This is a genomic window from Stieleria marina, assembly GCA_007741555.1.
Classification (GTDB): domain Bacteria; phylum Planctomycetota; class Planctomycetia; order Pirellulales; family Pirellulaceae; genus K23-9.
On the sequence record CP036526.1, the window covers coordinates 3,344,946 to 3,402,616 of the forward strand.

At 54.6% G+C, this 57,671-nt stretch carries 58 protein-coding genes (2 of these 58 cut by a window edge); 44 read left to right on the plus strand and 14 right to left on the minus strand.

Annotated features, from left to right (window positions below):
• The 6 genes from K239x_RS11610 to K239x_RS11635 form a co-directional block, all read right to left on the minus strand.
• Positions 1 to 629, minus strand: the 5' portion of a protein-coding gene (locus K239x_RS11610; protein ID WP_419190083.1) for a PIG-L family deacetylase. The gene continues 10 nt to the left of window position 1, outside the view; only the first 629 of its 639 coding nucleotides appear in the window; it begins with the start codon at positions 627 to 629; its stop codon lies beyond the left edge, outside the window.
• A gap of 226 nt (positions 630 to 855) precedes the next feature.
• Entirely contained in the window at positions 856 to 2,001 is a 1,146-nt protein-coding gene (locus K239x_RS11615) for a prenyltransferase/squalene oxidase repeat-containing protein (RefSeq protein WP_419189952.1), read from the minus strand.
• Positions 1,998 to 7,823, minus strand: a complete 5,826-nt coding sequence (locus tag K239x_RS11620; RefSeq protein WP_145418082.1) for a hypothetical protein — start codon at positions 7,821 to 7,823, stop codon at positions 1,998 to 2,000. Before K239x_RS11620 ends, K239x_RS11615 begins: the two co-directional genes overlap by 4 nt.
• A 3-nt stretch (positions 7,824 to 7,826) precedes the next feature.
• The gene (locus K239x_RS11625; RefSeq protein WP_145418084.1) at positions 7,827 to 10,205 is read right to left on the minus strand and encodes a glutamine amidotransferase; all 2,379 of its coding nucleotides are present in this window, start codon (positions 10,203 to 10,205) and stop codon (positions 7,827 to 7,829) included.
• Positions 10,205 to 12,625 carry a BatA domain-containing protein gene (locus K239x_RS11630; protein WP_145418086.1) on the minus strand — a complete coding sequence of 807 codons (2,421 nt, stop codon included), beginning with the start codon at positions 12,623 to 12,625 and terminating at the stop codon, positions 10,205 to 10,207. Before K239x_RS11630 ends, K239x_RS11625 begins: the two co-directional genes overlap by 1 nt.
• Positions 12,622 to 13,584, minus strand: coding sequence for a DUF58 domain-containing protein (locus K239x_RS11635; protein WP_145418088.1), 963 nt, complete (start codon positions 13,582 to 13,584; stop codon positions 12,622 to 12,624). Before K239x_RS11635 ends, K239x_RS11630 begins: the two co-directional genes overlap by 4 nt.
• Before the next feature lie 358 nt (positions 13,585 to 13,942).
• Between K239x_RS11635 and K239x_RS11640 the strand changes: the two genes are divergently transcribed.
• The 4 genes from K239x_RS11640 (at position 13,943) to K239x_RS11650 (ending at position 18,732) form a co-directional block, all read left to right on the plus strand.
• Positions 13,943 to 16,147, plus strand: coding sequence for a hypothetical protein (locus K239x_RS11640; RefSeq protein ID WP_419189953.1), 2,205 nt, complete (start codon positions 13,943 to 13,945; stop codon positions 16,145 to 16,147).
• 215 nt (positions 16,148 to 16,362) lie between these two features.
• Positions 16,363 to 17,850: an aldehyde dehydrogenase family protein gene (locus tag K239x_RS11645; protein WP_145418092.1), complete on the plus strand. Its 1,488-nt coding sequence runs from the start codon at positions 16,363 to 16,365 to the stop codon at positions 17,848 to 17,850.
• Between the two features lie 335 nt (positions 17,851 to 18,185).
• The gene (locus K239x_RS28485) at positions 18,186 to 18,362 is read left to right on the plus strand and encodes a hypothetical protein (RefSeq protein WP_419189954.1); all 177 of its coding nucleotides are present in this window, start codon (positions 18,186 to 18,188) and stop codon (positions 18,360 to 18,362) included.
• Between the two features lie 31 nt (positions 18,363 to 18,393).
• Positions 18,394 to 18,732: a P-II family nitrogen regulator gene (locus tag K239x_RS11650; protein ID WP_145418094.1), complete on the plus strand. Its 339-nt coding sequence runs from the start codon at positions 18,394 to 18,396 to the stop codon at positions 18,730 to 18,732.
• Between the two features lie 282 nt (positions 18,733 to 19,014).
• On the opposite strand, the gene K239x_RS11655 is transcribed toward K239x_RS11650, so the two are convergent.
• Both K239x_RS11655 and K239x_RS11660 read right to left on the minus strand, forming a co-directional pair.
• The gene (locus K239x_RS11655; protein WP_419189955.1) at positions 19,015 to 20,382 is read right to left on the minus strand and encodes an integron integrase; all 1,368 of its coding nucleotides are present in this window, start codon (positions 20,380 to 20,382) and stop codon (positions 19,015 to 19,017) included.
• Between the two features lie 340 nt (positions 20,383 to 20,722).
• On the minus strand, positions 20,723 to 21,118 hold the full coding sequence (locus K239x_RS11660; protein WP_145418096.1) for a hypothetical protein: 396 nt from the start codon (positions 21,116 to 21,118) through the stop codon (positions 20,723 to 20,725).
• A 498-nt stretch (positions 21,119 to 21,616) separates the two neighbouring features.
• Here K239x_RS11660 and K239x_RS11665 point away from each other — a divergent pair, with 498 nt between their 5' ends.
• From K239x_RS11665 to K239x_RS11715, 10 genes are all read left to right on the plus strand, one after another.
• Positions 21,617 to 21,973 carry a hypothetical protein gene (locus K239x_RS11665; RefSeq protein ID WP_145418098.1) on the plus strand — a complete coding sequence of 119 codons (357 nt, stop codon included), beginning with the start codon at positions 21,617 to 21,619 and terminating at the stop codon, positions 21,971 to 21,973.
• A 609-nt stretch (positions 21,974 to 22,582) separates the two neighbouring features.
• Positions 22,583 to 22,921: a hypothetical protein gene (locus tag K239x_RS11670; protein ID WP_145418100.1), complete on the plus strand. Its 339-nt coding sequence runs from the start codon at positions 22,583 to 22,585 to the stop codon at positions 22,919 to 22,921.
• Between the two features lie 1,604 nt (positions 22,922 to 24,525).
• Entirely contained in the window at positions 24,526 to 24,846 is a 321-nt protein-coding gene (locus tag K239x_RS11675; RefSeq protein ID WP_145418102.1) for a hypothetical protein, read from the plus strand.
• Positions 24,843 to 25,373: a hypothetical protein gene (locus K239x_RS11680; RefSeq protein WP_145418104.1), complete on the plus strand. Its 531-nt coding sequence runs from the start codon at positions 24,843 to 24,845 to the stop codon at positions 25,371 to 25,373. Before K239x_RS11675 ends, K239x_RS11680 begins: the two co-directional genes overlap by 4 nt.
• Before the next feature lie 212 nt (positions 25,374 to 25,585).
• On the plus strand, positions 25,586 to 26,092 hold the full coding sequence (locus K239x_RS11685; RefSeq protein ID WP_145418106.1) for a hypothetical protein: 507 nt from the start codon (positions 25,586 to 25,588) through the stop codon (positions 26,090 to 26,092).
• Between the two features lie 165 nt (positions 26,093 to 26,257).
• The gene (locus tag K239x_RS11690; RefSeq protein ID WP_145418108.1) at positions 26,258 to 26,506 is read left to right on the plus strand and encodes a hypothetical protein; all 249 of its coding nucleotides are present in this window, start codon (positions 26,258 to 26,260) and stop codon (positions 26,504 to 26,506) included.
• Positions 26,507 to 28,139: 1,633 nt separating this feature from the next.
• Positions 28,140 to 28,388, plus strand: a complete 249-nt coding sequence (locus tag K239x_RS11700; protein ID WP_145418112.1) for a hypothetical protein — start codon at positions 28,140 to 28,142, stop codon at positions 28,386 to 28,388.
• Between the two features lie 1,304 nt (positions 28,389 to 29,692).
• The gene (locus K239x_RS11705) at positions 29,693 to 30,109 is read left to right on the plus strand and encodes a hypothetical protein (protein ID WP_145418114.1); all 417 of its coding nucleotides are present in this window, start codon (positions 29,693 to 29,695) and stop codon (positions 30,107 to 30,109) included.
• A gap of 100 nt (positions 30,110 to 30,209) precedes the next feature.
• Positions 30,210 to 30,611 (plus strand): SMI1/KNR4 family protein, encoded by a 402-nt coding sequence (locus K239x_RS11710; RefSeq protein WP_145418116.1) that lies wholly within the window; start codon positions 30,210 to 30,212, stop codon positions 30,609 to 30,611.
• Positions 30,612 to 30,738: 127 nt separating this feature from the next.
• Complete coding sequence (locus tag K239x_RS11715) at positions 30,739 to 31,590, plus strand: hypothetical protein (protein WP_145418118.1); 852 nt, start codon at positions 30,739 to 30,741, stop codon at positions 31,588 to 31,590.
• 45 nt (positions 31,591 to 31,635) lie between these two features.
• Here the strand turns inward: K239x_RS11715 and K239x_RS11720 are convergent, their stop codons facing one another.
• Positions 31,636 to 32,055: a hypothetical protein gene (locus K239x_RS11720; RefSeq protein WP_145418120.1), complete on the minus strand. Its 420-nt coding sequence runs from the start codon at positions 32,053 to 32,055 to the stop codon at positions 31,636 to 31,638.
• A 354-nt stretch (positions 32,056 to 32,409) separates the two neighbouring features.
• On the opposite strand from K239x_RS11720, the gene K239x_RS11725 reads away from it, so the two are divergent.
• From K239x_RS11725 to K239x_RS11750, 6 genes are all read left to right on the plus strand, one after another.
• Positions 32,410 to 32,853: a hypothetical protein gene (locus tag K239x_RS11725; protein ID WP_145418122.1), complete on the plus strand. Its 444-nt coding sequence runs from the start codon at positions 32,410 to 32,412 to the stop codon at positions 32,851 to 32,853.
• Between the two features lie 120 nt (positions 32,854 to 32,973).
• Positions 32,974 to 33,588 carry a hypothetical protein gene (locus K239x_RS11730; RefSeq protein WP_145418124.1) on the plus strand — a complete coding sequence of 205 codons (615 nt, stop codon included), beginning with the start codon at positions 32,974 to 32,976 and terminating at the stop codon, positions 33,586 to 33,588.
• A 643-nt stretch (positions 33,589 to 34,231) separates the two neighbouring features.
• On the plus strand, positions 34,232 to 34,807 hold the full coding sequence (locus K239x_RS11735) for a hypothetical protein (protein WP_145418126.1): 576 nt from the start codon (positions 34,232 to 34,234) through the stop codon (positions 34,805 to 34,807).
• 668 nt (positions 34,808 to 35,475) lie between these two features.
• The gene (locus K239x_RS11740) at positions 35,476 to 35,844 is read left to right on the plus strand and encodes a hypothetical protein (protein WP_145418128.1); all 369 of its coding nucleotides are present in this window, start codon (positions 35,476 to 35,478) and stop codon (positions 35,842 to 35,844) included.
• Positions 35,845 to 36,485: 641 nt separating this feature from the next.
• Positions 36,486 to 36,965: a hypothetical protein gene (locus K239x_RS11745; protein WP_145418130.1), complete on the plus strand. Its 480-nt coding sequence runs from the start codon at positions 36,486 to 36,488 to the stop codon at positions 36,963 to 36,965.
• Between the two features lie 760 nt (positions 36,966 to 37,725).
• The gene (locus tag K239x_RS11750) at positions 37,726 to 38,112 is read left to right on the plus strand and encodes a hypothetical protein (protein ID WP_145418132.1); all 387 of its coding nucleotides are present in this window, start codon (positions 37,726 to 37,728) and stop codon (positions 38,110 to 38,112) included.
• Positions 38,113 to 38,615: 503 nt separating this feature from the next.
• On the opposite strand, the gene K239x_RS11755 is transcribed toward K239x_RS11750, so the two are convergent.
• Positions 38,616 to 39,017, minus strand: coding sequence for a hypothetical protein (locus tag K239x_RS11755; protein WP_145418134.1), 402 nt, complete (start codon positions 39,015 to 39,017; stop codon positions 38,616 to 38,618).
• 57 nt (positions 39,018 to 39,074) lie between these two features.
• The gene (locus K239x_RS11760; protein WP_145418136.1) at positions 39,075 to 39,551 is read right to left on the minus strand and encodes a hypothetical protein; all 477 of its coding nucleotides are present in this window, start codon (positions 39,549 to 39,551) and stop codon (positions 39,075 to 39,077) included.
• Between the two features lie 185 nt (positions 39,552 to 39,736).
• Here K239x_RS11760 and K239x_RS11765 point away from each other — a divergent pair, with 185 nt between their 5' ends.
• From K239x_RS11765 to K239x_RS11810, 10 genes are all read left to right on the plus strand, one after another.
• Positions 39,737 to 40,228 (plus strand): biotin/lipoyl-containing protein, encoded by a 492-nt coding sequence (locus tag K239x_RS11765; protein WP_145418138.1) that lies wholly within the window; start codon positions 39,737 to 39,739, stop codon positions 40,226 to 40,228.
• 146 nt (positions 40,229 to 40,374) lie between these two features.
• Positions 40,375 to 40,848, plus strand: coding sequence for a hypothetical protein (locus tag K239x_RS11770; protein WP_145418140.1), 474 nt, complete (start codon positions 40,375 to 40,377; stop codon positions 40,846 to 40,848).
• 207 nt (positions 40,849 to 41,055) lie between these two features.
• The gene (locus K239x_RS11775; RefSeq protein ID WP_145418142.1) at positions 41,056 to 41,292 is read left to right on the plus strand and encodes a hypothetical protein; all 237 of its coding nucleotides are present in this window, start codon (positions 41,056 to 41,058) and stop codon (positions 41,290 to 41,292) included.
• A gap of 532 nt (positions 41,293 to 41,824) precedes the next feature.
• Positions 41,825 to 42,214, plus strand: a complete 390-nt coding sequence (locus K239x_RS11780) for a hypothetical protein (RefSeq protein ID WP_145418144.1) — start codon at positions 41,825 to 41,827, stop codon at positions 42,212 to 42,214.
• Between the two features lie 126 nt (positions 42,215 to 42,340).
• Positions 42,341 to 42,886, plus strand: coding sequence for a hypothetical protein (locus K239x_RS11785; RefSeq protein WP_145418146.1), 546 nt, complete (start codon positions 42,341 to 42,343; stop codon positions 42,884 to 42,886).
• Between the two features lie 107 nt (positions 42,887 to 42,993).
• Entirely contained in the window at positions 42,994 to 43,218 is a 225-nt protein-coding gene (locus K239x_RS11790) for an ECs_2282 family putative zinc-binding protein (protein ID WP_145418148.1), read from the plus strand.
• A complete protein-coding gene (locus K239x_RS11795) occupies positions 43,215 to 43,688 on the plus strand; it encodes a hypothetical protein (RefSeq protein ID WP_145418150.1) in 474 nt (157 codons plus the stop codon). Before K239x_RS11790 ends, K239x_RS11795 begins: the two co-directional genes overlap by 4 nt.
• A 939-nt stretch (positions 43,689 to 44,627) precedes the next feature.
• Positions 44,628 to 45,092: an SMI1/KNR4 family protein gene (locus K239x_RS11800; protein ID WP_145418152.1), complete on the plus strand. Its 465-nt coding sequence runs from the start codon at positions 44,628 to 44,630 to the stop codon at positions 45,090 to 45,092.
• Between the two features lie 590 nt (positions 45,093 to 45,682).
• Positions 45,683 to 46,183, plus strand: a complete 501-nt coding sequence (locus tag K239x_RS11805) for a hypothetical protein (protein WP_145418154.1) — start codon at positions 45,683 to 45,685, stop codon at positions 46,181 to 46,183.
• A 24-nt stretch (positions 46,184 to 46,207) separates the two neighbouring features.
• Positions 46,208 to 46,645 carry a hypothetical protein gene (locus tag K239x_RS11810; protein WP_145418156.1) on the plus strand — a complete coding sequence of 146 codons (438 nt, stop codon included), beginning with the start codon at positions 46,208 to 46,210 and terminating at the stop codon, positions 46,643 to 46,645.
• 538 nt (positions 46,646 to 47,183) lie between these two features.
• Here K239x_RS11810 and K239x_RS11815 read toward each other — a convergent pair.
• Positions 47,184 to 47,378 carry a hypothetical protein gene (locus K239x_RS11815; RefSeq protein ID WP_145418158.1) on the minus strand — a complete coding sequence of 65 codons (195 nt, stop codon included), beginning with the start codon at positions 47,376 to 47,378 and terminating at the stop codon, positions 47,184 to 47,186.
• A 322-nt stretch (positions 47,379 to 47,700) separates the two neighbouring features.
• Between K239x_RS11815 and K239x_RS11820 the strand changes: the two genes are divergently transcribed.
• The 7 genes from K239x_RS11820 to K239x_RS11850 all read left to right on the plus strand — a co-directional run bounded on the left by K239x_RS11820 (position 47,701) and on the right by K239x_RS11850 (position 52,306).
• Positions 47,701 to 48,093, plus strand: coding sequence for a hypothetical protein (locus tag K239x_RS11820; protein ID WP_145418159.1), 393 nt, complete (start codon positions 47,701 to 47,703; stop codon positions 48,091 to 48,093).
• A 130-nt stretch (positions 48,094 to 48,223) separates the two neighbouring features.
• A complete protein-coding gene (locus K239x_RS11825) occupies positions 48,224 to 48,562 on the plus strand; it encodes a hypothetical protein (protein ID WP_145418161.1) in 339 nt (112 codons plus the stop codon).
• A 93-nt stretch (positions 48,563 to 48,655) separates the two neighbouring features.
• On the plus strand, positions 48,656 to 49,009 hold the full coding sequence (locus K239x_RS11830; protein WP_145418163.1) for a hypothetical protein: 354 nt from the start codon (positions 48,656 to 48,658) through the stop codon (positions 49,007 to 49,009).
• Positions 49,010 to 49,282: 273 nt separating this feature from the next.
• Complete coding sequence (locus K239x_RS11835) at positions 49,283 to 50,074, plus strand: hypothetical protein (protein WP_145418165.1); 792 nt, start codon at positions 49,283 to 49,285, stop codon at positions 50,072 to 50,074.
• 113 nt (positions 50,075 to 50,187) lie between these two features.
• Positions 50,188 to 50,610, plus strand: a complete 423-nt coding sequence (locus tag K239x_RS11840) for a hypothetical protein (RefSeq protein ID WP_145418167.1) — start codon at positions 50,188 to 50,190, stop codon at positions 50,608 to 50,610.
• Positions 50,611 to 50,856: 246 nt separating this feature from the next.
• Complete coding sequence (locus tag K239x_RS11845; protein ID WP_145418169.1) at positions 50,857 to 51,258, plus strand: cytochrome P460 family protein; 402 nt, start codon at positions 50,857 to 50,859, stop codon at positions 51,256 to 51,258.
• A 280-nt stretch (positions 51,259 to 51,538) separates the two neighbouring features.
• A complete protein-coding gene (locus K239x_RS11850) occupies positions 51,539 to 52,306 on the plus strand; it encodes a hypothetical protein (protein ID WP_145418171.1) in 768 nt (255 codons plus the stop codon).
• 15 nt (positions 52,307 to 52,321) lie between these two features.
• Here K239x_RS11850 and K239x_RS28490 read toward each other — a convergent pair whose 3' ends face one another.
• Positions 52,322 to 52,498, minus strand: a complete 177-nt coding sequence (locus tag K239x_RS28490; protein ID WP_419189956.1) for a hypothetical protein — start codon at positions 52,496 to 52,498, stop codon at positions 52,322 to 52,324.
• Positions 52,499 to 52,819: 321 nt separating this feature from the next.
• Between K239x_RS28490 and K239x_RS11855 the strand changes: the two genes are divergently transcribed.
• Complete coding sequence (locus K239x_RS11855; RefSeq protein ID WP_145418173.1) at positions 52,820 to 53,233, plus strand: hypothetical protein; 414 nt, start codon at positions 52,820 to 52,822, stop codon at positions 53,231 to 53,233.
• Between the two features lie 234 nt (positions 53,234 to 53,467).
• On the plus strand, positions 53,468 to 53,947 hold the full coding sequence (locus K239x_RS11860) for a hypothetical protein (RefSeq protein WP_145418175.1): 480 nt from the start codon (positions 53,468 to 53,470) through the stop codon (positions 53,945 to 53,947).
• Positions 53,948 to 54,116: 169 nt separating this feature from the next.
• On the opposite strand, the gene K239x_RS11870 is transcribed toward K239x_RS11860, so the two are convergent.
• Positions 54,117 to 54,455 (minus strand): transposase, encoded by a 339-nt coding sequence (locus tag K239x_RS11870; RefSeq protein ID WP_145418177.1) that lies wholly within the window; start codon positions 54,453 to 54,455, stop codon positions 54,117 to 54,119.
• Between the two features lie 636 nt (positions 54,456 to 55,091).
• On the opposite strand from K239x_RS11870, the gene K239x_RS11880 reads away from it, so the two are divergent.
• The 5 genes from K239x_RS11880 to K239x_RS28500 all read left to right on the plus strand — a co-directional run.
• Positions 55,092 to 56,129 (plus strand): prenyltransferase/squalene oxidase repeat-containing protein, encoded by a 1,038-nt coding sequence (locus K239x_RS11880; protein WP_145418181.1) that lies wholly within the window; start codon positions 55,092 to 55,094, stop codon positions 56,127 to 56,129.
• 638 nt (positions 56,130 to 56,767) lie between these two features.
• Entirely contained in the window at positions 56,768 to 57,016 is a 249-nt protein-coding gene (locus K239x_RS11885; protein ID WP_145418183.1) for a hypothetical protein, read from the plus strand.
• Positions 57,017 to 57,074: 58 nt separating this feature from the next.
• Complete coding sequence (locus tag K239x_RS28495) at positions 57,075 to 57,221, plus strand: hypothetical protein (RefSeq protein WP_419189957.1); 147 nt, start codon at positions 57,075 to 57,077, stop codon at positions 57,219 to 57,221.
• Positions 57,222 to 57,322: 101 nt separating this feature from the next.
• Complete coding sequence (locus K239x_RS11890) at positions 57,323 to 57,529, plus strand: hypothetical protein (RefSeq protein WP_145418185.1); 207 nt, start codon at positions 57,323 to 57,325, stop codon at positions 57,527 to 57,529.
• 103 nt (positions 57,530 to 57,632) lie between these two features.
• A protein-coding gene (locus tag K239x_RS28500; protein WP_419190084.1) for a hypothetical protein crosses the window boundary here: on the plus strand, positions 57,633 to 57,671 show its start. The gene runs 138 nt beyond the window's last position; 39 of the gene's 177 nt are visible here — the first part of the coding sequence; its start codon is at positions 57,633 to 57,635; its stop codon lies off the right edge, out of view.

Below are 57,671 nucleotides of genomic sequence, written 5' to 3' on the forward strand. Positions count from 1 at the left end.
TCCCGCAACGAACGGATTGCCAGCGGCTCTTTGGTCGCAAAGGGTTCGCCATAGTGACGATCAATCAATCGCCCCCAATAAGCCGCATCGTCACGTAACCGGTCGATCAAAGTCGGCGGCTCCGTTGGCCGTCCCGCAACAAATTGACTCGCATACGCTTCGATGGATGACTTCTTGCGCGACCACTGGTCGCTGATGTCAACGATCCAATCGGGTTGCACCGCCAGTCGCAAGTGAATGCAAAAGTAGTAATAGATTCGTTCGGGATGGTACCGCTCGCCGGGCATGTCCGTCTTGCTCAGTTTCGACCAAAAACGCGCCGCTTCGATCAGTTGCGTTGCCGCGACATGGTCCGGATGAGCATCGCTCCAGTAAGGCGCGAACAGCCATCGCGGTCGCAGCATCCGAAAGTAGCTGGCCAACAATTTGCGTGCTTCCAGAGTCGGTTCCAGTGATCGATTGATCAAGCCAGCGTTGCCGCGCCAGGTCAGCCCCAGTGCCGCGGTTGCGAGGTCGGTTTCTTGACGACGGATTGTTTCGCTGCCATGGGGCGTCGGTTCGCCGGTGGTCAAATCCAGCACCCCGATTCGCCAGCCTTCGTCGTGCATTTTGGCGATCGTTCCGCCCATTCCCAGTTCGGCATCATCGGGATGCGGCGCAATGACAAGGAAATCTAGTGGCTCGATCTCGCCAATCTCTTCGGGCGGCCCAGTAAAAACAGGAACGTCAGGTTTGTCAGAAAAAGTCAATCGATTGAATCAAAGGAGTGAGCGGCGGGCAAAATTTCGCGGAAGCGTCACGATACGCCGACGAACGTTTGGTGTCGTCGTTGATACAGAAATGGATTACTTGCAACTAGCGCTGGTAAATCGGCAGGTAGTGATATCGTACGCTCAGACTCAAAATTGACAATGATGTCGCGTAGACGTAACCCACGTTGCGTTCTTCTCCGCTGCGGGCCAGCCATGCTCCGCGGCTGTCCTGTGTCTCTAGCAACATTTTGGCAACCAAGTCGTCTGCTTTCTTGGCGTACTTTCCACCTGCTTGATGCATCCCTTGCGCGTAGTAGTAGACGCCGTAGTGAAAGAACCTTTCCTTGGGCTTGGGCGGATTTTGTAACAACCAGTCCGCCGCACCTTTGACCATTGGCGAATCGTACTGTCCGCAAACTTGCATCGCCAGCAATCCGGCCGCGGTCATCGTAAACGACGGGTGATGGTGGCCGGGCGTGTAACTAAATCCTCCGATCGGTTCCTTGGTTCTTTGTCCGCGTGGCGAAGTGTAGGAGTGTCGCAGATAGCTCAGCGCCGAAGTGATGGCCGATGCAGGCACATCCATCCCGTCGTTTTTGGCACTCCGCAAAGCCATCAATTGCCAAACCGAAACCGAAAGATCCGAATCGGTCGCCGTCGGTGTGTATCGCCATCCGCCAGCCAGTGTGCTGGGTTTGCGAACCGCTTGTGCCTTCAGCACCAAACCAATGGCCTTTTCCAACGCCGAATGGATGCGTTGATTTTGAGCCATCGTGCCACCCATGCCCATCATCTCGGTCAGCATCAGCGTGACTATGCCATGGCCGTACATGCGCGATCCGTCGCTGTTACCAAAATACCCGTTGGAATCTTGATGTCGCTTGTCCAAGACAAAATCAATCGCTCGCATCATCACCAGCGACCGCACGTCGTCGTTGCCGGGTTGGACTCCGACGGCGGCCATCGCCATGATGGCCAACGATGTCATCGCGACTTCGTGACCACGATCCACAATCGCACCCGTATCACGCATTGTCGAAACCAAAAACTTGATTCCTCGATCAACGGCCTGATCGATATCATCGTCCACGTAAAGCGTCGACAAGTCTTCGGCCGCATGGGTTCGATCAGCCATCGCAGCTCCCGCTCCCATGGCCGCCGCTTGAACCGCGTACCAGTTGGTCGCCGATTTCGCGCAAGTCGACTTCAGCCAGTCGCGTCGCGAAAGTGTCAAACGAGGGTGCGTCATTTTGATTTCTCCGTTGCATTGGCCTTCGCAGCAGCGCGACGAGCGACCGCCCGGAAATAGGCTTCGACTTCGCGGCGGTACTGCGGAGCAACACGCGATTCGCGCGACTCCGAAGCGTCATCGGTTTTGCGCTGTCGCAGTGATCCCCAATCTCCCAGTTCGCTCATGTCAACTTGGCCTAGGATCCCTTCGCCACCGCCGGGCGGATCGCCGGGACCAGAGTTTTGTGTCAACTGATCGCCTTCTTTTTCGCCCGATTCGACCTCGCCTTGTTGTTTGGACGCCTCCGAGTTTTTGCCGGGCTGCAAAGTTTGTTGTCTGTCTTTGGCTGCTTGCTGTGATTGAGAGTCCAGCATTTGCGACAACGTCGGCGAAGCTTGACCGGCGGTCTGTTTGCCCGGTTGGCTACCCGGTTTTTGTTCGCCCGGTTTTTGGCTTCCGGGGTCCTGGCCGGGTTTTGGTTGACCCTGTTCTTGTCCTTGCGGTTGTTGTCCTTGCGGTTCGTCGCCCTGTTGTTGTTCTGATGGCTGTTTTTTTTGTTGAGCCGGATCGTTTGCCTCCGCAATCGCTCGGTCTAGTTCATCCAGCGTCTGTGCCATCTTCTTTGCTTTGTCTGCCGATGCGCTGGACGGCTGACCTTGTGAACTTTGCTTTGGTGAAGACGCTTGATTCTTATCGGAGCTGCTTTCAGCTGCCTTGTCGCCTGGGTTGTCGGAGTCGGGCGATTCACTGTCCGAGGTTGATTGCAGCATCTGCGCAAGGCGTTCCGCGTCCTGGCCAATCTTTTGTTCCGCGTCGGCGACTTGCTGGCCCGCTTGTGGCGTTTCCTTGGCTTCTTTGGCAGCTTGATCGAGTGATTGTTTGGCGTCTTGGCCGGCTTTCAGCCCGTTCTCTTGAATCGACTCGGCTGCCTGCTCCAGGCCTTCGGCATTGGCTTTTTGTCCCAAACGTTCTTCGTGGCGTGCCGCGCGGGCAACCTGATCGGCTGCATTCTTGACGTCGCTATTGATGCGATCTTGCTGCTCCGACAAGCTCTGCGCTTTGTCAGTTGGCGTGCTTAACTCCGGGCGTCCACCCAATTGCTTTGCGATCGCATCAAGCTGCTGCTGCAAGTCATCCAGCGTTTTGGTGGCTTGCTGGGCAGTCTCTTCGGCAAGTTGGCCGGCCGGGTTAGGCCGAGTCAGACGCTCCAGCTTTTCCTTCTGTGCCTCGCGTATTGCTTGTTCGATCTCTTTCCGCTGGTCCTTGGCATAGTCTCGCGTTTGATCGGCAGCTTGCTCGGCTTTGTCAGCGTTGGCTTCACGCTGCTTCTGCTGATCGATTTGCGACTGCAATTGATCTCGCTGCTTCTGGTCCGTCTTCTTTGGATCCGCTTTCTTCAGTCGATCCTCCGCCCGTTGGCGTTGGTCTCTGGCATCGCGTTCCTGACGTTGAGCTTGCTGGACGCGGCGGTTCGCTTCCTGCTCTTCGCGTGACCACTGGGCGCGTTCCCGATTCATATCCTGCACGATTCGGTTCCGTGTATTTCTTGCCTTGCTTTCCATTTTGCTCTGCGCACTCTTTCGTGCCGGTTCGTTTTGATGCACGTCTCGCTGGGATGCTTCGGCAGATTCTTGCTTGGCTTTCTTGATGGCCTCGGCGGCCTGGCTCACTGACTGTTTGGCGTTTTGGACCGTCTTTTTCATTTGCTCAGCCAACGCACTCTCGCCGCCCATCTGCCGACTTTCGTCCACGGCTTTCTTAAGTGCTTCGCGGGCCTCGGTGAATTTGTCTCGGGTTTTGGGTTCATTTGCCCAGCCGGAGGCTTCCTGCGCCATTCCCAGCAAATGGTTGCTTGTTGATTCAAGTCGTCGAGACAACTCTTCCAGCTTTTTGGCTGCACGACGCTTGGCCTCTTGAACCGCTGCATCACTTCGTTCGAGTGCTTGATTGAGTTGGCGCTCGTCGCTTTCGGCTTGTTCCAAAGTCTTTTGCGCCGACTGCGCCGCGTTTTCGGAAATCTCCGAGAGTTCCTGCTGCATCGGTTCGTTCTTCTTCAGTTCCGCCTCCAGCTTTTTGAGCAACTCTTCGGGATCGCTATTGGCCGCGTCCGCCATCGCTTTGGCTTCTTCGTAACGCTGTTCCAAATCGCGCGCAATCTGCAACTCTTCTTCAGTCTTTCGCAATTCCTCTCGTGATTGATCAGCGTTTTCGCCACGTTCAAGTTTGTCGAAATGCTCGGCGGTCTTTTCCAACGTACTCGCCAGCTGCGACAAACTCTCTTCGGCTTTTTCCAGTGCGGCGTCACGTTGCTGTTCGTTCGCGGCGTCCTTGGCGTCCTGCATCGCCTCTTTTGCTTGCTCCGATGCGTCGTTGATCGCCGAAGCAGCTGCGTCGGCATCTCTGGCAATTTCACGTTGCTCGTCGTCCAACATGTCCGACGTATTGGCCTTGTCGATCAAAGCTTGCACAGTCTGTTCGGCAGCCGTTTCGGCTTCTTCTTGTTGGGCGGCCAATTGCTCGGCCGTTTCGCTTTGCGAATCCTGTCGTTGATCCGTTCGCTGCTCCGCTTCCGTCGCTTTTTCAGCAGCCTGACGGGCTTGTTCGGGAAGCGACAGCACATAGCGCTGAATCGTCGCTCGTGCTGCGATCACGTGCGGCTGCAAATTCTGGAGCCCCGCATCGACGCGCTGCGTCAGCTTGTTCAGCGAAACTTCGGCCGACACCGGTTCTTTCTGGTCCCAACGACGGCGTGTCAGACGGTCGCGTGCGGCAGAGAAATCCTTGTCGTAGCGGGTTCGGTCCATCGGATCGATTAGAGTTGGCCAATCCAGTTTGGATTCTTGCCACTGCTTGATGGACCACTCCGCAGCCAGTGAATAGCGATGAATCCAGATCCCGCTGCTAAGCCGGTCGTCGGCTGAATTCGACAATGACTGTTCTGAAACCAGCAGTTGTTTAAGTTCGGATTGCGCTAGTTCAGCTTCGTGGACCGATTCCAATACGCGAATCGCACCCGACAGATTTTCGTGCACCTCGGTAGGCGATTCGTCTTTGTAGTCGGCAAAACCATTTTCGTTGACATGTTCGATTGCACGACGCAGCAGAGTCAAATCGGCGGCATGTTTTAGATCGACTCGGGGACGCCGACGATGCAATTCCGATTCGGCGGTCAAACGCTGGGCGGCCTGTCCGATCCGATGGATGTAGTTCGATTCGGCCGCCTGTGCTTCCCAGTTGGCCAAGGCTGCTTTGTCAGCATCGTCCTCCTTCTCGCTGCGTTCTTGCTGTCGGACCGCCTCTCGACCACTTCGCTGGATCTGGCGAATCAAATCTGCATACGAACGCATTTCGCGGCGAATGTCACGATAGGATTCATTGAACAGCTGCATCAGTCGTCCGTCGGCCATGCCGGTCGCAGATTTCTTTTTCAGTTCGCCTTCAAAACGCCTGATGAGATCACGCTGGTTCTTTTCCGATTCGTCGTCCTTGATCCGGTTGATCAACAACGACCAGCGTTCGGCCCAGCGACGCCAACTTTCGCCAGCGAAATGCGCGCGTGACGAATCCATCAGCACGGCATCATGCTTGCGTATCAATTCATCAATGGCTTTCATCCTCGCTAAAGTCACTTTCAGATAACGATCAAATCGATCCGCAGGCAAACCGGACGCTTCGTTTGTCATTGGTTGCAGACTACTTTGCAGTGCGCTGGCGTCGCGGGTCACCGCCAGTGAAAGTTCGTGCGACACGATCGCTCGCGCCAACGTGTTGATACGCATCGCCTGATGGCTAAGCCGTGTGCCATGGTTGGAGACGCTTTTTGCGATTTTTGCCTGCGCTGTTTTCCAAAGATCGCTTTCGATGCTCAGGGCATGAGCCAGTTCTTCGACGGAATATTTCAATTCGCCATCCATCGCGATGATTGCCCGTCCCATCAATTCCAGCGAATTGGTGTCCGTCACTTGGTCGGTGATTTCGATCGAATTGGCCAACGATTGCAAGACCGACGAAGTGCGTTCATTCAGTTCGGCGTACAGTTGCCGAAGCGAATTGATCTCGGCCGCATCGGGCGTTCGGCCCAGTTCTTTGATCGTATCGCCGACCGCGGCCGCTGATTTTGTCCACGCCAACACTTCCGTCGTCAGTTCGCTCCATTCGTCCAGTTTGCGATGGCGGTCATCATCAAATCCTTCGTCGGCGATCAACAAATCGACGATTCGTGATTCGCCCCGAAGGCCTCGGCGATCAATCGCGACCAATCGAGTGCGGACGATATCGCCGCTGGACAGTTTGGGCGTTTCTTTGTTACCGCCCGTCCGTTTCAAAAGATCCCATTGCCAACTCGGCTGAGCGTCGCGGCTGGGCGAAGGCACCGGGATTTCGAAGGTTTCGCTCGTGATCGAATTGATGGTGATCTCTTGAATAATCTTGTCGACCGGCAAATCGTCTTGAACTGATCCTGCCAAATCCAAGACCGCTAACGGTGAAACGATCATCATGTCAGTGACCGTGTCAGCCCACTTTGCGACCGGTGGCGTGTCGATGACCGGCACGATGGTGTAGGTCGGACTGAACGGGTTGTTGAGTCCGGATTTGATACTGACTGCATCGACTTGGTACTGACCCGCCGTTTTAATCGGGATCGACGCCGTGAACATGTTTTTCGATTCGTCGGCCTGGAACAATTCAATCTCGCCGCCTTCGTTGGCAAAACGAATTTTCGCGTCGCGTACAGGTTCGTCAAACTGGATGGTCAGTTCTGCGGTGGTCCCCGTCAGCGCTTTCAAATCTCCGTGCTCGTCCTCCTCAGTACGTTCAGCCAGTTTTGCATAGCTGGGAAACTGATAACGCTTCTGGAACAGTCCGACTCGCGGGCGCGGCAGCGGCGTCAAGCGATGCCACAGCGAAATTGCGTCGCCGGCAAAGATCTGATATTCGATCGGCGATTTTCCCACGGACAAATTCGCCGCGAAATGATCACTCGTCTCGATCGTCGTTTGACTCGAATTCGGATTGGTTTCTTCGCTCGTATTGCGGTTGGCAATCGATGCGGCTGAGTTGGCGGTTGCCGGTTTGGCTCGCGGTGACATCATGGACTCGCCGCTCATGCCGTCATCCGACTGCCACACCAATAGCACTTCGTCGGTGATCTCACCTGTGATCTCGATCACGATTCCGACCGCGTCGCCTTCGGCAACGTATCCCGAGGCGGGCGACGGTTGGATGATTGCAATTTTTGTTTTCGATGCTCGTTCGATCGGAGCGCCCGGCAACATCGCCCTTGCAAAACGACGCCCGAACTGCATTTGCGGAATCAGCAATAGCACCAGACAAACTGCGGCGATTGTCAAGCCAGCCGACAGCCATTTGCGAATCAACGCCATCGGCAACAAATCGGCCACGTTCAGCAACGCCACACGTCGGGCGACGCGTTTTTGCAATCGTTCGCGAAAATCGGCGGAACCATTCGCCTCGTTGGGGTCAGCTAATTCGACCGCCGACAACAGATCATCGCGCAGTCGCGGTGTCGTCGACTGCATGTGAACGGCCAGCGAAGTCGCTTCGGTATCTCGTAAGCCACCGAACCCAAAAAACCACATCGCGGCGATTGTGGCGCTGTAACCGACCACACTCAGCAACACGCGCACGCTATCGGGGAGAATCCAGAAATAGTCGCACAGCGCTATCAGCAACATGGCCGCGACAAACACGACGATGCCACCCGCGATGGCCCGCAGCACCAACAGCACTTTGCGGCGTTGGCCAAACTTCTGCAGCGTTCGCGCGGTAACGGGATCCAGTCCGACGCTGGTCACTTGATCTGATGGATAAGTCGACATGGGTTACACCAATCCTGATCGTTTTCTGAGCCACCATTCGATCGCCAACAAAGCAATCACGGCCCAAAACCAATAGAATGATTGCCAAATCAGGATATCCGATTCGACGATGGATCCGCTGGAAAGCGGTTTGATTTTCTCAAGTAAAGTCACTGCCGACGATTCATGCACGTACGCACCGCCGGCTGCCGCAGCGATTTGATTCAGCGTTCCTGCGTCCAACGCAATCCGCCGCATCTCGAGAGATTCGGATTGACTGACCCAAATCGGCGTCGACGCCTGCAAGGCCGATTCGTCAAACCCGCTTGCTCGGACACGAACACTGTATCCTCCTGGCGAAAGAGTCGGCGTTTGCCCCTGATACGTTCCGCGTGCGGGATCATCGACACTCAAAGGCACCGTTGCGACGACGCGATCATTGGCAATCAACAGCGCGTCGACAGTTGCGTCCCCGACCGGTTGCGACCGAGTGTCTTGCAGACGGACGCGAATGGTTGCCGATTCATCGGGGCCGTACTGAATCTTGTCCGTCCCCAGTGCCACGTATTCATCACTGGCAGAATACGGAGGCTGCATGACGGCCGCCAACAGCTGATTCCAAAACCGAGCGTGAAATCGATCCGCGACCTTATAACGCCATCGCCAAGTTTCATCCGACGAAAGATAAAATACGCGTCCGCCGCCAAACAATCGTGTCACCAACCAAGGTGACTTAATACCGCTTTGGCCGATCGCGGTGGCCCAGACCTCGGCTCCCTCTTGCGCCTGCACATGGTTGACCGATTTGGGAGCTGGGATCTGCGACCAAAACTCTTCGATGTTCTGCGAATCCCCATACAAATTCATCAGCGGATGCTCTTTGCCCATCGTCGTCAATTCCAACGATTTGGCGGACAGCCGTGGAATCGCACGGTCATAGCGAATCGGAATCAATTCACTCAGCGTGCCGTCGGCCAGTTGACGTAGTTGCCGATAACGACCATCAATCGCGATCAATCCGCCACCGCGAGTCACAAATTCTTTCAACAAGAAAATGTCATTGGTCGAAAGCAAATCCGCGGGGATTTCGCCTAGCACCACGGCGTCGTACTGTGCCATCGTTTCGCGGTCCGCCGGAAACTGCCCGTCGTCCTTGCCTCGCAAAAGCTGGACGTCGTCGGTACCCGGACCTGCGATCACAATATTGACCGTCCATGCCGGGTCGCGTTGAAAGAGATTGTTCAGATAACGCGTCTCCCAGCGGCTGGATCCGTCGATGATCAACAGTCGACGATCACGCGTGTTGGCGGCCACGCGAAACGACCGCGAATTGTTTTCGCTGACCGAATCGCCACCCTGCACGACGCCCAGCGGTTCGACCGCAGCGGTCAAATCCATCACCACCGTGCTACGCTGAACGCCTCGCTGTGATTCGGTGTTCAGTGATTCAACGATCGAGCCGACGTCTAATTCAAACGGAATCGATTGCTGGCCATCGTTCAGCGGCGTGACGTTCTGTTGCCAAACCGTTTTGCCGGCCGACTCAATTCGAACCAACACCGACTGTCCGGCCAAACCGTACTGCTTCAAGATCAATTCGCCAGCCAGCTGGCCATCCGAAGCCACACTCTCGGGCGTGACCACGTTGACGATTCCGACGTCAGTGGGTTCGTCGGTTGAACCCATGCCCACGGCGTGAACCGCGTACGATTGCAGCCGCAGCTCCTTGGCCAAATCGACCGCCGATCGACCCGCGTTGTCACGCCCATCCGAAAACAAAACCAACGCGGCTTGCTGAAGTTTCTCGGCCGAATCTTGCTCGGCACTGCTTTCGACTTCATCGGCAACGGCATTGGCGTCAAACGAATCTAGCGCCAGCGAAAGACTGGACGCCAAATCCGTTCCCACACCATCTGCGTCCAACGCAAATGTCGTCGGCAGCGGTTCGTCCATTCGCGACGACCAGAGCAACGTGGGATCGCCCGTGGAAAATGCCACGACATCGACTTCATGTGTTTCTTTTAACGTCGACAGCCAGCCCGGGTGACTGCCATCGCCCAACAATACATCGACGCTGCGCCGCATTCGACTCGGCGACGAACTGGGGTCGCCACTGTCCGTGACCGCCATGCTTTTGGATTGATCGATGGCAAACACCACTCGTCCCAGTTTGCCCACCACCGTGCGGCGGTGAAGCACCGGCCCCGATAGCAGCAGGATCGTCAAAGCAACCGCAGTGGCGCGCAGCGACGGCAGCAGGTAAGAGTACGGCGAAGCAAGGTGTTTTGTCTCTCGCAAATACACCCATGCCACAAACGCCGCGGCGACCGCAGCGACGGCGACGACCATCCAGAGCGGAGCTTCCCCTGCAAATCGCAGTGTTCCCATTAGCAGTGTTCCCATTACAAGCCCCTCCCCGTCATCACGGCCTGAGGCGGATCCACTGGCACACGCGATTGGGCTCCCGCTGACCGACGTCCCACCAGATGTTGTTGCAAGAACAGTTCACCGACCATGCCGATCAAAAGTGCCAATAGCAGCCATCGCCAAATTTCGCGTCCGAAACGTCGCGTTTGGTCGTCGGCTTGCAAGTCACTCAGCTCAGCGTAGATGTTCGCATCGACTTTCTTGGCGACCGCTTTCAACGCATCCGGATCGACCGATCGAAGTTGCGATTCAGAATGAGGAACCTCGACCACGCGAATTGTTTTTGTAATTAAACTCTCCGCCGCGTCACTTTCGTCGTTTTCGGCGGGATCGTTTGGCCCGACCGAACGAAACGCGTACGTCCCGGGCACTTGGGTCTGCAACCACTGAAGCTCTCTCGGCGACGAACCATCCGATTCGCCTGCCGGCGTCAACGACACCTCTGCTTCGCCGGGCGGCTGGACCGAATAGCGCGTTTGCGTCGATGGGGATTCCGCAGCGGAGGCTTCTTTCTTTCCTGCACCGGCATTCATCGAACCACCGGCCAACTTCAACTCCGATGTCGGCAGCGAAATCGGTTGCCCAACTTCCAAGGTCGTTGTCTTTCGCCGACCCGCCAAATCCATCACCAACTGTTGCATCATCGGAAGATACGCCAGCCGTAGCGGCAGCGTCGACCACGCTGCATCGCACGGTAACGCGAACTGACAAACTTGGCCGCGCCCGCGTGACGCCAACACCACCATCGGACGGCCGTCACCAAAAGTCATCAAAACACTCGCCGCGGTTTGCTCTCCCGCCAGCTCACTTTCACCTGCTGCTTCTTGCGTCACCGCATCTTCGTCCGCGGTCGCGGCTTCTCCTTGCGACACCGTCAACTGCCGATACGCAAACACCTCCACATCCGACAGCGGACGCTCATTCGCCGCGGCCAATAATCTCCAAGGCGAATATTGTTGGTTCAGTTCCGCAATCGTCGTCACCGTCACATTGCGTTCGTCTGGCGTACCAACAATTTCACCCAGCCGCGCCGGAAAACTCAGCGCTCCCGCATCGGACTGCCACGGCGTGTTGAAGGATTCCGCTTCGACGCGGTCACCGTCAAAAACCACCAGCGAACCACCCTGCAACACAAATGTCGACAAAGCCGCTCGCTGGGATCGATCCAGCGTCCCGACGTTGGCCAGCACCACGATCTCCGGTCGAACGTTTGCAATTGTGTCTGTGATCTCAGAACTGCGGATCAAATCGGCTCGCACCGAATCGGGTTGATCGTCGCCACCAAAAGCAAACGGGCTCAACGCGATCGACAAAAAATCCGCCTGACCTTCCAACGGACGACGACTCGGTTTGCCATCGACCAACACCACGCTGATCTCTCGCATCACATCCACCGCGATCCTGCGCCGGTTGTCATCGGCCAACGAATCCGCATGCTCCACCGACACCGTTACTTCGCGCACACCGGGTTCGTCGATGCGGTGATTCAACCGTGCCGTCGCAGAGGATCGTTCGCCGATCGAAATCGTTCGCGGTGGCAGATCCACCCCATCGATTGACCACACGAGTCGTAGGTCGCCCGTCGGCACATCCGCCGCATTACGAACTCGTGCCGAAAACTGTGTGCTCCGTCCCGCTACCACCGCAGGCGAATCCACCGTCACGGATTCGACCGAAACATTGGCCGCCTTTTCCGATTCGCTGCCAAAATTCCAGAAACTGACCGTCGGTCGCGGGTCAATCTTGCTTAACCGTCGCGAAATTCCGTCCAGAGATTTCAGCGAAGACTTAGTGAGATTGCAGCTCTGAAAATCCGACACCAACAAAACGCTCGTCTGTGCATGCGAACTTTGCTGGGCCGCGCCGACCGCCGCGTCGATCATCACCGACAGATCAACCGGGCCAAACGTCGCTTTCAATTGCTTGATTTCGTCCAAAGCATCCGCCGCACCCATCGTCGCAGCGGGCGAATCCACCGTACTGCTTCGCACCAAAATCACCTCGTCACGACGCGACAGCTTTTTCAAAAAATCCGTCAGACCTGTTTTGGCCTGTTGCAGCCGTGATGGCTGTCCACTGACAGACGCGTTCATGCTGCGACTGTCATCGATCGCAATCACGATCGTTCGCGGTGCATCGCCCGGCATCGCGCGAAAACCCGTCAGCACGGGCCGCGCAAGACAGAACGCCAACAAGATCGGAATCAAACATCGCAGCAACAACAGCAGCAAGTTGGCAATCTGCATGCGGCGACGGTTCACGCGGATCACACTGTCTAGCAAATGCCACGCACCCCAGTCGATCGTGGTGAATCGACTACGATGCAGCAAATGAATAACCAAAGGAATCGTGAACGCCAAAGCACCCAGAGCCAGCAGCGAGTTCAGCAGCGTCAACTCACTCGCCTCCTAAACGACATGTATTCGTGCAATCCATCGGCAAACGGGCGGTCGGTTGTCAGCGGAACATGATCCACGCGGTTCTGTCGGCAGGCTTCCACCAAAGCACTTTGATGTTCAGCCAGTCGTTGCAAATAAGCCTCCTGCAGCGAACGCGCATCGACGGTGTGTTCGTTAGCCGGGTTTTCGATGTCGCGAAATTGGATCCTTCCCGAGAATGGAAAATCCATTTCGTCCGGGTCCAGTATCTGAAAGAAAATGACTTCGTGGTTTTTGGATCGAAACAATGCCAGCGATTTGCTGATCGAATCCACATCGCCCATGCCGTCACTAATGATGATCAACATTCCGCGGCGTTTCAGCTTCGACGCGATCTTGCGAAACACGCCGCCCAAATCCGTCTCGCGTCGTGACACCTCGTCCGTCAACGGTTTCAAAACCGCTCGCAAATGCGACGGACGCGAACGCACCGGCACGATCTCGCGCGGCGCGTCATCAAACGTGATCAAACCCGCGCCGTCTTGCTGGCCCAACATCAAATACGTCAACGAAGCAGCCAGCTGCACAGCAAAATCATGCTTCGTCTTGCCACCCGTCTCACTGCCACCCGACTTCGTGCCGCCAGCCTTCATGCCACCAGCCTTCATGCCACCGCCTCGGCTTCCGCCATACGCCATCGAACCGCTCCGGTCGACCAACAACGTGCAACGCAGATTCGTTTCTTCCTCAAACTCACGAATGTACAGCCGATCGCTTTTTCCGTACGCCTTCCAGTCAATCTTCTTCAGATCATCGCCGCGCACGTAGGGGCGGTGTTCCTTGAATTCGACGCTAAAACCCTTGTGCGGCGATCGGTGCCGTCCGTTGCAGTAGCCTTCGACCACGCCACGAGCCAGCATTTGCAGACGCGCAATCCGCGAAAGTTCCTTCGGCTTGATGTAGTCCAGAATTCGCATCAGCGAGTCGGGGAGGTAGGAATCGTTTGGGTGGGAGCAGTCCAGTATATCCTGCCGTGTCTTTTGCGTGACCGACGGTTTGGCCCAACCCAATCGATTGCCAGCAATAATCAGTCACAATCGAGTGCCCAAATCCGGCATAATGCTCAGACTCACTCGGGGACCCTTTCGTGCCCCCCCCTAGTTGCCCGCAAAGTTGTCCTGCCTCGTTCCACTACCCGCCGAGCCTTTTCCTACCATGTCGCCCACCTCACAAACTTCTTCCTCCCATCCGTGTCGCCGCCAAGTTCTCCCGTCGCAGCGTCGACGTCACGTTCTCCCGCCGCAGCCCATGCCGCAGTCCCCAGTGCAGTCCCCAGTGCAGTCCACATCCGTTCTCGCGCTCCGGATCACCCTGTCACTCGCCGTGGTCGCCGCGTGTTTCAGCACCGCGCCAACCTGTTCCGCAGGACAGCTTCACGCCGGGGCCGCCGTCATCGATATCAGCCCGACACAAATGCCTGTCCTGGTCAACGGCGGCATGATGTCCAGGACCGTTGACGAAATCCGCACCACCGTCAACGCGCGAGCCATTGTCGTCACCGACCAAGACGACACGGTTGCCATCGTCGTCGTCGATAGTTGCATGGTCCCCAAAGAAATCTTGGACGAAGCCAAACAGCGAGCCGCCCGCGACACAGACATCCCGGCCGACCACATCATGGTCAGTGCCACCCATACGCACACCGCCCCGTCCGCCTTCGGCGCGTTGGGCACCGACGCCGACGCGACGTATGTGCCGCTGCTGCGCCGAAAGATCGTCGATGCAATCGTCGCCGCCAAAGCGAACTTGCAGCCAGCCAAAGTCGGTTGGGGATCCGCCGACGCTCCGGACTTCACCGCCTTGCGCCGTTGGGTGCGCCGTCCCGACCGCATCGATGTCGACCCGTTCGGAAACCGGTCCGTGCGAGCCAACATGCACGCGGGAGCCAAACCCGAAAATGTCACCGGCGAATCCGGCCCCGAAGACCCCGAATTGTCCGTGATCGCGTTTCAGTCGACGGCGGGAAAACCCATCGCAGTGCTCTGCAATTTTTCGATGCACTACTTCGGCGACCAACCCATCAGCGCCGACTACTTCGGTCTGTTCAGCGAAGGAATCGCCAAATACGCGGACGCCCAGTCCAACCTCTCGAGCGACCAATCCGGCTGCGTCGGCATCATGTCGCACGGCTGCAGTGGCGACATCTGGAAACGCGACTACGTGACCTGGACTGGCAAAGACGATCTAGACATCAACGGTTTCACCCAAGGATTGCTTGCCGTCGCTCAAACGGCCTACGACCAAATCCAGTACCGCGACAACGCTGACATCGCCATGGCCGAATCTCGCCTGCCGCTCCGCTACCGGGTGCCCGACGCACAGCGTTTGCACTGGGCCCAAGAAATCGCCGCGACCATCGAAAACGATTTGCCCACCACTCGCGAACAAGTCTACGCACGCGAACAGATTCTCCTGCATCAAATGCAAAAAACCGACGTCGTCGTGCAAGCGATCAAAATCGGCGACATCGCCATCGCCACCACGCCCAATGAAACGTACGCCCTGACTGGACTGAAACTAAAACTGCAAAGTCCGTTCAAACACACCATGGTCATCGAACTCGCCAACGGAGCCGAAGGCTACATTCCGCCTCCCGAACAACACCCGCTCGGTGGATACAACACCTGGGCCGCACGGTCCGCCGGATTGGAACCGCAGGCCGAACCAAAAATCGTTGCCGCCAGCCTGCGCTTATTGGAAAAAATCAGCCAACAACCGCGCAAAACTTTTCAGCAACAAATCGGTCCCGCCGCCCAGCAGCTTCTCAGCAACAAACCGCTCGCCTACTACCGGCTGGACCAAATGCAATCCTCCTTTGCCATCGACTCCAGTGGGCACCACAACCACGGAATCTACGAACCCGACGTCTTGTTCTTCCTGCCCGGTCCGCCCACCGACGCTCAAAAACGATCGTTTGTAGGCTCTCGCAGCGGATCGCCGGGCGATTTTCCAGCCAATGACCAGTCTCAAAACGAAAACCACTCTCCCGCCCAAATGCAGCCCAACCGCTGCGTCCACTTCGCCGGTGGACGTGTCCGCACCCAACTGCCCAGCCTGGGCAACAGCTACACCGTCATCCTCTCGTTTTGGAACGGAATGCCCAGCGACGCTCGCCCAACCACCGGCTGGTTATTCTCCCGCGATCACAATCACAGTGTCACCGATCGCGGCCAGCATCTCGGGCTCGGCGGCTCCACCGACGGTGACGACACCGCCACCGGCAAACTGATTTTCAAACAAGGTGATGGCGTTGCCGTCGGCAAAACCGTCATTCCGCGTTGGACGTGGAATCAAGTCAAACTGGTCCGCACCAACACCCGCGTCAAAGTATTCCTCAACAACGCGTCTCAACCCGAAATCAACATCCTTCTCTCAAGCGATCAAACCGCGCCCCTGCCTACCTGCTTTATCGGTGGCCGCAGTGACAATGATTCCAACTGGGAAGGACGAATCGACGAAGTCGCCATTTATTCCAATTGAATCCGGTCACTTCACGCCGGCCCCTTCAAACCCGTCAGATTCGTTACACTGAACCGTAGCGACCGACAACCACTTTCCAACCCGCCCTCACGACGGAGCTCGCGTTTCAGCTGCTTGATTTGCACGGACGAACCAAACCAAATCAAACTCAGCGCAAAACGAAACGCTGCATCCCATTTGATTCAAACAGATACCTCACCCCCGGAGCCTGATCGATGAGCGTTTCTACCAAAGTTAACTTGCTTCCCGAAGTCGAAGGATTTCTTAGCCAAAGTCCATTCGCCAGCTTTGTCGGTGGCAAGAACTTCCCCGCTGCGTCTGGCGATCTGGTCGCCACAATGGACCCCGGTTCCGGCGACAAAATCGGCGACATCCACGATCTCTCGTCCGCCGAAATCGACCAAGCCGTCGACATCGCCAACGACGCCTTCCCGGCCTGGTCCGCGATGTCGCAATCCGACCGCAGCGCCATCTTGCTAAAACTGGCCGACGCCGTCGAACAACGCAAACCCATCATCGCGCAGATCGAAGCCCTCGAAGCCGGCAAAATCGAAGCGCAAGCCGCCGGCGACGTACAAAACTTCGCCGACACACTTCGCTACTTCGTCAAACTTTCCGACGGTGTCGAAACACGCACCAAACTGGACTCCCCCGGTCACGACGCCTGGACCTACAAACAGCCCTGGGGCGCCTGTGCGTTTATTTTCCCTTGGAACTTTCCCTTCCTGTTGATCGGTTGGGGAATCTCACCCGCCCTGGCCGCCGGAAACACCGTCGTCATCAAACCCGCCGAAGACACCTCGCTCTCGGCAATCTACTTGGCTCAGCTTGCCAAGGAAGTCGGCGTGCCCGATGGAGTCATCAACGTCGTGACCGGTCGTGGTGCCACCGCCGGTGCCGCACTGACCGGCAACGCCAAAATCAAACGCATGTCGTTTACTGGTTCGCCCGAAGTAGGTCAGTTGGTCGGCGAAGCCTGTGGACGTAACTTGGTGCCTGTCAAATTGGAGCTCGGCGGCAAAGGTGCCGCCGTGATCTTTGACGATGTCGACGTGGAAGCCACCGCCGAAGCACTGGTCGGCGCCATCACATTCCATAGCGGACAAGTCTGCTGCGACGCGACCAGGTGGATCATCCACGAAGACATCTACGACGAATTTGTTCAGCATTGCAAAGACAAAATGCAAAACATCCAAATCGGACACCCCTTGGATCCCAACAGCCAGATGGGACCGGTCGTCAATCCCAAACAGTGCGAACGAGTCCTCGGTTACCAGCAAAAAGGAAAAGCCGACGGTGCCGAATGTATCTTCGGTGGCGGCCCCGCCACCGTTGTCGGTTTCGACGGCAACTATGTCAAACCGGCCCTCCTAGCCGGGACCATGGACAACATCGCCGCCCGCGAAGAAATCTTCGGGCCAGTCGCGTTCTTGGCCAAATTCAAAACCGAAGCCGAAGCCATCGCAATGGCCAACGACACCGAATACGGACTGGCCAACAGCGTCTGGACAAAAGACAACGATCGAGCCGGACGAGTCGCCGAAGCAATGGTCGCAGGCAACAGCTGGATCAACGCCCACAACGTCTTCGCGCAAGGAGTGCCCTACGGAGGAGTCAACAAAAGTGGAATGGGAGGAGGAGTGCTGTCCATCGAAACCCTGATGGATTACTACCGAAGCACCTCCGTCGTCCGCCCGCTCTAGTCAGCCGCTGCCGCTAGCCACGGGCCCCAAGCCTGCCCACCCACCGCGCCAGTCAGCCGACTATTGTCAGCCGCTGGCGCTAGCCTCGGGCCCTGCCCACCCAAAACTTCCTTCCCTACCCCAAACTTTCCGCCGGCAAACTCTCCCACCTCCACCGCCCAGGTTTCCAAATTATGCCTCCAGCGGCGATGATCAGCGTGAAAAACCGCCGCCTCCAGAACACGTCACAACATGAGAGAGTTCACCCTCCCTCACGGTGAGGCGCAAGACGGTCAAACGCCAAATCACTAAACGTGCGCACCAGCTGGCCAGTCCTCACCTGCAAACAGCGTCCCATGGATCGGACTCGATGGACTCGTGCTCATTTGCACTGTCCATCCGACGCATCGCGCATTACCGCGCACAGGTGCACGATCGATCCGATCAACGCCGGAATCAAAACGATGGAAACGATCGTTGCCGCCGCATCAATGGATTTGGCACAGCAGATGCACTCCGTTCAAGACGAATAGTTCGCCCACTCGTTTTGCAAAAGGAAACACCATGAAAATTGTGACAGCAATTATCAACTCAAGCAAACTTGACGATGTCCGTGACGCTATCGAAGCCGCCGGTGCCCATGGCGTAACGGTGACCAAGGCAAAAGGATTTGGCCGACAGAAAGGACACACCGAAACCTATCGCGGTGCCGAATACACGATCGAGTTTCATCCTAAATTAAGAGTGGAAGTGGCGGTGGAAGATCCGATGGTCGACACCGTGATGCAAGCAATCTGCAACGCAGCCAGATCAGGTGAACTCGGTGACGGAAAAATCTTTGTGACGCCGTTGGAGAAAGTCATGCGGATTCGCACGTCGGAAGTGGGAGCCGAAGCCCTGTAGTGCATCGCACCTCCTCGAAACGACAACCTTTTTTAAGAAACGCCGTGGAACGTTCAACCGACCCACGGCGTTTATCGTGTCCCACGCATTGATTCGTTCAGCAAGCAAAACCTACTTCACGCGTCGGCCGAATCGCCCCGACCAGCGTCCAAAGTCAGCCGCTGGCGCTAGCCACGGGCCCTTCTCGCTCCACACCTTTCCCACGCCCTCCACCACCCCACGCTTCTCCCACGCACACCCCACCCCAAACTCGCTCACCAACACCCCCACCCAAACCGATCACTACTCCCGCGCACCCATCCGATCCAACGGGCTGGTAACTGCCAATCCCGGTCGATTCATCACGTGCAAATAGATCATCGTTGTCTTCACATCCTTGTGCCCCAACAACTCTTGCACCGTTCGGATGTCCGCGCCATCCTCCAACATATGCGTCGCAAACGAATGGCGTAGCGTGTGCGGCACCGCGTGCTTATCGATCCCGCCCCTTCGCCGCGCCCGCTTCAATGCATCCGAAAACGTTTTCTCGTGAACATGATGTCGGCGAATCATTTCGCCACGCGGATCCTGCGACCGTCGCGAAGCAGGAAACACATACTGCCATCCAAATTCTCTGGCCGCATGACGATACTTTCGCGTCAACGCAAACGGCAAATAAACCTCACCGAAACCTTCGTCCAAATCCGACGTATGCAAAACCCGCGTCGACGCAATCTGACGTCGCAGCGGCTCGATCGCTCCGTCCGCCAGCACCGTCACCCGGTCCTTCTGCCCCTTGCCATTGCGAACCACAATCTGCCTGGTATCAAAGTCGACATCCTTCACCCGCAACGTGCGACATTCCCGATGCCGGAGCCCGCTTCCGTAGAGCACCAACGCCATCGTGCGCGTCATGCCCGCCATCCCGTTTAGCAACACTCCCACCTCATCTCGGCTACAGACCACCGGCAGATAATCGCTCTCGGCAGCCCGCATCGAATTGACAAACCCCAACTGACGACCGTCCACCTTCTCGACCAAAAACTTGATCGCCGAAAACGCCTGATTCTGAGTCCCCGCGTCCACGTTGCGCTCGATGGCCAAATGAGTCAAAAAGGCACCGATCTCTGCCTCACCGCACTGCTCCAGGTGATCGTCGTTGGTAAACATCGCAAACCGTCGAATCCATGCCGCGTAAGCATCCTCCGTGCTCTTGGGGTGATGCAACAATCGCATCCGACTCCTCAGCCGCCCAACTGCCTCCGGCTCGTCGTCGCGACTCCTCCCCGGATTCCCCTCGCCGGCCACCAACTGCCGATCCGATTGGCTGATCGAATCCACCCCCGCGCGGCGATTGATGTCCTCTTTCTGTGCGATCAACTGCAACGTCCGAAAAATCTCCGCAAAACACATCGTCGGCTCGCCAATCACATAACGCTGATAACACTCCAAAGCCTTCGCCACTTGCAATCGCCGCCAAGCCGGATAGCGATTGTCACGCAACGACCTCAGAAAATCCGTCACCCGCGTCGCGTCCAACTCCAGTTTGTCGTTCGGCCCCAAATGAAAATGCCTGGCATAGCCATCGACCCACTTCGGAAACCACTCCCGGTCCGAGTCCCTCAACTGGATGAACCGCAGCTTGCGCTGAAACTCAGAAAACGACATCATTGCCCCCCCTGTTAAGTAGTGCATAAGTACCACCAAACAGCTTAAAAAAAGGTTCCTTTGTACACTATCCCGCAGCGGTGCTTCGCAGACCAAGTCACTGATACAAACCAGCCGTCGCCGTCAGCTCAAACGCGACCGCCACCCGCGACGCCAAAGACCAAATGGCTCGCTCTTGTCCGTTAAACGCAAGCCTTTCACCACCAAAACCCACGCGCAATGGGGCCAGCAAAACGGCAAGGCAGTTCTCATGGGGGGTTCCGATTATGCGTCTTAATAGAATGCATAATGTATACATTTAACGTTTTAATAGCCCGGATAATGTATTACCTTATCCCCCATACTAAAACCCATAATATATGGTTATGCGACGAATCGCATGGACGTAATCGTTGGTGATGGCTTGTCTGTTCTTGGCGCTGTTTGCGCGGTCATGGGGTGCTCGGTCGATCATGCTGGAGATTGATTGCGCGGTCGTTGCGGCGGTCGATTGGTGCGCGGTCGTGATCGCGTTGGGACATGCTTGATCTGCGGGCGGCAGCGTTTCGACTTCGGTTGTGATCGTTGCGTGCCGATAGGGGCGTTCACATCGGCCACATCGACCGTCCTTCCGGTGCTCGGACGGATGATGCCACTGGATCGCTTGTGATCGGCTGGCAGCATGTTTTCGACTTCGGCAGCGTCCATGCCGAGTCAATTCGTCAGCCAATCGTGCACCGGAGATGCGCGGAACTTGCACTTCGATTCCACTCGCCGATACGATCAAACACTCAACACAACCCAACACTTTGCCGCATCACACACAGACCGCGCATAACCATGACATGCACACGAAGATCGCGATGAAGCGGTCTTTGACATGGATGCCACATGACGCGATCTCGGTGATGTCCACTGTTCGCAGATGGAAATTTGCCAGATGAATACGAGAATCTTGCTCATACCATTCTGCGTTGTTTGCCTTTGCGAGTCGTCGGTTGCGCAGCACGAACCGTTGAAGACTGATTCACAGGAGTATAAGGATGCCTACGAACTGATCTTCGATGCTGAAGCACGCGCGAAGAAAGCCGAAACGCTCCTTCTCCAAGACGGGAAGCGAGAACCAAAAGACCTGAACGCTCGGGAACTTTCGTTGCTCTGCCGGGTCTACAATGAGATTTTTGACCCAAAAAAGCAAATGGAGATGTCACGTCTTCTCTGGGGGAAAGCCCCGAATGATCCTCAAGCAACACGGTGGATGTCCAATTCCTACCGAAACCTGCATCGCCAGGATGGAAATGACTCAGCCGGCATCATCAAGTTTGTTGATGATGCACTCTCCAGAGACCTGGGCGTTCGACGCGAACTCTTAATCTTGAAAGCGCGTGCCGTGCTTCGACAAGAAAAGGGGATCACGGACGCACAGCGGCGAGTAACTGTTTCAGATTTGTTGATCGAATCGTGCGGTGAACCGACTGACTCTTCGCCAATGGACGGTTTAGAGAGTTCACCCGAGTTCCTTATGGACCATGATTCTGAGTTCACGCGATATTTCAGCACTGCCGAACGAGAAGCATTGAAGGTTAGAATGAAAGCGGCAGCGAAGAAAAAGTGACTGCGAACCATGCCATGCACCGAAGTACGGCATCGAGTTTTTACACATGGAAAATCAAACCGCCGTACTCGGTGATGGCGGTCGTTCGCACGATTTGCTTGGAGGAATACTTCTGCTGCCCAAACGTTTCACCTATTCGATTGGTTTCTTGCTATTACTTGCCGCCGCAGTTGCAATGTCGATTTCCTTGATGGACGTATTGCTTACGTCCATTATACGAATCGAAAACGAGTCTGACGGAAGTGTCATCGTAAACTTCGAGCAAACATCTGCGTTAGATGTACTGGTTGCAGGATCAACTTCACGTACTGTCAGGCTTCGAGATCTTCCCAGGGGAACAATCGTCAGTGTCGAAGACGTTGAGACCGGCGAGATGGCTGAGGGCTGGATCGATCTCGACTTAGACGACTCGGACTCGCAAAGGACTCTCCGGGTTTTGCGAGACTCTCGTGATCGCCTAGACTGGCGGTGGGCAGAGTAATCCGCATTGGTCGTCGGAGAACTATGCGAACCATGTCGTGCACCGAAGCACCGCATGGCATTTTCACAAATGGAAGCCACACTGGCGGTGCTCGGTGACGACCGCCGTTCTGCCATAGACATCAAGCAATGAACAAATCCATATACCACGGTCACCTGCAAGGTGCATCTGTCGAATTGATTAACAATACGACAGTTACAGTCAACGGTGATCATCGCTTTCCGTATCCTTCGGCAGTACAAGCACAAAATGTGGCGGCTCAAAATGGTGACGACCCCGCGAGGGTTTACTATTCGCTTGGCGAAGTGTCACCGGGCGACGACGTCTGCGTTACCGTGGAGGGAACCGAACATTCTGTGGAGGCTGACAAGACCAATTGGCACATGTTCTTGATCAAGATTGTTAGTAAACACGAAATTCAGACATCATTCATTGACGACCAAGTCTCGCAAGAGGGCGCGGAATGATTGGGAGAGAACGCTGATTTTTCACCCGAGTTACAAACGCTAGGCAGAACCATGACATGCACGGAAGAACGGCTTGCGTGTTTTTTGAAGTGGAAAGTCAATCGTCCGTCCTCCGTGATGTCTACCGTTACGTGATCGAATCGAACGGCTGACTTGAACACGCTTTAGTTTCTCTCAGCTCACTTCAGTTGCGCGGTCGATTGTTGCGCGGTCGGCAGGATTCGTGATTGGTGCGCGGTCGCTCATACCGCAAAAGTTGCGCGGTCGATGCGACTCCGAAACGCCAATGCCCAAGATTGGTGCGCGGACGAGAGTGCCCGAAACGGATGCGCGGTCGTTCATGCCCAAAAGACGTGCGCGGTCAAAAGGGTGCGCGGTCAAAAGGGTGCGCGGTCAAACTTGCTCGGTCCTACTTCGGTCGGCTACAATACGGCCCAACGTCGATCGGACTGGCTGATCGGCCTCCGCTTCGCCAACGCCGCGTCACGTAACCAGGCCGTGCACCGAAGATCGCGATGACGCGGACTTTGACATGGATACCACACTACGCGATCTCGGTGACGGCAAACGTTATGCGACGAATCGCATGGACGTGATCGTTGGTGATGGTTTGCTTTTTCTTTGCGCTATTTTGCGCGGTCATGGGGTGCTCGGTCGATCATGCTGGAGATTGATTGCGCGGTCGTTGCGGCGGTCGATTGGTGCGCGGTCGTTGCGCTGGCGTTGGGACATGCTTGATCTGCGAGCGGCAGCGTTTCGACTTCGGTTGTGATCGTTGCGTGCCGAAATGGGCGTTCACATCGGCGACATCGACCGTCCTTCCGCTGCTCGGTCAAATGATGCCACTGGATCGCTTGTAATCCGCTGGCGGCAGGTGTTCGACTTCGGCAGCGTCCATGCCGAGACAATTTGTCAGCCGATCATGCACCGGAGATCCGCCGAACTTGCATTTCGATTCCACTCGCCGGTACAATCAACCACGCAACACAACCCAACACTTTGCCGCATCACACACAGACCGCGCATAACCATGACATGCACACGAAGATCGCGATGAAGCGGTTTTTGACATGGATGCCACATGACGCGATCTCGGTGATGTCTACTGTTACACGATCGAAGATTTGATGCTTTGAGGACTGGGCGTTTGATTTCAGCTCGGGGCAGTTGCTCGGTCGTTCATACGGACGATTGATGCGCGGTCGATGGTGATCGAATTTGGTGCTCAATCGTGAATGCTCGAATTGTTGCGCGGTCGATTCAAACGCAGAGGCGCGGAGTTCGCGGACAACGCCCACACGACCTCTGCGTGCTCAGCGCCTCTGCGTTTCAAAGTTCTTCGTTGCGCCTGGTGCGCGGTCGACTGTGTCCTCGGTCGCGAATGCTCGAGTTTGCTCGGTCAAACTTGCTCGGACCATCTTCGGCGCAGTAGAATAGTAATTCAGCAATCGATCGGATTGGCCGATCGATTCCCACACCGGCGTCGTGTAACCATGTCGTGCACACGAAGGACGGCGTCAGCATGATACAAATTGAAAACACAATGGCCGTCCTCGGTGACGACCAACGTTCGCCGACCAACGTCGTTAAACCGAATTTGCAATTTGAACTCTCAACTACAACGATGGCCGCTCTTCTTACGGTGCGCTTTTTTGGCGAGTGCAACCGGTGTTGTCGGTGCGGTCGTCTGGGCATTCGGCGGTCCATTGGTTCGTTCACCTGGCAACGCGGAATTGCGTGATACAATGCCGATGATCGGATCCACGTTGATGTCGGTTTGCGCGATGATGTTCCTGTTTGCTGCAGTTTTCGCCGTTGCCAACGCGGCGCGCGAACGCAAGATCACATGGTCTCACGGACTCGTGATTCTCGTTGCTGGGGCTGTCACGATCGCCGCAGGAATTGACGGAGCCTATCCTCGATGATCCAACCTCCGCCGTTACGCAATTCGCTGACCTATCTTGATTTGCTAGCGGTCGATACGCACGATATGCTTGAGTCAACGTCGATCGTTGTGGTCGACGCGAATGCGCTGCAAATGCGGCGAACCATGCCATTCACACGAAGTACGGCATCGGGTTTTTACGAATGGAAAATCAAACCGCCGTACTCGGTGATGGCGGACGTTCCTCGAGCGATTTTTGTCGTACCTAGTTCTGCCAACACCGCTACTATGAATCCGAAACGCTGGCGTCTTGTTCGGAATCTCGCGTTTTGTGCGGCGCTGGTTGTGACCACAATTCAACTTTACTTCGTTGTGCCGATATTTCTCGATCTTTTCAACCGCCTCCCGGCTCCCAATAATCCAAATCCACCTGCGGGTGATCCCAGCAATGAATCGCGATTGCTTACCGCGATGGTCCTGCAGACAATAGGACTTCCTTCCTGGGTGATCGCATTTATCGGCTGGCGTGTAGGGCGGCGCACCGATAGGACACTCGACTCCGACTGATAGTTTCGGCACTTGCGGTCGTCACTTCCCGTTGGCGACAGGTGCAGAGGCGGTAGTACATCACGCTTGCTGCTACAATGAAGGCGAGGAACCATGCCGTGCACCGAAGTACGGCATCGAGTTTTTACAAATAGAAAATCAAACCGCCGTACTCGGTGACGGCAAACGTTCTGACACTGCCGTTTTCAATCTCTGTTGCTAGCTCCACACGAATGCTATCTGCAAAACGATACCGTCGCATGAACTACTTGCTGGCTGCTTTCATCGTATGTGGAGTCCTATTCGCTTGCCCCAAGAAGTTTTCTAAATCCGATCCTTCCATCACTTACCTTCACAGCCGAAAACGCGGAGTTTATGTCCATCTTCCGCCGGATAGTGATCCTTACGCAAAATGGCCCTTGGGAGCGTTGGCAGGTGACTGGTTACGATACAATGCACAGTGGCATTGTTGGAAACCTGCCCCAATGTACTACTTTAAAGGGTATATCGAAGTTTCCTCTGAAGACAGCATCATCAAGATTATTAACAGCTCGGTTGCTTGGGGTTGCTGGGTTCGCCCCTTAACGATGGTTGACTTCGACTTTATTGCCGCTGTTCGCTCAGACGAATCCGCCGTCAAATACAACGGAGATACTTCGATGTACGTTGATTGGCATGGCCCTGGCTCAGCACAGACGAAAGGCCAGAACCAAGCGATGGACGCGAAGCCGCGGAGTTGAGTTTTACGAAATTGATGATCAATCGCCGCGGCCCGGTCATCGCAACCGTTATTCGACTGATGCTTCAAACTTGGTTGCTCTGCCGTGACCCAAAAAGCTAGCTCTGAATTCAAACGCCACTGGCATCACATTCGACGCGAGCAACGCCGCATCGAGGAAGAGTTCGTGCATTCATTCCTCGACGAGGCGACTCCTGACAACGCAAACAGCCTTTTCGACTCGATGCCGCCTGACGCCCAAGACGCTGTCCTCCATCATCTAGGTGGGATTCGTCGTGACTATTGGTCCGGCATTGGGACTATCGGTGTCGTTCCTTACGATCCAGATGCCGAAACAACCGAAGACCGGGCGGCAAGATTCCTCAAGACAATCGAAGTTGTCCTAAGCTCCAAACAACGCAAGACTAGCGAATAACCATGCCGTGCACACGAAGCCGGACTTGCGGCATTTTTGACAATGGAAAGTCGTCACTTCCGGCTCGGTGACGGCGGTCGTTCTGCCAATGAGATTTTATGGTTGATCGCGGTCAACTCGAACTGAATCAACTCACGGAACGCTTGTTGCTTTCACGCAATCGCCCGAAGCGTCAGTGGCTGATCGAACGCATCGGCCACATATGGTCACCGCTTCAGCCTCGTCATTGCTCATTCGTTGATCGACACGGTAAGTTTCTTGTTCACGCAATTCCAACTGACGAGTCCATATCTGCGGTTCAATCGTTCATCACTGATTCCCACGTCAACGTACGTATCGCGGTCGCATTTGCGATTGGGCAGCGAACGGTGCCTGACGAGATCGCTGTCCGGTCGCTGATGCAATTGATCGGCGACGCTCATCCGCACGTGCGCTGCACTGCTGTTCGCAGGCTCGTCTATTCACCTCGCCCTAACCTATTAGGCGCCACTGACATCGAACGTGGGCTCTCGTGTGACACATGGACAGTCCGATGGACGGTCGCGTCCGCGATACACTCAACTGATTTCGCGAATGTCGGATGGGAAACGCTTGTTGATTCGATTCCGAGGACGGCTGACTTTATGCTTTTTGAATGGCTCCAATACTGCATGCCGTATAAGGCTCGCGTACTGAATGATGCGACGCTATCATCGAAAGTCGCGGAACGGGTGCGCGCGATCCCGGACACGGACCCGTTTCGAGACCAAACCAAAGACATGGCCAATCGCTTGCTTGCACGCGTATAAAAGGCAGAACAATGTCGTGCACCGAAGCCGGACTTGCGGTGTTTTTCAAATGGATAGTCTTCCGTTCCGGCTCGGTGACGACCGCCGTTATCCGACTGAGTCGCTTCAGGCCTTGCCACGCGAAATGCAATGCATACGTTCCGCATCAAAACGTTGATTGTAAGCACAGCTGTGATTGCTGTTGCATTCGCCATCGGACAACTGATTTATCCCAGCTCGCCTCTGGTGGGTTTAGGAGTCTTGACTGCATTGTCGCCGTTCGCTTATGCAACCGTAGCTGCGTCTTCGCAGCCGCATTCTCTTCCAATTGCTCAACCGATTGCCCTTGTGATATTGCTCGCTTCGTGTGTTTTCTCCGCTGTTGCAATCGTTGGTGAGATCAGTGCGGGAATAGGGGTTTGTATAATGGCTATCATGATCTGGCCACCGCAATATGTGGTTGTGCACTTCCTGCGTTTTCTTCATCGAACACATCGCTCAAGAGCAGTCTGGTACCTTTATTGGGGATACCTACCGCCTGATCACGAACCACCAAGTCCCGGTCCCTGAAACGGATAACCAGTGCATTCACCGAAGTACGGCATCGGGATTTTACAAATGGAGCATCAAATCGCCGTACTCGGTGATGCCCGCCGTTATCTGAAATGTTAGCACGCAACTGGTTACGCAGAATCGTTCTGGGAATGGGGGTTCTCGTTTCTGTCTACTTGGGTTTCGTCGTGTTTAATGCGCTTGCGAGTTTCCCGGGCGGCATGAGGAGCATCAACAATGTCGAAGATCACGACAAGCGTTTAGTGGGGCATGCACAGCGCGCAGTTCCAATCATTGCGCAGCTCAAGGAACATATGGATAGAAATCGACGGCCACCAAGTAGCTACGATGAACTCATCGCTGTATTGCCTGATTCCAACATCACACCCGACGCATTGTCCGTTGATGGCTGGCGATACGATTTCGATGACACGGGGTTTACACTTCGCATGAAGCTGGGATGGGATCCGTCTCTCACCTACACCCTTAACCGAAAAGTTGAGCATTGGATCTACGATCCTGGAGACGGGACCCCGGCGACAACGCTCCAGCTACTGGAATAAAGCAGATAACCATGCCATTCACACGAAGGACGGCATGAGACGTTTACAAATTGAAACCACACTAGCCGTCCTCGGTGATGGCGACCGTTCGTCGGACAACGATGGCTTCACTTCCACATGACGAATCGCCGCGCATCTTGAATGTTGAGCTTCGTCCGGTGATCTGAACGCCAAAGCTCAATCGATGTCCGGCTCAGACAATCCACCGAGAATAAGACAACCAGTTCATTCCGGAGCGTCGTCATTGAATCGTGTCCGATCAGTTTGCGTTTTCCTCGTGTTCCATGTGATTGGATCGGTACTCGCTTTTGTTTTGTTCGTCAGCCATCGCAATATTGCACTGGCATTTTTGCCGTTGATTCTTTCATGCGTAGTCGGATGTATCGCTTGTCGAATTCGCGACTTGAAGCAAATCACTAAAGTGCTCGCGCTGGTGGTCGTAGGCTGGATGATTGGCTGCGCTGGACGAAGCGTCGTTGGAATGGCTCACTCGGACCGAATGAAGCTCTATGCTCAGAACCCCTACGCGGAAACCGATGGTATTATCAAGGGTGCGTCAGCAGCGCTGGCCCTAGGAATTGTTGGTATACTATTCCTGCCGACCAACTCTGTCTCGGAATCGACAGATGACGGCGATTGAGCACGCAATAGCCGACGAACCATGTGTTGGACCGAAGATCGCGATGGCGCGGTTTTTGACATGGAAGACACAAGGCGCGATCTCGGTCAACACTACCGTTATGCGACGAATCGCATGGACGTAATCGTTGGTGATGGCTTGTCTGTTCTTGGCGCTGTTTGCGCGGTCATGGGGTGCTCGGTCGATCATGCTGGAGATTGATTGCGCGGTCGTTGCGGCGGTCGATTGGTGCGCGGTCGTTGCGCTGGCGTTGGGACATGCTTGATCTGCGGGCGGCAGCGTTTCGACTTCGGTTGTGATCGTTGCGTGCCGATAGGGGCGTTCACATCGGCGACATCGACCGTCCTTCCGGTGCGCGGACGGATGATGCCACTGGATCGCTTGTGATCGGCTGGCGGCAGGTGTTCGACTTCGACAGCGTCCATGCCGAGACAATTCCTCAGCCGATCATGCACCGGAGATGGGCCGAACTTGCATTTCAATTCCGCCCGCCGGTACAATCAACCACTCAACACAACCCAACACTTTGCCGCATCACGCACAGACCGCGCATAACCATGACATGCACACGAAGATCGCGATGAAGCGGTCTTTGACATGGATGCCACATGACGCGATCTCGGTGATGTCTACTGTTACCCGCACGGAGAAGTGAACGCGCGCAATGCAAACCACTTGGACGCTTCAGGATATTGGTTGCCTCCTCTGCGTTTTCGCACTCGCGGCATTTCTTCCTGTTGCTATCGTTGGTCGGCACCTCTATCAATCTAATGTTATTCCAGAAATGAACCACGCGTTGGTCGGTTGGATGTGTCTGGCCGTCTATGGACTCGCAGCACTAACCAATTTCTACTTGTCCTTCATTCGCCCATGGATACATTCACGGTGGGGCACAGGCGAATACAAATTTGTGTCCGGGATTCCAATCGTTCACTCGCTTTTCTTACTTGCGGCGATCGTAACTTTGCCCTCAAGCGTTTTAGCCGGTATCCTGATGCTGCTGTTGCTCGGACTTGACACGGGGGCAGCTCATTGGGCGGCATATGCCGTCGCGACAGAATTCCTGCCAAAACGCGGGTAACCATGGCATGCACGCGAAGTCGGGCTTGCAAGTTCTTGCGAATGGACAATCAAATTTCCCGACTCGGTGATGCCGGTCGTTCTGCCACTGACTCTTAACGATGTGTGAAGTACCGACATCTGACGAGGTGCAGCAGTTTCGCTCAAACTGCCCGCCCAACGTCCCAGCAACGTTCATTGATTTCCACCTGGAGCATGGCGCAGTCAAGATGGATATCGAATCTCTTGGCTCAGGGCTCGTCTGGCTGTGGCCTCTACGAGATGTGCTGCAGTTTAGCGATGAGTACGGATTCGACGAATTTGCTCCCGGCCTGCTTGGCATAGGCACCGATGGGTGCGGCGAGCTCTACGCCATTGATATTCGCAACGACTCATCTGGTGCCGTTGGTGATGTCCCAGCGACTTCGCTACAATGGGCCGACTTTCGTCCGCTAGCTACAACTTTCGACGGTTTCGCCGAGACACTTCTCAATGGAACGCCAATTATCGAACCCAAGAGTTAAGTGTTGCACGAAGGGCAGAACCATGCCATCCACCGAAGTACGGCATCGGGCGTTCACAAATAGAAAATCAAACCGCCGTACTCGGTGATGGCGGACGTTCGCCGACATACATCTTCTCACGTTTCACATGCCGCTAACCGTTTTCGATCACGATAATCTCGCGTACTATGAGTCGGTTGCCGATCCAAAGGGCCCACATCAACTTGGTGGCGATGCTGGCGAGCTCGGCATCACGTTTCGCCGGATCAAGAACGTCGTTCACTTGGTAGGCGTTTTGACTGTCGGCGATCCTGCCGTATCGTTTATTCCGCAAGCCTTTACCTGGCTTCCCTTGTGCTATGGATTTCGCTTCGCCTCTAACGGTAAAGACTTCCAGTACACCGTTGAGAGCGACACAAGCATCAGGATTCTCCCGGACACAACGTTCAGCGACGTAGGGATATTCGAGCGGATTCGATGGGGTGGCCTAACTTTTATTCTTCGTCTTGCCGGACTGATCAAATACGATCACGGACATCAATACGATCCCGATTTTCCATACGCTGGGCACCCGGACACATTTTCAAAATCGAAATTTCGTTTCGAGCGACAACCATACGACCCCGAAAACGCGGAGGACGCACTCAAGCTACAAGGCGTTTTCGGACTCAAGCACCTTTCAAATGGTGAAATGCAGCGTGCCATCAAGATCGGATTGTCAAACAACGGATATGTGTCTGATCCCGAAGACTACGACGACATGGGATGGACAGACCAGGAGAAGGTGGAGATTCTCGGGAGGTCCCCGTTCTACCAAACAGCTCCATCAACGACTTGCGACAATCCGAAATGCCCGTCTGATAGATACGAAGACACGGCAAAAGTGATTGCGTTGCACGAACCGGACGACGACGTGGTGTGGGGAGACGCGTATGTTCAGATGATTTACACTTTGTGTGACAGATGCAACTGCATCAATGTAACGAATCAATGCACGTAGACTGCGGCGAACCATGTGATGCAACGAAGCCGGGCTTGCGAGTTTTCACAAATGGAGAGCCAATCGTCCCGGCTCGCTGATCACCGCCGTTATGCGACGAATCGCATGGACGTAATCGTTGGTGATGGCTTGTCTGTTCTTGGCGCTGTTTGCGCGGTCATGGGGTGCTCGGTCGATCATGCTGGAGATTGATTGCGCGGTCGTTGCGGCGGTCGATTGGTGCGCGGTCGTGATCGCGTTGGGACATGCTTGATCTGCGGGCGGCAGCGTTTCGACTTCGGTTGTGATCGTTGCGTGCCGATAGGGGCGTTCACATCGGCCACATCGACCGTCCTTCCGGTGCTCGGACGGATGATGCCACTGGATCGCTTGTGATCGGCTGGCAGCATGTTTTCGACTTCGGCAGCGTCCATGCCGAGTCAATTCGTCAGCCAATCGTGCACCGGAGATGCGCGGAACTTGCACTTCGATTCCACTCGCCGATACGATCAAACACTCAACACAACCCAACACTTTGCCGCATCACACACAGACCGCGCATAACCATGACATGCACACGAAGATCGCGATGAAGCGGTCTTTGACATGGATGCCACATGACGCGATCTCGGTGATGTCCACTGTTATGCTTCTTTAACACACTGTCACGAGATTCAAATGCGACGTGCGACGATCTGCTTGTTCGTGCCCTTCCTGCTTTTGCAGAGCGGTTGCTGGACTACAAACAGCCCCGTCGACGATTCGGTCGGATCAGGCTCACCCTCGAAACCAGTTTCCAGTGCTCAGCGCCAGTTAGACCATGTGGTGCTCGATGCCGTTTTGAGCGACTTACTTCTTTACTCCGGTGACGATTCGCCAGTGGTTGTCAGTGGCAAAACTCCAAACGAATTGTCATTTGGCGTTGAATCTCTTTCCAATTGGCTACGAACCGATGATGTCCTGTTTGAGTATCGAGAGGAGCCCTGGAAGAATCTGACATCCCATCAAACCCAATCAGCACGGATCGCTGCTGACGACTTGGTTCGACGAATTGAATCCGAAGACTTGGTCGTCAAGTTCAGCTCCAACGATAACCGTGTCTTACTGACGGGGGACTGGCCGATTCAGGCGTGGCCGCCGGGGTTTTGTGCGGACAAACAGACAGCGATTGTTCGTATGACTCTTCCATGGGGAGGATGGCATCATGCCGTAAGCACCCATATATTAGAGAGGGATGGCGATCGCTGGACAGTTATACTACGTCAGTTTGTCTATTACCCTTAGTTTCGGCATCGAGGCATAACAATGTGATGCACGCGAAGCCGGACTTGCGCGTGTTTTTTGAAGTTTAGATTGCTGGTTCCGGCTCGGTGATCACCGCCGTTCTGCAATAGAAGCGCAAGCATGGATATTGAATGCACGCTCGATTCGGATCTGATCTTTGATCAGCGTATTGTCGATGCGGTTCAATCGCCTGAGGGTTGTTGCAACATCTCGCACATTCTTGATCCTGTTTTCGCTCGGCAACTTCCCCGTATCGCTGGCAAGACTCCTGCGTTGCCCTACTTCACGGCGAATGACGGACGGTGTTTTCGTATTGGTTGGTTCGTTGGTTACGCGGACGAGAGCACGGAACTTGCAGGCCCGCTTCAGCCTGGGATCAACTGCGGCAAACTCGACGGTCGCATTACAGAGCAATCCCTACCGGAGATCATCAACTTGACCGCACTTGATCTATTCGGTGGCGGAGACCGACTACTGCCTTTCGCAGCCCTGTGCGACGATGGGCCTCCCATCAGCCTTCGCTGGCAGAACTACGATTTCCCAGTCAATGATTCACTTTGTTTCGACACTTCAACTGACCCGCACACGATTGTCGTTTGTGATGCGCTCAAAGCGGCAGATGCCGCAAACGAATGGGAAGATGGTGTCGTGGGCGATATTCGCTACGACACATTCATTGCCCCTGTGGCGAAAGCGTTTGCTGATTTCGCTACAATGTTGAGAGCACATCCGTAGTCGAAGTGCAGAACCATGCGATTCACCGAAGTCGCGGGCAAAGTCAGTACACATGGAAAACCAATCGTCGCGACTCGGTGATCGCGGACGTTATGCGACGAATCGCACGGACGTGATCGTTGGTGATGGCTTGCTTTTTCTTTGCGCTTTTTTGCTCGGTCATGGGGTGCGAGGTCGATCATGCTGGAGATTGGGTGCGCGGTCGTTGCGGCGGTCGATTGGTGCTCGGTCGTTGTGATCCCGCTGGGACATTCTTGATCTGCGATCGGCAGCGTTTCGACTTCGGTTGTGATCGTTGCGTGCCGAAATGGGCGTTCACATCGACGACATCGACCGTCCTTCCGCTGCTCGGTCAAATGATGCCACTGGATCGCTTGTGATCCGCTGGCGGCAGGTGTTCGACTTCGGCAGCGTCCATGCCGAGACAATTTGTCGGCCGATCATGCACCGGAGATGCGCGGAACTTGCATTTCAATTCCGCCCGCCGGTACAATCAACCACTTAACACAACCCAACACTTTGCCGCATCACACACAGACCGCGCATAACCATGACATGCACACGAAGATCGCGATGAAGCGGTTTTTGACATGGATGCCACATGACGCGATCTCGGTGATGTCTACTGTTATGCCACTGATGAATGACTGACGCAGAAAACGTTTCGCGACTCATGGCCGTCCTCAACGGAACCGACGCCTTCGTCAACGCTGCGTTTCAAGTTTGGGCGCTTGATACGACGGTTGCTGATGAACACGTCGAACAGATGGCCGGATGGGCCGACCTCCAGCACCTGATGCTGTCGGGCACGCTTGTAACCGATCGCTGTCTTCCTGCGATTTCGACATTTCACCGCCTTGTGTGCCTTGATCTCGGTGGTACGGCCATCACTGCATCAGGCATTGCGACCGCCAACATCCCACCCGCCGTCAGGGACTTCGGACTTTACGACATTCAACTCGACGACATCGCCTTTCGCGCAGTTGCGTCGCTACCCAACCTTCGCGCTCTAAACTGCAATGGCTGCGGGCTGTCGCACCAGAGCTTACTTCGATTCCTACGAATACCTTCACTCCAAGGGATCGAGGCGTTGGGGACTGATATGCCGGATTCCGACGCGGAAGAATTTACTCGTACCCGTCCCAACTTCCTGCTACGATTGGATTCTGGCGTTTGGAAGGGCGGCGATGTTCACCGTCCGCCCGGATACCAGGCATAACCATGAAATGCACGGGAGAACGGGTGGTCGGTTTTCTCGTCTGCTTGCAAGTCGTTCGCCCGTTCCCCGTGATTTCTACCGTTCTGTCTGTGACCCTGGAGGATCGATTGTTTGGCCATGACTGTTCCTTCGTTTGCGGACATTGAAATTTGGCCGTCTCGTTTCTGCCATCATCAAATTTTGCGTCGCGCGGATTTGATGTTGCTGCTGGAGGATCCAACTCGCGGCGCGTGCTTTGCTGATTCTGGTGACGCAGTTACGCGGGGCTCGTTGTTTGGTCGTCGCTTTGATTGACTCGGTGCATCTTGGGCAACGGGTCTCGGATTCCCATTGGTAGCAACGAACTTCCGGCAACACCCTCACGCTTGGCAGAGGCGAACAACTCGCAATGCTGTTGCCAGTGGAACGGTTCTGATCGATCGAGTGTATGTTTGCCCCTTCGCGGAGATCGTCGGCAAGGCAGGTGCGTGGTCAAAGCCAACGCCGGATTTGCATTTCGATTCGTTTCGGCGTTAGAATGTATACTCAACACTAAACACACTACCTGCCGCGTGATGCAGGACAGAACCATGCGTTGGACCGAAGCAACGCATAGGGCGTTTTGAAATGGAAACCACAATGGCGTTGCTCGGTCAACGCTGCCGTTCGCCGACAAAACTAGACACAGCATGCCAAGTCAATTCTCACTTCGGCGACTGCTGACGTTCATGCTCGTCATTGCATTCATTTTCGCGCTGGGTCCGTATGCGTACCGTCAAGTCCGGTACTTTTCGCAGATCAACAAGCTCCGTTCCTGGGCGTCCGAGGTCGAGCGTTTACCGAATCGCCCCGAATCAATTTCAATGCCGATGCACGGTGGACTCCGAATCAGCATTTCCACTGTTGAGAAGACCGTGGCACCTGACTTTTCTTCCGCCACAATGGAAGCGAACGCGAATCCCGATCCATCGCGTTTTTTCGTGGTGCCACCTGGGAAATGGGTCACATCAATCGACAGCGCAATCATTGCGTGGGAGGCGCATGTACGTCAGCAGTAGCCATTCGTGGTATACTTACACTGCTCCGGTTGGCGTTGCTCGATCGTGCGGCGAACCATCACACACCGAAGCCGGGCTTGCGGCGTTTTGCAAATAGAACATCGACTGTCCCGGCTCGGTGATGTGTAACGTTCCTCGAGCGATTTTTGTCGTACCTAGTTCTGCCAACACCGCTACTATGAATCCGAAACGCTGGCGTCTTGTTCGGAATCTCGCGTTTTGTGCGGCGCTGGTTGTGACCACAATTCAACTTTACTTCGTTGTGCCGATATTTCTCGATCTTTTCAACCGCCTCCCGGCTCCCAATAATCCAAATCCACCTGCGGGTGATCCCAGCAATGAATCGCGATTGCTTACCGCGATGGTCCTGCAGACAATAGGACTTCCTTCCTGGGTGATCGCATTTATCGGCTGGCGTGTAGGGCGGCGCACCGATAGGACACTCGACTCCGACTGATAGTTTCGGCACTTGCGGTCGTCACTTCCCGTTGGCGACAGGTGCAGAGGCGGTAGTACATCACGCTTGCTGCTACAATGAAGGCGAGGAACCATGCCGTGCACCGAAGTACGGCATCGAGTTTTTACAAATAGAAAATCAAACCGCCGTACTCGGTGACGGCAAACGTTCGCCGACTGAAAGTATGATCGAACACCACCGCATTGCTGCCACACTGATTGCTTGCTCGCTATCCTTCGTGGTCGGCTGTGAACCAACGGTCGAGTCGTTCGATGCTGCGTCAAGCATTCCGGCTGACTCGCTCGTTGACGTTCCCCCAAACGCAACTCAGATCGCCATAACCTACGGTTCCGGACAACACTCAGCGACGTTTCATGCTGACGCGAATGAGGTCAACACGTGGGTAACTCGTCTTCGCGGCCTTAAGCCAGAGCTTAACAATAATCCTGACTCGCCGAATTGGCTTGCTGGTGCTGATGATGTCCTGAAGCCATCGGTGATAGCTGCCGAACGCGAGACGTTTGTCCTTCGGATGGGCTCGCCCAACGGATTCTCCGAACGTCTGCTGAAATTTGTAATTGTTCGTTCTTCACGTGGTGGTGTGACAACTGTCTGGCATGATCCTGACAATTCGCTCAACTATCTCTGGGCAGTGTACAATTAGCGGCGAACCATGCGTTGGACACGAAGCAACGCATCGGGCGTTTTGAAATGGAAACCACAATGGCGTTGCTCGGTCAACGCGACCGTTCTGTCAAGCAGATGAGGCTTCTTTTGCAGCGTTACGTTTGCGTTATGTCTTTGGCCGCGTCCGTGGTTCTGCTCGCTGTATCGTCGTTCGCGTTTTCACGTGTTGACAGCTTGAGCGACCAAAGCGCGATTAGATACACAACTCCACTCGTTCCACCGCAGTTTCGCGACAAGATCACCTATCCATCTGAGAAATTCACGACAGAAAATACTGAGTACATTTCGATTGACGGCCCTGGCCACTATCTCCGCGCACATGAGTCTCTTTGGTTGGAATGCCTGGAGCATTTTCTTGCGGAGACTCAGATTACTGACGACGAATCACCGACTTGGCGCGATGATCGTTTCCCTCGACACTACGACCTACCCACGCAAGAGTTTGCTATCCCCTATTTCGATGGTTGGAGAGCCGCACAGAAACAACTGCAGTCCGCCTTGTCGCATGCATCAGAAGACGATCTGCGCATGAAGTTGCGAAGGGACATGAGGCGCGCACGAATCGGACGTGTATCAGTACTTGGATTGCTGGGATTGGTGGCATTGACGATAGCATGGTCTTTCTGGCCGAAAAAACGATTGGCGACAGAACCATGAGATTCACCGAAGTACGGCTTCGGGATTTTACAAATGGAGATCACAATGGCCGTACTCGGTGATCTCGGACGTTCCCCAACATGGATGGATACATGCTCCAACGGGCCATTGCGATGTTGCTGTTGGCATTTGTTTGCGGATGCAGCATCCCGATCTACAGCGTAAGAACGGAGTACCACGGAAGCAAAAGCGTAATCGAACGTGAACTCGACCGGATCCTTGCCGATGGCACGCAACTCGATGACGCAATCACTATTCTCGTGGACAACGGATACACGACCCAAGTGCACCACGACGACGCGGGTACATCTTTGCCCCACTCGATTCGTGCGGAAAAGCGTAACGCCTACGACACGCAAGACGCCAAAATCTCTATACCAGTTGAAAGCGGGCGGATCGTTCGTCCGTTTCGGATAGAATGGGTCGAAGTTGCGACGGGGACTACAGATTCCACCAGCGACCGATGATATATGCCCTACAAGAAGTGGGGAACCATGACATGGACCGAAGTACGCGATCGAGTCTTTACAAATGGAACATCAACTGCGCGTACTCGGTCATGTCCACCGTTACGTGATCGAATCGAACGGCTGACTTGAACACGCTTTAGTTTCTCTCAGCTCACTTCAGTTGCGCGGTCGATTGTTGCGCGGTCGGCAGGATTCGTGATTGGTGCGCGGTCGCTCATACCGCAAAAGTTGCGCGGTCGATGCGACTCCGAAACGCCAATGCCCAAGATTGGTGCGCGGACGAGAGTGCCCGAAACGGATGCGCGGTCGTTCATGCCCAAAAGACGTGCGCGGTCAAAAGGGTGCGCGGTCAAACTTGCTCGGTCCTACTTCGGTCGGCTACAATACGGCCCAACGTCGATCGGACTGGCTGATCGGCCTCCGCTTCGCCAACGCCGCGTCACGTAACCAGGCCGTGCACCGAAGATCGCGATCACGCGGACTTTGACATGGATACCACACTACGCGATCTCGGTGACGGCAAACGTTATGCGACGAATCGCATGGACGTAATCGTTGGTGATGGCTTGTCTGTTCTTGGCGCTGTTTGCGCGGTCATGGGGTGCTCGGTCGATCATGCTGGAGATTGATTGCGCGGTCGTTGCGGCGGTCGATTGGTGCGCGGTCGTGATCGCGTTGGGACATGCTTGATCTGCGGGCGGCAGCGTTTCGACTTCGGTTGTGATCGTTGCGTGCCGATAGGGGCGTTCACATCGGCCACATCGACCGTCCTTCCGGTGCTCGGACGGATGATGCCACTGGATCGCTTGTGATCGGCTGGCAGCATGTTTTCGACTTCGGCAGCGTCCATGCCGAGTCAATTCGTCAGCCAATCGTGCACCGGAGATGCGCGGAACTTGCACTTCGATTCCACTCGCCGATACAATCAAACACTCAACACAACCCAACACTTTGCCGCATCACACACAGACCGCGCATAACCATGACATGCACACGAAGATCGCGATGAAGCGGTCTTTGACATGGATGCCACATGACGCGATCTCGGTGATGTCCACTGTTATGCGACGAATCGCATGGACGTAATCGTTGGTGATGGCTTGTCTGTTCTTGGCGCTGTTTGCGCGGTCATGGGGTGCTCGGTCGATCATGCTGGAGATTGATTGCGCGGTCGTTGCGGCGGTCGATTGGTGCGCGGTCGTGATCGCGTTGGGACATGCTTGATCTGCGGGCGGCAGCGTTTCGACTTCGGTTGTGATCGTTGCGTGCCGATAGGGGCGTTCACATCGGCCACATCGACCGTCCTTCCGGTGCTCGGACGGATGATGCCACTGGATCGCTTGTGATCGGCTGGCAGCATGTTTTCGACTTCGGCAGCGTCCATGCCGAGTCAATTCGTCAGCCAATCGTGCACCGGAGATGCGCGGAACTTGCACTTCGATTCCACTCGCCGATACGATCAAACACTCAACACAACCCAACACTTTGCCGCATCACACACAGACCGCGCATAACCATGACATGCACACGAAGATCGCGATGAAGCGGTCTTTGACATGGATGCCACATGACGCGATCTCGGTGATGTCCACTGTTATCGTCACTAGGTAAGCGTACAAAAATGGATGACGAACACTCCTTTCTTCGTGCTATCCATGATTCGCCAGGAGACGAAGCACTGCTTCAGTCGTACGCCGATTGGCTTTCTTCTCAAAGCGATAGTCGCGGCGAATATCTACGCCTTGAGCTTGAACGAGTCGCTGGCGAGAAGCGTCTACTTGAGCTTGAGGGCAGGCTTCAGTCTTTCGGCGTTTTTGAAGGCGTAGACCCGCGCTGGTTGGACAGTGTCATCCCGCTACAAATTCGGTCCCCGTTGGTTGGCAAATTCTATGTCGCTCCAGATCCCGACGCTCCACCATTTGTGCAACCCGGCGACTTGTGCCGACCAGATACAATCATCGGGATCGTTGAATCAATGAAGATCTTCAATGAGATCCCGGCTGGGATGTCGTGCGTCATAACAGATGTGCTCGTTCGCAACGAACAGACGGTTGACTACGGCCATCAACTTTTTGATGTTGGTCGACCACCCCGCGTATTCGCTGGCGGTTAGAATTAGACGATAACCATGCGATTCACACGAAGGACCGCGTGGCGCGTTTACAAATTGAAACCACATTAGCGGTCCTCGGTGATCGCCGCCGTTATCCGACTGAAATTCAACGACTCCCAATGAGGTACACGCCAAGCCAGTCCGCGATGCATCTGATGACGCGCGGTTCGCTTCCGATGCTCAGATACTCTTCGCTATCCGAGGGCATCACTCGTGGACGGCAACGTCTCATTGCGATCACGCGACAAGACTTCGGTTTTGACCTCAAGGCGTGGCATGACCATCTCGCACTCACCAAGTCGTACAACTACCGCTCGATGCAGCGTCCCGGCACATACCCACAATCAATTCTCGACGCCCTCGACGACCCTGAATGGGTTGCCGCTGCTGAACTTGCTGAACGATCGCAATTACTCGCAAAACTCGTCGCGGACGACGATCGGGAACGAAATGCAATCACAACCGCGGAGCGTCGCTGGGCTGGACGCGAACGCCCCTGCCCGAAATGCTCACACACTTTTCGATCTGCTGGGGACCGCGGACAGTGCCCTTCGTGCAACAATGTGTTCTTTGCATCGCACCCCGACGGTGACCACAACTGGTGGCAAAACGGCGGGTAACCAAACCCTGCACCGGAGCCGGGCTTGCGCGTTTTCACAAATAGAACATCCACCGTCCCGGCCCGGTGATGGTAGACGTTATCCGGCTCACTCAGCCCAAACAATTCTGGACCTCCTTTGATAGACCAGATATCGATTCGATGCTCGTGTGGGAGAATTATCAGGGAACCCAACGGATCTGAATATAGGGCCACTTTACTCGCAGAATTGGATCGCGATCTGCTGTACGAATTGCTTGATGATGTAATCGACCAGCTTGCGGATGGGAGAATTGCGAAAGATGAAGCTCAGCTTTTGATGCGGACAACAATTGCTGGAAAAATGCGATCAATGTGGCAGTGCCGTGACTGCAACACTATTTTTGTGCATGAGGGCTACGCAACAATCCATTCCTATGCACCCGACGACGGAAATGACGCCAATCCAGTTTTCCATGGCAAGTGATTTCACATCGGCCGGATAACAACATGATGCACGCGGAGCCGCCGACCATCCCAAACGGCGGATAACCATCACATGCACCGAAGGCGGGCTTGCGGGCTTTTTCAAATGGAACGTCAACCGTCCCGACTCGGTGATGTGTAGCGTTACGAGGGCTGGCATCGTTTTCTCTTGGTGCCCTGATGCGCTTGATTGCTGCGGTTTGGATGCGCGGTCGGCACGCGGTCGATGCGCGGTCGATGCGCGGTCGATCATGCGGTCGGTGCTCGGTCGATTGAAACGCAGACGCGCGGAGACGCAGAGGCCAGGGCGGATGTTGCTCGGTCGGTGCGCGGATCACTTTGCGGCGGTTGGTGCGAGCCGTTACAATTATGTCACGAGGGGACCTTGCTCCAGAGTGGCCAGGACTTCGCTGCGGACCGGACAACACGCCCATCGTAACCAGGATATGCACACGAAGGACTCGGCGGCGCCTTTCGGCAATGGTTGCCGTCCCGCTCGTCCTCGGTGATATCTAGCGTTATCCGACTGAATCATGACTGACGGCACAGGCGTTTTCCATGGCCCGAAATCTATTGGGTATGCTCGTGTCCATGTTCGTTGTACCGAGTCGCCGCGCGATTTCGCAGTCACTCTTGCGTTAGATGACGACGAGTGGAACAACCAACTTCGTGATGGCGGATTTTCCGACTGGACTGATGCGGCGTTGGCTGGTTTGGAGCATGCACTCAGGCTTAGTGGTAATGCTCACGGTCAATGGGCTGTTATTCGTGTCGTGGGATTGGTCTCAGATACAATCCCACGATACATCGCGCATGCATCTGCGCTCGCTGCGTGGGACAGTGTCGGTTACCATGCTGAAACAGAGGAACTCGAATCGCTCCTCAATTGGACTGTCGAATCATTTCCAGGCTTGGACGATTGAATCGGCGGATAACCATGTGTTGGACCGAAGATCGCGATGAGGCGGTTTTTGAAATGGAGGACACAAGGCGCGATCTCGGTCAACACTACCGTTACCCGACTTCTATTGCGCGCGAGATATGCCGTTATGAAATTCCTGCTGGTTGTAGCCGTCTCGTTCACGCTAGCTGGCGAATCTGCTGTAGTGTTTGCCGACGATACTTTGGGGAATTGCCTTTCTGTCGCTGACACTTCTGACGATGTCGTGAACGAAATCTTGAACTATTCATCCGTTCAGATCACTTTCCTCAGTGACGCACAGATTGAAGAGATGAAGGCGCTCCGTTCGTCGTTAAAGAATATGGACAATGAACTTGGCTTGGGAATGGGAATGGGCGGTTTTGGATTGGGAACTGCTTCCACTGGGAAGCCAAGAACTGGCACGAATTCAAATGCTCCGATCGAGATCGCCAAGGTGTTTCTTGATGGTGAATTCATAACTGACGTTTTCGTGTTTGATTGGAGCATGGATTTGCATCTCAACGTTGACAAAGGCAAGCACGAGATCAAAGTGGATTTCCCATCGCACAAGGATTACGAAACGCAGTTTACTGCCGTTGGCAATCATTCCCGACAGCAGCTCGTAATCCGTATGATTCCTGTTGGCAAGGCCGAAAAGCCAGGCTCAAAATAGCGGGTAACCAGTGTCGTGCACCGAAGTCGGACTTGCGGTGTTTTTCAAATGGAATGTCGTCTCTTCCGACTCGGTGACGACCGACGTTCTGCTACTGAAGGAGTCACATGAAAATCGACGACACGTTTAGCATCCCTTGTCCCGAATGTGGTGGAACTGAAATTGAGCTGCCCGATCCACTCGACGACGACTCATTTGTCAAATGTGGTCAGTGTGGTTTTGAGGTAGTGCTTGCCGACATTAAGGAGCACGGATTGCACAAAGCGAAAGAACATGTCACGAAACAGGTAAAGCAACAGCTGACCAAGGAACTCCGTAAGCACTTCAAATGACACTGACCGAGTTCTTGACTCTTGCAATTTCGCTAGTCTCCGTAATTATCGCTGTTACTTCGCTTATACGCACACGCGGAATCGCTGCGGAGCAGCTAAAGCTTGAAGCGATCACGGCAAAGCTTGCGGAAAGGCAACTGTCCCAAATCGAAGAAGAAGCACATGATCGGACTCAGGCGAAGCTTCACGTCGATCTAACGAAGCTTGGCAAGAATTGGAAATTTCTGATCGCTAATCGCGGCGAGGGCAGTGCTTTCAATCTTCGCTTAGAACTGATTGATTGCGCAGACTCTCCTCTCTCTCAAAGTGAAGTTAGCGAGAAATTTCCCTATCCGGAGCTAAAAACGCAGTCAAGGATCAAATTGATTGCAGGAATTCACATGCAAAGTCCTCGGACGTATCAAGTGCGTCTCACCTGGGAAGATTCACGTGACGTCGAGCATGTCGAAGACTTCCACGTCGCCCTATAATTGAGCAGAACCAGGCCATGCACACGAAGGACGGCATGGGGCGTTTACAAATGGAAACCACATTGGCCGTCCTCGGTGATGGCGGACGTTCCATCAGTTAAAAAGATCTTGCGAACTTAGCACGATGGACCCGAAACCATACCAACCGCCAATCGCCTTGGATCAACTCCACGAGGCTACGATTCGCAGCGGCGCTTTTGTCCCAAACTTCGCTTTCTTGCTTTTGCTTGTCTGCGGGTTCTTTGGGGCAAAACAGCTCCTCGTGATAGCAAGTTACCTTAGCTGGTTGCCTATCAGAGGGCTTCTTTGTACTCCTGGCTGGAGGGAAGCCGTGCACGCGATCAGCCCTATTGCGTGCCTTTACCTCGTCTTTCTGAGCGTTTCTATTCTCCTTGCCTGCACTTCAGTCCCACGCGCGTTTTTGTATCGCACGGTGGCATTTCCCCTAGGCTTCACCGCATACTTGATCTGGGTTACGAGCGTGGGAGCTTTTCCTGGGGTTATCACTTCATTTTCTCCGCCGCCCGGAGCTAAGCAGTACGCTTGTGCCATGGTTCATGGGATTTCACACGTCTTTTTGATTCCGATTGGGATCCGCATCGGCGAACATCTAAGGCAAAGATCGCGTCCTCGGTTTCGCTCTGCCGACTATGTTGTCCTTACACTTCTTTTAGTGATTTGGGTATTTGCGATCATCGAGACCAAGATCACGCTCCAGCACCAGTGGATTCGATGGCTTTCGTTCGCGACCTTGTTGATCTTTGCCGTGAGATCGCTTCAGTCGAGGATTGAACAGAAAGGTCCTGGCGATCAACCGACCAGCCGCGCATTTATATGATGGAACCATGGCGTGCACACGAAGCACGTCATACGATATTTACAAATGGAAACCACATTGGCCGTGCTCGGTGACGCCGGCCGTTCGTTGGACTAAAGACCATGTCCTTTGTTGATCGCCTTGCCAAGCACTGGAATCTCGCAGACGTGACTCCAGATGCGCGCGGAACTGGCGACGCAATCGCTGCTTTCGAGAATCGTTTCGCATTGACGCTCCCGCCCGACGTTCGTGCTTTCTACGAACGATTCAACGGCTTGCTTGACATGGACGATGACCTCAATCGATTTTGGCCCATCGACGAACTCAACACAGTCCCAGCGATCGTTGAGCCGTATCACGACTACTCTGGAATTGGGAACCGGCTCCCAGATGCCGAGCGGTACTTTGCAATCGCGGATCACTCGATCTGGGTCCACGTTTATGCACTGCATCTTGCGGACCATCCCGATTCGGATACGTCCATCGTTTGGATCGCCGACGGCAACACATTTGATATACTCACGGAAACGTTTGCGGGGTTCTGGGAGCTGTATTTGACGTCTCCTAACCGCATACTTGTGCCGTAACGCCAAATTGCCAACGAACCATCACATGCACCGAAGCCGGGCTTGCAAGGTTTAACAAATGGAACATCGACTGTCCCGGCTCGGTGATGTGTAACGTTCTGTCACTGACACTGACAGTGGCCGATCGATTGTTTGGCCACGACGTCTCCTTCGTTCGTCGATTTTGAGAGTTGGCCGTCTCGTTCTTGCAGTCGTCAACTGCTTGGTCGCGCGGATTTGATGTTGGCGTTGGATCATCGAACTTGCGGCGTGGATTTTGCACATTCTGTTGACGCAGTTACGCGGGGCTCGTTGTTTGGTCTTCGCTTTGATTGACTCGGTGCATCTTGGGTAACAAGTCTCGGATTCCCAGTGGTAGCAACGAACTTCCGGCAACGCCCTCACGCTTGGCAAAGGCAAACAACTCGCAATGCTGTTGCCAGTGGAACGGTTCTGATCGATCGAGTGTATGTTTGCCTCTTCGCGAAACTCGTCGACGGGGCAGGTGCGCGGTCAAAGCCAACGCCGGATTTGCATTTCGATTCGTTTCGGCGTTAGAATGTGAACTCAACCAAAACACTCTACCTGCCGCACGAAGGCAGGACAGAACCATGCGTTGGACACGAAGCAACGCATCGGACGTTTTGAAATGGAACATCAACCGCGCGTACTCGGTGATGTCGGACGTTATTTGTATTGGATGCGATCCAATGGCTGATCTCAAATCATACGGAATGGAGGCACTTGAGATTCACGCTGATCACTTGAATTCACTCTGTACGCCAGACACTGACGCTAGCGTCAGATACGACATGCTCGCAGACGCACTCGTATGGTCCGATGAGACAGGTTATTCTACACCTAATGATGTAATTGACGGTTTGCGGCAACTCCGACATTACCGCACTCACGTGATGCTGAATGACTCCGAACCCGAACCCGACGGCGATGTCTGGCTGCATTGTCGTTCTCTGTTTCCCAAGTGGGTTGGCTTTCTTCCTGCTCGACACAATCAAACGCCAGAGCTACTAACCATCTATCGACGTGGGGACGTTACCTCTCGCTGGTGTCTCCGGCAATTGGAACGCGAATCCCATGCGGAAGGCAAATAACCAAGTCGTGCACCGAAGGACCGCATGACGCGTTTACAAATGGAAACCACATTGGCGGTCCTCGGTGACGACCGCCGTTACCCGAATGAAATGAGCGACATCGTCGATCCTGCACTAGAAACTGACGAACGCATCGGTGTTGCACAAGAATCGCAGGCATGCGATCCAATGGTGCGTTGGATCAGCGTCTGTCGGCACCTACTGATCCCGATTGACTGCGTTGTTCTCGCGATGATCGCGTTTGCGATTCCACACGGCTCGGGTGTTGCGATTGCCAAATTTTGGCTCTACTTTTTCCCAGTCGCCTGTGCTGTCTGGTTGATTATTACCGGATCGGTTCAATCGAACCGGACCCAAATACCGAAACTCGTCGGGTTTGCTGGAGTTTCGACCGTGGCATCGCTGATTCATGTTCCGCTGTACTGGGCCTTTAAATTCTGGGACAATCTTGGGCAAATCTGAACATCACACGTGCGTTCGGAAATCGGGTAACCAGTGTGATGCACCGAAGTCCGGCTTGCGTGCATTTTGAAATGGAAGATCCACCGTCCGGACTCGGTGATCACGATCGTTACGTGATCGAATCGAACGGCTGACTCTTGGTCGTTGTGGTTGCTCTCAGCTCACTTCGGTTGCGCGTTCGATTGTTGCGCGGTCGGCAGGATTCGTGATTGGTGCGCGGTCGCTCATGCCGCAAAAGTTGCTCGGTCGATCTGACGCCGGAAACGCCAATGCCCGAGATTGATGCGCGTCTTCAATATCCGGATCAGAGCCGCTTGGTCTCGCATTTTTCTGGCCGGCATTTTTTTGCCACACTTCACCCTGAATCGTCCAGCCGTCGATGCGCGGTCAAACTTGCTCGGTCCTACTTCGGTCGGCTACAATACGGCCCAACGTCGATCGGACTGGCTGATCGGCCTCCGCTTCGCCAACGCCGCGTCACGTAACTAGGCCGTGCACCGAAGATCGCGATGACGCGGACTTTGACATGGATACCACACTACGCGATCTCGGTGACGTCTACCGTTCGCCGACGTAGGTACTTGCCATGCTCAATCGTGTCGTTAGCGGACCATACATCTACTCCGCATTCTGCGTTGTGTGTTGCGCCATCGGATTCTTCGCGTTTGGTCCCATCGGTTCCTTTGTGGCATACGGTGTTGGCGCTGCAGTCGCACTTTACGGTCTCATTCAACGTATCCGCCAGGTTTGACCAGCGGATTTACGACTCCGCCGGCTCACTCATCTGCCGCACGAACGAGTGCCTGATTCTGCGCCAGGTTCCACAAATGAGTTCGCGCACGCATTGTGAGCGCATGCCAGAATTCACTTTGCAGGCGGTCGATGCGCTTGATATATTTGGTCCACCGTCGTTTGTGATGGTTGACGCGACCCCGCTGCAATTGCGGCGAACCATGCCATCCACCGAAGTACGGCATCGGGTTCTTGCAAATGGAAAATCAATCGGCCGTACTCGGTGATGGCGGTCGTTCGTCGACACAGGTGCATGTTTTCATATGACGATCGAATGGGTTCCGACGTTTAAGGCGATTGCCTATGCCTTCGTCCTTAGCATGGTTCTCGGACTGGCGTTTGGCGTCTCAATTGCGGTCGTCTATCTCGTTGGTGGCGAGAGCGGAACAGCGATCTACGACACTCCTTTTGGCACTTTCGCCGGGTTGCTGATTAGCATTGCTCCGATTGTCATCGGAGCGCGGCATCTGGTTCACAGCGTCAGCACCCGTCCCTATTTGCATTGCCTGATTTTCGGGATCGCAAATCTGGCAATCTGCCTCGCGTTTTCTCTCTTTCCCTCCGAATCGCCAACTCGCTGGACCGACTATTTTTTTCTGGCCGCGCTGATTCCGATTGCGTTACTCACTTGTCATGTGACGCGAGATAGAATCTGATACGTTTCCCTACAACAAAACGCGACGAACCATGGGTTGCACATGAAGAACTCGAAAACGCGTTTTGGCAGTGGTTGCTCAACCGCTCGTCCTCGGTTAACCCGGCCGTTCTACGTTATAGATCTGATACATGTGCCGCCTTTCCCTTCCAATTGGTCTACTAAGCATCTGCCTTTTTTTTGCTGGCTGCGGATCGAAGGACGCAGACGAATGGACCGTAGTTGAAGTGCTGCCTGGTGGTTCATACGAGGAGACTTCTGAAGACGGTGAAGTCTTTGGGCACGTCACGGATGGCCTTAAGTGCGTAAGCGGAGGCAAGGCGATTTATCTGCACGTCGAGGACTTTTGTTTTCCGGCGGGCATTTGGCTTGACGATCGTTTCAAATTCTCGTGTCCGCTCGATGATGTGCCACACGACAAAGACGTGTATTATGCAACAGACGAGCATGTCGTCAAAATCACGCCATGACGTTAGCTTGCCTCAAGACTGCGTAGAACCATGTCATGCACACGAAGGACCGCATGACGTTTTTACAAATGGAAACCACATTGGCGGTCCTCGGTGATGTCCGCCGTTCTGTCATTTGTCTGTTGGACATCGCCGATGGTCTTTATCGATCCAAACGATCCGGAATCAGTCGAACAAGCGAGTGAGATACTCCGGTCACAAATCCATGTGTTCGTTGGCTCTTTAAAACGCGCGATTTACGCGTCTTGGCTTCGGTTAAAAGATGTCAATGCTGTTGAGACCATGTACCAACGCATTTTTACTCACGCAATGGATGATTTTCGACGTGATCCCGACGACTACATGCGTAGCCTTGAGACGGAACCTGCAGACGCAAGTGACCAGTCGACCGCAGATCCTACGACAACCATGAGGGCAAGTGAACAGCAGCTCCGTATTGTGTTGTAACTCATTTGGATGGGCCTACCGCCTGAACGACGGACCCCCGACGAACTTAACATTGCGATTCAGAAGATTCTGGATAGCGCCATGTACGGCGTACGCGGAGACGCGTTTGGGCTCAACAGCTGACTCTACCAACAGTCTCACCAGAGGCTGGGAAGACCGAAGACAGAACCATGACATGCACGGAAGGACGGCTTGCATGTCTTTTGAAGTGGATGATCAATTGTCCGTCCTCCGTGATGTCCACCGTTATGTGCTTAGAGAAAGGTTCTTCAGATGAAAAGTCGAACGACAGTCTTAATTCTCTTGGCCTGTTTTTTATTGCTCGGCAGAATTGCCGAAGCTCAGGATCCAAAGCCTGACGAGATCTGCCAGAGGTTGTTTGAGACCTATATCACACGGCAAGTGAAGATTAGTACCAAGACAGTCATGGCAGCTACGCACATTGTTGCCGAGCGAGGAAGGAACACAGGGTTTTGGAAAAACGTTCTGGCTGAACTTCGTAGTGAGAATTCGCAGAGTGAAATTGGATGCGTTCGAGTGCTTGGGAAAATGCTGGCAACGGATGCTTTGGCTCGCTACACAATTCGCAGACAGAAGGAGACTGGTGAGATTAGTGCCTGGTTAGCATCTGTGCGCCTTGGTCCGAACGTCGTTGCAGAACTTGTCCAACGCGGTGAGAAAGCTGACAGATCTAAACTGGATCATTACGTGGTCGCACTTGCACGTTCCAGAGTTCCTGAAACAAAGGAATTTTTGCAATCAGTTCTTCGTAACGATAACCGTTCAGACAGCGCGAAATTTCACGCGGCAGTTGGCCTTGCTCAATTGGCTGAAACCGAGGGGGTCGAGTGGCTAATTGCCAATAGTGAATCCAGTCAGGGGCACGTTTCGGTTGGAACCCCCAGAGGCGCAGCTCCAGGGGGTGCGCTCAGTGCTTGCAGCGTCGCCGCACTTCAGCAGTTATCGGACCAGAGGCTACAAAATAAATCAGAGTGGGAAGCATGGTTAAAAAACACGGACATCAAGCTTTTGTTGAACCGCGCTGTAGCGTTCACTGATCCCTAGGTGACCGCAAATAACAATGTGATTCACGCGAAGCCGGTCTTGCGCGTGGTTTAGAAAATGGATGATCAACCGTACCGGCTCGGTGATCACGGACGTTATCCGAGTGAAGATCCATGAGATTTCGTATTGCAAAACTCTTTGAACTCATCACCGTCGTTGCGGTTTTCTTCACCCTGCTTAAATACATTCCGCCGCTTGGGCTGATGCTTCCTTCGTTGTATGTTTCGTTTCTTGTCGTGACCCGTTCGATACACAACGGAAATACACAATCATCGACGCTGATGAAGATCGGTGCAGCTTCGGGAATCACTACGATGTATACCGTCGGATTGATTGCCATGCTGGCGTTGATTTTGCCCCCCTTTTTTGCGTCACAGGCGACTTCCGACTCGTCGTCATGGCTCTATGCTATCTTGATCGGATTTTTGCTTGGCTACGGTGCTATCGGTGCTTTACTCGGTGCTCTTATTGGGCAGTGGGCGGGAATGTTTGACCAATGGAGCGCGAGTCGAAAACCCACGCAAGCCGACGGATAACCATTGCATTCACCGAAGTCGGGCTTGCGAGGTTTTGCGAATGGACAATCGCCTTTCCCGACTCGGTGATGCTGGCTGTTACTCGACGAAGTACTCATGGCAACTCACTCGACTGTTCGCTGGCTCATTGCAGCAATATTGGTTGCCGCCTCCTTCACAGCGCATGCTGACTATGGTGACTCTTTACTATCGGATCAGGCAACTACAATCGATCGCCTAATTCGCATTACGAAGCATCCACATGAGATGGCTGATTCGACAGCCCTTCTGTGTCGCAAGCCAATCGAAAAGCCACACCAGATGCATGATGGATTTATCACTCCCGCCTACTGTCACGTCTACGTCTCAAAAGCCGCCGAGCCCTTCATGCGTTCTGGCGGCATTGACTATCTGGTCGGCTCACTGATCGTCAAATCCAAATTCCCAAAAGACCATCCCAATCGCGTTGAACTGTATACAGTCATGCGAAAGATGAAAGCTGGGTACGATGCAGACAATGGAGACTGGGAGTATTCGATTGTCGATGGGCGATCGCGTCGCGTTCACGCTCGCGGGAGGATAGACTCCTGCATCAAGTGCCATGCCGCTTACAGCACGACGGGATACGTCACACGTGCTTACATCGCGGAACCGGGCGAGAAACCATGAGATTCACCGAAGTACCGCATTAGGTTTTTACAAATGGAAACCACATGGGCGGTGCTCGGACAACGCCGCCGTTCTGCCACTAGGTTTAGTCTTTCTGTGATCGAGACATACGATGAATGGCTAACGCTTTCGGATGATGGCAGGCAGGCGTGCCTACGCAGATGGGATGCATTCACCCACGAGATGTTTTGGGTGCCCATGACGCTGGCGGAGAGTAGAATGCGGATAACCATGGTAGGCACCGAACGACCGCGTCGAACTTTTCCAGAGGGAAACCACGTTGGCCAAGCTCGTAATGTTGGTCGTTTACGCGACGAGGATTTGCGGCGTCGTCGCGAATGCTTTTGTTGCTTCGCTAGCCGTGCGCCCGATACTAGTTCGATTGAGTATGATGGCCGAGAAAAGCGTCGACATATTGCCTGACATTGATACGACTCCGAGAAGGCGTCGCGATGAGCATTCCGTCACCAAACGAATCAGTTCGCCTGCGCGGTATGTGCACATCGCGACTGGTATCCACTTCGTCGCGGGAATGCTGGTGGTTTGCGCGACGCCCGTGATATTGACGATCATCGATTCCAGTTCGGTAATTCTTCAACGCCATCACTTCAGTGTCGTGCCAGTAATTGGACTCGCGATGATGCTCTATGCTGCGTGTCTACCGGCGACGAATAGTCTGCTTGTCTCGACCGGGCTGATTTTGCAAACGCTAGCCATGGTTCTTGTGATTTTCTGCCAGATGGCGTGCGGTGTGGTTGTGGCCATGCTGAAGCCGGGGCGTCCCGTTCCACCGGGAATGGACGACAAGGAGTTGATGGCAGCAGCTCTGGTTCAGGGGTTCGCCACTGCGATCTTGATCTTGGCGACGGTCATTATGGTCACGACGATGCCGATGCTGGTTTCGCTTTGGATGGTCCGAAAGCACGTTTCGCTATCGCGTCGAATTTGGTTCACCGGGGCTACGATTTGGCTGAGCGGGATTGCTTTCTTTTTGTTCGGGACGTCGCTACTACTGGAGAAGGTGGTCGTGTTGGTCCGGACGACCTAGGCCGTTCATGCGCCGCTATTCACGCATTGGCGATAGCTTGGGGAAGGATGTGGTTTGCCGAAGTCGCGTGTCACGCATTTTGATGGAAAGCACATTGCCGCGACTTGGTGGTCGCGGACGTTCGTCGACGGACGTGATGCTTAAACTTGCTTCGCCTAGAAATCGAACGTCACCATCAAGTAGAACGATCACTTAATACGAATTTCGCTCGCCTCCCCAGGGAACGCCGTCGAATTTGCTGGGGCGATCTGCTTGGTTTTTCCACAATGAAGCGAGGCGAAACGTGCACTGGCCACTCGGCGGCATCGCCATGGGACATTTTTGAGGTGGGACTGTGCCTATGATGTGTACTCGTTGCGTGATGCACGCAGATTGATTGCTGATAACTCGCGACAAGCCAGAGCGTTCACCGAAGTGCGACATCGGTGTTATCTATCGGGAGCACCAGTTCGCGGTGCTCGCTGAACTCTTCCGTTTCCCGACATGGATGCCCAGCGCAGGCGCTAACGCGACATGCAACGCCGAATTGTGCTTACTGTGATTGCAATTCTCGCTTGTGTATTCGTGTGTACGTACGGTTGCCAATTCACCGACGCTGGTGTCGAACAATCGCTTCGCGCGGACCTTTCGATCTCAAGTTCACTTTCAATTCATCTGATTGACGTCACTTCGTTTCCTGCTGCGGGCGTATGGGGGCCGCGCCAAGAGGCTCTGTTCGTCACTTCAGGCGGTGCCAGGCATCGGCTGGCGCTGGCCTACCGGCACGAGGACGCCCCTGATGTCGAAGACGCTCGTTGGCAAATCGGCGAAGTAGGCGTGATGTATAGTGATGGGCATGATGAATGGGTAGTGTTTGAGAGGACATTCGATCATTTTCCTACGGGCAGCGAAATCAAGAGTTTTCGCGACTGGCTCGATCGATGGTAGCGCCTAGCAGTGTTGAGAACCTTGCCATTCACACGTCGGACGTCTTGGTGCTTTTACAAATGATAAATTTGCTCGTCATTCCCGGTCACGTTTAGCGTTCGTTGGTTAATTAAAGTGAGAAGACTGAATCTCAAGACGGTCGTGATCGTTGTCCCATTGATTGCTGCAGTTGTCTTTGGATGGGTGGCGATGCAACGTCGCGAAGCCGCACGGAAGTCTGAAAGCTTCTTCCGTATGCAATCGCGCGAGGGACGTCTGCTGGAAGTGCACCGGGTGATGCGTGACTTATCACCGGCACGCGCCGAAGCTCTGTTGCGAATGGCAAGTGAATCGCCGTGGGTTTGCTATGACGGCGACGCGCGATTGGTCCAAGTTCGGAAAGCAGCGATTGTCTGGGAGAAGGGGCCTCGAGACTATCTTTACCTCCAAAGTCTAAGAGAGCCTGGACATTGGTACGGATACAAGTTCCCTATCAACGCGAGCGTGGATTCCGTGTCGTTCGATGGCGACTTTCTGGGCATGGACGTTTCTGGAGAAATCGCTGAAGGAATCGTGATTTCCACAAGCAGCCCCGTCGCGATTCGCCTGCCATGGGCGCGCGGTTTGGCCACGCCACCTCAAGTACGGATCAAGAAGATGCTTCTTGCGTCATGGAGACAAAAGATGAAGAGTCAGCCTGCGTCCGGTGGATCAAGCGAGGCAGGTGCCGAATGACAATGACCAGCACCTTAGGTACTGTCCTTTAAGTACTTTTTGGCATTCTTCGTATTGCCGCGAGTTTGATGAATGCCAACTTGGAACCGAGCAGTTTGCCGTAACGAGTCGCGATACGGCGTGAGTCTATGTGCCAACCGATTAACCGTTCAAAGGTATTGCGTTTCCCTTAGCAGGCTCGAGCAAATTCTTCACTGACTGTCGCGTTCGATCGAGTGGGTGTGACAGCTTCGATTGAACGATGTTCAATCGATTCGCGAATGGCTGCGGATCGATAACCCTTATCGCCCGCAATTGCTGCAGACTGGTCTCGTAAAAAGTGAACGCTTGCTTGGTTATGTTCAAAAGAATTATCGCATTCTTGAGACTCGTTCCGCTGCCCACCGGCGGCAGTGATCGGCAATAGCGTCCCCCTGGCGTCTGTCATCACATGCAACTTGGTCGAGTAGCCTCCGTGAGAACGCCAGGAAGTATGTGCTTGGTCATTTTCTTCACAATGCCGTGCCATCTCCGAAGCCGCGTGATGAACTCGTATGACAGTACTTTCTACGCACCAAGCCGTTCGGTTGACGTTGCCGAGTTGGTCCACTCGTCGAAGTAGTTTGCGAAAGAGTTTGTCCCCAAGCACTTCTTTTCCCTAACGTCCGAATCGATTGCAAACCGTTTTCGATTTGTTGAATTCGTCGGGCAAGTCACGCTTGGGAGCCCCGGTCTGAAGAACCCACAAAACTCTGTTGATCAACTGAAGATGTTCGAGCCATGATCGAACCAAGGACGACCGCGACGAGACTTAGCATTAGATAGCGGATTGCGTTCAAAGCATCATCCCTGAGATCATTTCAAGACATTTGGCTTCCTCCTTGAGCCTCTTTGGTAGGTAATTTGGTAAGTTGCGGATTCGTGTTAACGACAGCGAAGAGCGATTATTGGAAAGTTCCTATGATTACACTTGTTCCAACCAGATGGACTTCGATGCGGGCGTTCACTTGATACGCGAACGTACAGTTGCAAGGAACGTTGGCATTCACGCGGAGCCCGGCGTAGGATACTTGACGATGGAAGCTACGTTAGCGGTGGTCGGTGTCGACCGCCGTGCAGCGGTCTGGCTATGCAGTGACACGAATGAAAGGGTTTACGTTGGGTCATGAAAACAGTGCTTGTCATCTTGATGTTCGGTGGCTTGGTGATCGGTGGCCTTGTGCAGCCGAGTTTCGCCGTGGATCTAGAGACCGCGGTACGGCGTGGGCTCAGTCGCGTGCAAGACGCGGCGGTCAACTGGCATTCGAACGAAGATTGCTTTTCGTGCCATCACCACACGCTTCCCATGCTGGCGGTTCAGCAGAGTGTTCGAGTCGGTTTGCAGTTGGATATCGATTGGATGAAGGTGCAGGCCGACGCCACGCATTCCTATTTTGAACAGCGTATCGACGAGATGAATGTCGGATCGCACGTTCCTGGCGGCGCTGCCACGGTTGGGTATGGATTGTGGGCGTTGAGCCTGAACGAGCACGCATCCGACGAGACGACCACGGCGATGGTTGAGTATCTGCTGCAGATTCAGGGCGTGGCGAGGCTGAAGAACGGTCGGCGTACGGAGATCACCAACGTGAATCGGGGACGCTGGATGGCATCCTGTCGGCGGCCGCCGTTGCAGGCCTCCATGGTCGGTGACACAGTCTTGTCACTGATTGGAATCGAACGGTACGCGGCCGAAGAACAAAAATCGCGTGCTGCGATCGCTCGTACGGACGCAGACAAATGGTTGGCGACTGTTCCGCTGATAACTTTGCAGGATCGTCTGTGGCGGCTGTGGGGACTGCATTACTTGGGTGGCGAAGACAAAATCAAACGAATTGTTCGTGACGCGATTTTGGCGGATCAACGGAGCGATGGTGGTTGGGCCGAAACAAAGGACCGACCTAGCGACGCCTTGTCGACGGGGCAAACGATCGTCGTGTTGCGTCACGCCGGGACAGCGGCCGACGATGCGGCGATCATTCGCGGTCGCGACTTTCTGTTGCGGACTCAACATGCGGACGGATCATGGAAAGTTGTGAGTCACACGAAACCGGTACAGCCGTTCTTTGACAATGGTGACCCACACGGCAAAAGTCAATTCTTGTCGGTAGCGGCTACCGCGTGGGCGACGTCCGCTTTGGTTCGGCTGATGCCGCTACAATAGCGCTGTTGATTCGCAACGTCACAGGTGCAAACCTTCGGAGTTCCGAAACGGACGTTAATCCAACGCGACAAATTCGCATTTGGGTCTTGTTGTCGCTGGGCATTTTGTTGGTGGCGGCAAGTGTGGCTTTGAGTTTTTGGCGAGTGAATTGTTCTGCCGCGGACTTGGCCCTAACGGTCGCGAAAATTCCCATTGGATGCAGGGTCGCTGAAGCGGAAGAAAGCATTGGGGTTGCCCCGCAGAGCTCACTGTAAGTGCAAGGTGTTTTCATGGGCCCAGTCACGTTTCTGACGTTTGCCAATTCGCTGGCAAAAGACTACGGCACACCGGAGTGGTACTCTTTTTAGATGTGCGCAGTGGGGGAGATTCGAGGGACGCTGGCGATTGATGCTGATGGCCGAGTGGCGAGGCATTGGTTAGGGCACGGGGTGGTGGGGCGAGTGACTGTTGACGAAAGACAGGCGGAGACGCAACTGTGAGACGTCACTAAGAGACGTCTAGCTGGGACGATTGTCATTCGCTTGAGCTTCTGTCATTTTGCGCGCCTTCCGAACTGGTCGCGTGTGCCCATCACTGACATGCCGGGGCGATCGTCGCTTGGGTCAGACTTTCACAGTTTTTGAAACAGGGGTGATGAGATGAGCCGCGATCCTGATCAGAGTGACATTCCGTACTATCGACGTTCTCGCCGTGCCGCATGGGTGGCAGCAGGCGTGTGCGGCCTGCTGGGGGCGACTGCGGCAGCCGAGACGCAACATGACCACGGTTTTGCCGGCCTGAGTTTGACCGTTGGGTTTCTGTCTTTTGTTTGGGGCCTGGATTATCACCGGCGTCTGGCAGCGATTGCCGACCGATTCAGTGCGAAACAGATCGGCGGGTCACGATGAGGTGAAGCGTTCGTTGGTCTGTTCGTCGAAACATCGCTTCAAAGCCGATGGCACTCCCATGCATGAGAAGCCTGACGTGAAGGCGCTTTTCGGTATTTCGATTGATCAAATTGGCATCTTGGTCATTGCCGTTGAGCGTTTGGCGTTGAGCGTTTGGGGGATCGTGGTTGCAGAGGCAGAGTTCTTTGGTGGTGTTCATGGCTAGGTCGCAACTCGCTAGATTAGGCGTCAGTTGATTGCGAACATCAATTTGACGATTTAGCCCCAGTATTTGCTGACGACACTCGCCACGGAAGCGTCGAACGAATGACCAATCGACAAAAGAACGGTATCGGGTGCCTGTTGCTTGCCGCGGTACTGAGCTGTGTCGCAATCAATAACGTGATCATTTCGCCAGCCATTCCGGTGGGCGATGCGTCAGGTCTAGGTGTCAGCCGGCTTGTCGGTGCGTTTCTTCCACCGCTAGTGTTGCTCACGCTCGGACTGTGGCTGTTTCAAAAGCCAAAGAAATGAAGTTGGAGACGTGATGCCTGAAGATTCAATTGGTTCTCCGTACTCGCCACCGACTGAGGTGGATGCGTCTGCCCCGATGCCATGCCCCAGTTGCGGAGTGATGATGGATTGCGGTGACCTTGCGTCGGGATCCACGATCCGG

Coding starts and splice junctions, on each gene's coding strand:
- K239x_RS11820 (WP_145418159.1), top strand. CDS start 47,701: ATGACGATCGAATGGGTTCCGACGTTTAAGGCGATTGCCTATGCCTTC.
- K239x_RS11765 (WP_145418138.1), top strand. CDS start 39,737: ATGGATGACGAACACTCCTTTCTTCGTGCTATCCATGATTCGCCAGGA.
- K239x_RS28495 (WP_419189957.1), top strand. CDS start 57,075: ATGCATGAGAAGCCTGACGTGAAGGCGCTTTTCGGTATTTCGATTGAT.
- K239x_RS11785 (WP_145418146.1), top strand. CDS start 42,341: ATGAAATTCCTGCTGGTTGTAGCCGTCTCGTTCACGCTAGCTGGCGAA.
- K239x_RS11740 (WP_145418128.1), top strand. CDS start 35,476: ATGCCAAGTCAATTCTCACTTCGGCGACTGCTGACGTTCATGCTCGTC.
- K239x_RS11800 (WP_145418152.1), top strand. CDS start 44,628: ATGTCCTTTGTTGATCGCCTTGCCAAGCACTGGAATCTCGCAGACGTG.
- K239x_RS11825 (WP_145418161.1), top strand. CDS start 48,224: ATGTGCCGCCTTTCCCTTCCAATTGGTCTACTAAGCATCTGCCTTTTT.
- K239x_RS11625 (WP_145418084.1), bottom strand. CDS start 10,205: ATGGGAACACTGCTAATGGGAACACTGCGATTTGCAGGGGAAGCTCCG.
- K239x_RS11745 (WP_145418130.1), top strand. CDS start 36,486: ATGATCGAACACCACCGCATTGCTGCCACACTGATTGCTTGCTCGCTA.
- K239x_RS11700 (WP_145418112.1), top strand. CDS start 28,140: ATGGATAGAAATCGACGGCCACCAAGTAGCTACGATGAACTCATCGCT.
- K239x_RS11645 (WP_145418092.1), top strand. CDS start 16,363: ATGAGCGTTTCTACCAAAGTTAACTTGCTTCCCGAAGTCGAAGGATTT.
- K239x_RS11650 (WP_145418094.1), top strand. CDS start 18,394: ATGAAAATTGTGACAGCAATTATCAACTCAAGCAAACTTGACGATGTC.
- K239x_RS11810 (WP_145418156.1), top strand. CDS start 46,208: ATGACGCGTTTACAAATGGAAACCACATTGGCGGTCCTCGGTGACGAC.
- K239x_RS28485 (WP_419189954.1), top strand. CDS start 18,186: ATGGATCGGACTCGATGGACTCGTGCTCATTTGCACTGTCCATCCGAC.
- K239x_RS11670 (WP_145418100.1), top strand. CDS start 22,583: ATGAACAAATCCATATACCACGGTCACCTGCAAGGTGCATCTGTCGAA.
- K239x_RS11750 (WP_145418132.1), top strand. CDS start 37,726: ATGGATGGATACATGCTCCAACGGGCCATTGCGATGTTGCTGTTGGCA.
- K239x_RS11870 (WP_145418177.1), bottom strand. CDS start 54,455: ATGGCACGGCATTGTGAAGAAAATGACCAAGCACATACTTCCTGGCGT.
- K239x_RS11680 (WP_145418104.1), top strand. CDS start 24,843: ATGATCCAACCTCCGCCGTTACGCAATTCGCTGACCTATCTTGATTTG.
- K239x_RS11635 (WP_145418088.1), bottom strand. CDS start 13,584: ATGCGAATTCTGGACTACATCAAGCCGAAGGAACTTTCGCGGATTGCG.
- K239x_RS11885 (WP_145418183.1), top strand. CDS start 56,768: ATGAGCCGCGATCCTGATCAGAGTGACATTCCGTACTATCGACGTTCT.
- K239x_RS11855 (WP_145418173.1), top strand. CDS start 52,820: ATGCAACGCCGAATTGTGCTTACTGTGATTGCAATTCTCGCTTGTGTA.
- K239x_RS11620 (WP_145418082.1), bottom strand. CDS start 7,823: ATGTCGACTTATCCATCAGATCAAGTGACCAGCGTCGGACTGGATCCC.
- K239x_RS11890 (WP_145418185.1), top strand. CDS start 57,323: ATGACCAATCGACAAAAGAACGGTATCGGGTGCCTGTTGCTTGCCGCG.
- K239x_RS11880 (WP_145418181.1), top strand. CDS start 55,092: ATGAAAACAGTGCTTGTCATCTTGATGTTCGGTGGCTTGGTGATCGGT.
- K239x_RS11615 (WP_419189952.1), bottom strand. CDS start 2,001: ATGACGCACCCTCGTTTGACACTTTCGCGACGCGACTGGCTGAAGTCG.
- K239x_RS11730 (WP_145418124.1), top strand. CDS start 32,974: ATGGATATTGAATGCACGCTCGATTCGGATCTGATCTTTGATCAGCGT.
- K239x_RS11710 (WP_145418116.1), top strand. CDS start 30,210: ATGTGTGAAGTACCGACATCTGACGAGGTGCAGCAGTTTCGCTCAAAC.
- K239x_RS11860 (WP_145418175.1), top strand. CDS start 53,468: ATGCAATCGCGCGAGGGACGTCTGCTGGAAGTGCACCGGGTGATGCGT.
- K239x_RS11790 (WP_145418148.1), top strand. CDS start 42,994: ATGAAAATCGACGACACGTTTAGCATCCCTTGTCCCGAATGTGGTGGA.
- K239x_RS11665 (WP_145418098.1), top strand. CDS start 21,617: ATGTCCAATTCCTACCGAAACCTGCATCGCCAGGATGGAAATGACTCA.
- K239x_RS11845 (WP_145418169.1), top strand. CDS start 50,857: ATGGCTGATTCGACAGCCCTTCTGTGTCGCAAGCCAATCGAAAAGCCA.
- K239x_RS11735 (WP_145418126.1), top strand. CDS start 34,232: ATGACTGACGCAGAAAACGTTTCGCGACTCATGGCCGTCCTCAACGGA.
- K239x_RS11780 (WP_145418144.1), top strand. CDS start 41,825: ATGACTGACGGCACAGGCGTTTTCCATGGCCCGAAATCTATTGGGTAT.
- K239x_RS11840 (WP_145418167.1), top strand. CDS start 50,188: ATGAGATTTCGTATTGCAAAACTCTTTGAACTCATCACCGTCGTTGCG.
- K239x_RS11835 (WP_145418165.1), top strand. CDS start 49,283: ATGAAAAGTCGAACGACAGTCTTAATTCTCTTGGCCTGTTTTTTATTG.
- K239x_RS11655 (WP_419189955.1), bottom strand. CDS start 20,382: ATGATGTCGTTTTCTGAGTTTCAGCGCAAGCTGCGGTTCATCCAGTTG.
- K239x_RS11795 (WP_145418150.1), top strand. CDS start 43,215: ATGACACTGACCGAGTTCTTGACTCTTGCAATTTCGCTAGTCTCCGTA.
- K239x_RS11715 (WP_145418118.1), top strand. CDS start 30,739: ATGCCGCTAACCGTTTTCGATCACGATAATCTCGCGTACTATGAGTCG.
- K239x_RS11805 (WP_145418154.1), top strand. CDS start 45,683: ATGCGTTGGACACGAAGCAACGCATCGGACGTTTTGAAATGGAACATC.
- K239x_RS11705 (WP_145418114.1), top strand. CDS start 29,693: ATGCAAACCACTTGGACGCTTCAGGATATTGGTTGCCTCCTCTGCGTT.
- K239x_RS11770 (WP_145418140.1), top strand. CDS start 40,375: ATGCATCTGATGACGCGCGGTTCGCTTCCGATGCTCAGATACTCTTCG.
- K239x_RS11685 (WP_145418106.1), top strand. CDS start 25,586: ATGCTATCTGCAAAACGATACCGTCGCATGAACTACTTGCTGGCTGCT.